The sequence below is a fragment of the Streptomyces sp. NC-S4 genome (assembly GCF_054353315.1).
The window spans coordinates 3,163,368-3,221,038 of sequence record NZ_CM135937.1; the positions used below are offsets into that span (position 1 = coordinate 3,163,368).

46 protein-coding genes (2 of these 46 cut by a window edge) are annotated in these 57,671 nt (G+C 72.6%); 27 read left to right on the top strand and 19 right to left on the bottom strand.

The window, feature by feature from the left end; translation table 11 throughout:
• Positions 1-158, bottom strand: partial view of a biotin transporter BioY gene (locus ACXNSR_RS13855; RefSeq protein ID WP_327262479.1) — the start only. It extends 427 nt beyond the left edge of the window; 158 of the gene's 585 nt are visible here — the first part of the coding sequence; the start codon lies at positions 156-158; its stop codon lies beyond the left edge, outside the window.
• A 286-nt stretch (positions 159-444) separates the two neighbouring features.
• On the opposite strand from ACXNSR_RS13855, the gene ACXNSR_RS13860 reads away from it, so the two are divergent.
• Entirely contained in the window at positions 445-1,842 is a 1,398-nt protein-coding gene (locus ACXNSR_RS13860; protein WP_458642341.1) for an amino acid permease, read from the top strand.
• A gap of 53 nt (positions 1,843-1,895) precedes the next feature.
• Here the strand turns inward: ACXNSR_RS13860 and ACXNSR_RS13865 are convergent, their stop codons facing one another.
• Positions 1,896-2,666 (bottom strand): SDR family NAD(P)-dependent oxidoreductase, encoded by a 771-nt coding sequence (locus ACXNSR_RS13865; RefSeq protein WP_458642342.1) that lies wholly within the window; start codon positions 2,664-2,666, stop codon positions 1,896-1,898.
• Positions 2,667-2,835: 169 nt separating this feature from the next.
• On the opposite strand from ACXNSR_RS13865, the gene ACXNSR_RS13870 reads away from it, so the two are divergent.
• Together ACXNSR_RS13870 and ACXNSR_RS13875 are read left to right on the top strand one after the other, a co-directional pair.
• On the top strand, positions 2,836-4,236 hold the full coding sequence (locus ACXNSR_RS13870) for an amino acid permease (RefSeq protein ID WP_458642343.1): 1,401 nt from the start codon (positions 2,836-2,838) through the stop codon (positions 4,234-4,236).
• Positions 4,237-4,396: 160 nt separating this feature from the next.
• Positions 4,397-5,053 carry a superoxide dismutase gene (locus ACXNSR_RS13875; RefSeq protein ID WP_030016698.1) on the top strand — a complete coding sequence of 219 codons (657 nt, stop codon included), beginning with the start codon at positions 4,397-4,399 and terminating at the stop codon, positions 5,051-5,053.
• Between the two features lie 126 nt (positions 5,054-5,179).
• Here ACXNSR_RS13875 and ACXNSR_RS13880 read toward each other — a convergent pair whose 3' ends face one another.
• Positions 5,180-5,824 (bottom strand): mycothiol-dependent nitroreductase Rv2466c family protein, encoded by a 645-nt coding sequence (locus ACXNSR_RS13880; RefSeq protein WP_458642344.1) that lies wholly within the window; start codon positions 5,822-5,824, stop codon positions 5,180-5,182.
• Positions 5,825-5,964: 140 nt separating this feature from the next.
• Here ACXNSR_RS13880 and pepN (ACXNSR_RS13885) point away from each other — a divergent pair, with 140 nt between their 5' ends.
• Positions 5,965-8,523: an aminopeptidase N gene (gene pepN / locus ACXNSR_RS13885; protein WP_458642345.1), complete on the top strand. Its 2,559-nt coding sequence runs from the start codon at positions 5,965-5,967 to the stop codon at positions 8,521-8,523.
• Between the two features lie 253 nt (positions 8,524-8,776).
• Positions 8,777-9,736 (top strand): hypothetical protein, encoded by a 960-nt coding sequence (locus tag ACXNSR_RS13890; protein ID WP_458642346.1) that lies wholly within the window; start codon positions 8,777-8,779, stop codon positions 9,734-9,736.
• Here ACXNSR_RS13890 and ACXNSR_RS13895 read toward each other — a convergent pair.
• The gene (locus ACXNSR_RS13895) at positions 9,712-10,599 is read right to left on the bottom strand and encodes a pyridoxamine 5'-phosphate oxidase family protein (RefSeq protein ID WP_458642347.1); all 888 of its coding nucleotides are present in this window, start codon (positions 10,597-10,599) and stop codon (positions 9,712-9,714) included. The genes ACXNSR_RS13890 and ACXNSR_RS13895 overlap by 25 nt on opposite strands.
• Complete coding sequence (locus ACXNSR_RS13900) at positions 10,599-11,057, bottom strand: VOC family protein (protein ID WP_458642348.1); 459 nt, start codon at positions 11,055-11,057, stop codon at positions 10,599-10,601. Before ACXNSR_RS13900 ends, ACXNSR_RS13895 begins: the two co-directional genes overlap by 1 nt.
• Positions 11,058-11,192: 135 nt before the next feature.
• Here ACXNSR_RS13900 and ACXNSR_RS13905 point away from each other — a divergent pair, with 135 nt between their 5' ends.
• Both ACXNSR_RS13905 and ACXNSR_RS13910 read left to right on the top strand, forming a co-directional pair.
• Positions 11,193-11,753 (top strand): CGNR zinc finger domain-containing protein, encoded by a 561-nt coding sequence (locus ACXNSR_RS13905; RefSeq protein WP_458642349.1) that lies wholly within the window; start codon positions 11,193-11,195, stop codon positions 11,751-11,753.
• 273 nt (positions 11,754-12,026) lie between these two features.
• Positions 12,027-15,350, top strand: a complete 3,324-nt coding sequence (locus ACXNSR_RS13910) for a S8 family serine peptidase (protein WP_458642350.1) — start codon at positions 12,027-12,029, stop codon at positions 15,348-15,350.
• Between the two features lie 87 nt (positions 15,351-15,437).
• On the opposite strand, the gene ACXNSR_RS13915 is transcribed toward ACXNSR_RS13910, so the two are convergent.
• Entirely contained in the window at positions 15,438-16,919 is a 1,482-nt protein-coding gene (locus tag ACXNSR_RS13915; protein ID WP_458642351.1) for a M28 family metallopeptidase, read from the bottom strand.
• Positions 16,920-17,179: 260 nt separating this feature from the next.
• Here ACXNSR_RS13915 and ACXNSR_RS13920 point away from each other — a divergent pair, with 260 nt between their 5' ends.
• Both ACXNSR_RS13920 and pepN (ACXNSR_RS13925) read left to right on the top strand, forming a co-directional pair.
• Entirely contained in the window at positions 17,180-18,208 is a 1,029-nt protein-coding gene (locus ACXNSR_RS13920; RefSeq protein WP_458642352.1) for an aspartate-semialdehyde dehydrogenase, read from the top strand.
• Positions 18,209-18,350: 142 nt separating this feature from the next.
• Positions 18,351-20,936, top strand: a complete 2,586-nt coding sequence (gene pepN / locus ACXNSR_RS13925; protein WP_458642353.1) for an aminopeptidase N — start codon at positions 18,351-18,353, stop codon at positions 20,934-20,936.
• A 115-nt stretch (positions 20,937-21,051) separates the two neighbouring features.
• On the opposite strand, the gene ACXNSR_RS13930 is transcribed toward pepN (ACXNSR_RS13925), so the two are convergent.
• The 4 genes from ACXNSR_RS13930 to ACXNSR_RS13945 are packed head-to-tail and all read right to left on the bottom strand — an operon-like array spanning position 21,052 to position 25,252.
• Entirely contained in the window at positions 21,052-21,954 is a 903-nt protein-coding gene (locus tag ACXNSR_RS13930; RefSeq protein ID WP_458642354.1) for a LysR family transcriptional regulator, read from the bottom strand.
• Positions 21,955-21,964: 10 nt separating this feature from the next.
• Positions 21,965-22,894, bottom strand: coding sequence for a DMT family transporter (locus ACXNSR_RS13935; protein ID WP_458642355.1), 930 nt, complete (start codon positions 22,892-22,894; stop codon positions 21,965-21,967).
• Positions 22,895-22,935: 41 nt separating this feature from the next.
• Positions 22,936-23,868 carry an EamA family transporter gene (locus tag ACXNSR_RS13940; RefSeq protein WP_458642356.1) on the bottom strand — a complete coding sequence of 311 codons (933 nt, stop codon included), beginning with the start codon at positions 23,866-23,868 and terminating at the stop codon, positions 22,936-22,938.
• Between the two features lie 55 nt (positions 23,869-23,923).
• Positions 23,924-25,252, bottom strand: coding sequence for an MFS transporter (locus ACXNSR_RS13945; protein ID WP_458642357.1), 1,329 nt, complete (start codon positions 25,250-25,252; stop codon positions 23,924-23,926).
• A 105-nt stretch (positions 25,253-25,357) separates the two neighbouring features.
• On the opposite strand from ACXNSR_RS13945, the gene ACXNSR_RS13950 reads away from it, so the two are divergent.
• Positions 25,358-25,849 (top strand): MarR family winged helix-turn-helix transcriptional regulator, encoded by a 492-nt coding sequence (locus ACXNSR_RS13950; RefSeq protein ID WP_458642358.1) that lies wholly within the window; start codon positions 25,358-25,360, stop codon positions 25,847-25,849.
• A 109-nt stretch (positions 25,850-25,958) separates the two neighbouring features.
• On the opposite strand, the gene ACXNSR_RS13955 is transcribed toward ACXNSR_RS13950, so the two are convergent.
• Positions 25,959-26,195 (bottom strand): hypothetical protein, encoded by a 237-nt coding sequence (locus tag ACXNSR_RS13955; RefSeq protein WP_458642359.1) that lies wholly within the window; start codon positions 26,193-26,195, stop codon positions 25,959-25,961.
• 20 nt (positions 26,196-26,215) lie between these two features.
• Positions 26,216-28,243: a 4-alpha-glucanotransferase gene (locus ACXNSR_RS13960; RefSeq protein ID WP_458642360.1), complete on the bottom strand. Its 2,028-nt coding sequence runs from the start codon at positions 28,241-28,243 to the stop codon at positions 26,216-26,218.
• 214 nt (positions 28,244-28,457) lie between these two features.
• On the opposite strand from ACXNSR_RS13960, the gene ACXNSR_RS13965 reads away from it, so the two are divergent.
• Positions 28,458-31,460, top strand: a complete 3,003-nt coding sequence (locus ACXNSR_RS13965; RefSeq protein WP_458642361.1) for a beta-N-acetylglucosaminidase domain-containing protein — start codon at positions 28,458-28,460, stop codon at positions 31,458-31,460.
• Positions 31,461-31,577: 117 nt separating this feature from the next.
• Here ACXNSR_RS13965 and ACXNSR_RS13970 read toward each other — a convergent pair whose 3' ends face one another.
• Positions 31,578-32,114, bottom strand: coding sequence for an HNH endonuclease (locus ACXNSR_RS13970; RefSeq protein WP_030011969.1), 537 nt, complete (start codon positions 32,112-32,114; stop codon positions 31,578-31,580).
• Positions 32,115-32,399: 285 nt separating this feature from the next.
• Here ACXNSR_RS13970 and ACXNSR_RS13975 point away from each other — a divergent pair, with 285 nt between their 5' ends.
• The 10 genes from ACXNSR_RS13975 to ACXNSR_RS14020 all read left to right on the top strand — a co-directional run bounded on the left by ACXNSR_RS13975 (position 32,400) and on the right by ACXNSR_RS14020 (position 44,556).
• Complete coding sequence (locus ACXNSR_RS13975) at positions 32,400-33,482, top strand: mechanosensitive ion channel family protein (RefSeq protein WP_458642362.1); 1,083 nt, start codon at positions 32,400-32,402, stop codon at positions 33,480-33,482.
• Positions 33,483-33,621: 139 nt separating this feature from the next.
• Positions 33,622-34,851 carry an ROK family transcriptional regulator gene (locus ACXNSR_RS13980; RefSeq protein WP_458642363.1) on the top strand — a complete coding sequence of 410 codons (1,230 nt, stop codon included), beginning with the start codon at positions 33,622-33,624 and terminating at the stop codon, positions 34,849-34,851.
• A gap of 166 nt (positions 34,852-35,017) precedes the next feature.
• The gene (locus tag ACXNSR_RS13985; RefSeq protein WP_458642364.1) at positions 35,018-36,358 is read left to right on the top strand and encodes an extracellular solute-binding protein; all 1,341 of its coding nucleotides are present in this window, start codon (positions 35,018-35,020) and stop codon (positions 36,356-36,358) included.
• A 4-nt stretch (positions 36,359-36,362) separates the two neighbouring features.
• Positions 36,363-37,307, top strand: coding sequence for a carbohydrate ABC transporter permease (locus ACXNSR_RS13990; RefSeq protein ID WP_458642365.1), 945 nt, complete (start codon positions 36,363-36,365; stop codon positions 37,305-37,307).
• Positions 37,304-38,158, top strand: coding sequence for a carbohydrate ABC transporter permease (locus tag ACXNSR_RS13995; protein WP_458642366.1), 855 nt, complete (start codon positions 37,304-37,306; stop codon positions 38,156-38,158). Before ACXNSR_RS13990 ends, ACXNSR_RS13995 begins: the two co-directional genes overlap by 4 nt.
• Before the next feature lie 2 nt (positions 38,159-38,160).
• Positions 38,161-39,426, top strand: coding sequence for a 6-phospho-beta-glucosidase (locus tag ACXNSR_RS14000; RefSeq protein WP_458642367.1), 1,266 nt, complete (start codon positions 38,161-38,163; stop codon positions 39,424-39,426).
• Positions 39,417-40,406, top strand: a complete 990-nt coding sequence (locus ACXNSR_RS14005) for an N-acetylglucosamine kinase (protein WP_458642368.1) — start codon at positions 39,417-39,419, stop codon at positions 40,404-40,406. Before ACXNSR_RS14000 ends, ACXNSR_RS14005 begins: the two co-directional genes overlap by 10 nt.
• A gap of 207 nt (positions 40,407-40,613) precedes the next feature.
• Positions 40,614-42,020: a hypothetical protein gene (locus tag ACXNSR_RS14010; protein ID WP_458642369.1), complete on the top strand. Its 1,407-nt coding sequence runs from the start codon at positions 40,614-40,616 to the stop codon at positions 42,018-42,020.
• Positions 42,021-42,208: 188 nt separating this feature from the next.
• The gene (locus ACXNSR_RS14015; protein WP_458643299.1) at positions 42,209-43,159 is read left to right on the top strand and encodes a glutamate ABC transporter substrate-binding protein; all 951 of its coding nucleotides are present in this window, start codon (positions 42,209-42,211) and stop codon (positions 43,157-43,159) included.
• A 107-nt stretch (positions 43,160-43,266) separates the two neighbouring features.
• The gene (locus tag ACXNSR_RS14020) at positions 43,267-44,556 is read left to right on the top strand and encodes a coiled-coil domain-containing protein (RefSeq protein WP_458642370.1); all 1,290 of its coding nucleotides are present in this window, start codon (positions 43,267-43,269) and stop codon (positions 44,554-44,556) included.
• Between the two features lie 70 nt (positions 44,557-44,626).
• On the opposite strand, the gene ACXNSR_RS14025 is transcribed toward ACXNSR_RS14020, so the two are convergent.
• The gene (locus ACXNSR_RS14025; protein ID WP_458642371.1) at positions 44,627-44,953 is read right to left on the bottom strand and encodes a hypothetical protein; all 327 of its coding nucleotides are present in this window, start codon (positions 44,951-44,953) and stop codon (positions 44,627-44,629) included.
• Positions 44,954-44,963: 10 nt separating this feature from the next.
• Here ACXNSR_RS14025 and ACXNSR_RS14030 point away from each other — a divergent pair, with 10 nt between their 5' ends.
• Genes ACXNSR_RS14030 through ACXNSR_RS14045 form a run of 4 tightly spaced genes read left to right on the top strand, consistent with a single transcriptional unit; the run spans position 44,964 to position 51,412 of the window.
• Positions 44,964-47,396 (top strand): serine/threonine-protein kinase, encoded by a 2,433-nt coding sequence (locus tag ACXNSR_RS14030; protein ID WP_458642372.1) that lies wholly within the window; start codon positions 44,964-44,966, stop codon positions 47,394-47,396.
• Positions 47,397-47,399: 3 nt separating this feature from the next.
• Positions 47,400-48,902: a protein phosphatase 2C domain-containing protein gene (locus ACXNSR_RS14035; protein ID WP_458642373.1), complete on the top strand. Its 1,503-nt coding sequence runs from the start codon at positions 47,400-47,402 to the stop codon at positions 48,900-48,902.
• 60 nt (positions 48,903-48,962) lie between these two features.
• On the top strand, positions 48,963-50,297 hold the full coding sequence (locus tag ACXNSR_RS14040; protein ID WP_458642374.1) for a VWA domain-containing protein: 1,335 nt from the start codon (positions 48,963-48,965) through the stop codon (positions 50,295-50,297).
• A gap of 14 nt (positions 50,298-50,311) precedes the next feature.
• Positions 50,312-51,412: an FHA domain-containing protein gene (locus ACXNSR_RS14045; RefSeq protein ID WP_458642375.1), complete on the top strand. Its 1,101-nt coding sequence runs from the start codon at positions 50,312-50,314 to the stop codon at positions 51,410-51,412.
• Between the two features lies 1 nt (position 51,413).
• On the opposite strand, the gene ACXNSR_RS14050 is transcribed toward ACXNSR_RS14045, so the two are convergent.
• A complete protein-coding gene (locus ACXNSR_RS14050) occupies positions 51,414-52,403 on the bottom strand; it encodes a methyltransferase domain-containing protein (RefSeq protein ID WP_458642376.1) in 990 nt (329 codons plus the stop codon).
• Positions 52,404-52,507: 104 nt separating this feature from the next.
• Here ACXNSR_RS14050 and ACXNSR_RS14055 point away from each other — a divergent pair, with 104 nt between their 5' ends.
• Positions 52,508-52,912, top strand: coding sequence for a globin (locus ACXNSR_RS14055; protein WP_202201526.1), 405 nt, complete (start codon positions 52,508-52,510; stop codon positions 52,910-52,912).
• A 19-nt stretch (positions 52,913-52,931) separates the two neighbouring features.
• Here the strand turns inward: ACXNSR_RS14055 and ACXNSR_RS14060 are convergent, their stop codons facing one another.
• Genes ACXNSR_RS14060 through ettA form a run of 3 tightly spaced genes read right to left on the bottom strand, consistent with a single transcriptional unit; the run spans position 52,932 to position 55,784 of the window.
• Complete coding sequence (locus ACXNSR_RS14060; protein WP_458642377.1) at positions 52,932-53,645, bottom strand: hypothetical protein; 714 nt, start codon at positions 53,643-53,645, stop codon at positions 52,932-52,934.
• Entirely contained in the window at positions 53,642-54,109 is a 468-nt protein-coding gene (locus tag ACXNSR_RS14065; RefSeq protein ID WP_458642378.1) for an acyl-CoA thioesterase, read from the bottom strand. Before ACXNSR_RS14065 ends, ACXNSR_RS14060 begins: the two co-directional genes overlap by 4 nt.
• Positions 54,110-54,119: 10 nt before the next feature.
• A complete protein-coding gene (ettA, locus tag ACXNSR_RS14070; protein WP_376109931.1) occupies positions 54,120-55,784 on the bottom strand; it encodes an energy-dependent translational throttle protein EttA in 1,665 nt (554 codons plus the stop codon).
• Positions 55,785-55,975: 191 nt separating this feature from the next.
• Between ettA and ACXNSR_RS14075 the strand changes: the two genes are divergently transcribed.
• Positions 55,976-56,536, top strand: coding sequence for a hypothetical protein (locus tag ACXNSR_RS14075; protein ID WP_458642379.1), 561 nt, complete (start codon positions 55,976-55,978; stop codon positions 56,534-56,536).
• Between the two features lie 22 nt (positions 56,537-56,558).
• Here the strand turns inward: ACXNSR_RS14075 and ACXNSR_RS14080 are convergent, their stop codons facing one another.
• Positions 56,559-57,671: the 3' portion of a phosphatase PAP2 family protein gene (locus ACXNSR_RS14080; RefSeq protein WP_458642380.1), read on the bottom strand. Its footprint extends 360 nt past the window's final position; the window shows 1,113 of its 1,473 coding nt (coding positions 361-1,473); the start codon falls outside the window, past its right edge; it ends in the stop codon at positions 56,559-56,561.

The window sequence follows — 57,671 nt, forward strand, 5'->3', positions numbered from 1 at the left end:
ACGGGGACCGGGGAGCCGGGAACGGGAACCGCGATCTGGGCGGCCAGCCCGGTGAGCGCGGCGCCGCCGACGACGAGCGCGATGTCGCGGACGCGGCTCGCGGGCAGCAGGTCGGCGAGGACGGCGCCGGGCCGGAGGGAGACGGAGGCAGTGCTCATCGGGAGGCTCCACGGGTTGGGGGTGGCGGGACGATCACCGACGGTAGTGCGCGCTGCGCCGCCGCCCCACCGCTGCCCGGGACAAAGCCGCGCTCCCCGCTTTGGTGGAGATTGCACAAAGCTGATGCCCCACACCTGAGCCAGCGTGATCCTGGTCACGAGGAACATCGGACAGCACGTCCGTTTTGCACGAAAGACCGCCGCTCAGCGAGACTGTAGGATCCCGCCAATTCCGATGCGGGGCTCCCACCGCCACTGGGCCCGACCGAGAGTACGAGCACCCTTCATGCGTGAGCGCCTGGAAGAAGCACCTTCCTCCACGGGCGATCTGCCCGCGGAACCCCTCAGCCACAGTCTCAAGCAGCGCCACCTGACCATGCTGGGCCTCGGCGGCGTCATCGGCGCCGGGCTCTTCGTCGGCTCCGGCGCCGGTATCGGCATCGCCGGTCCCGCGATCATCTGCTCCTATCTGCTCGCGGGCGTCCTCGCGATGCTGGTGATGCGGGCGCTGGGCGAGATGTCGGCCGCGATGCCCGCCTCGGGCTCGTTCTCCGTGTACGCGGAGCGGGCGCTCGGCCGCTGGGCCGGTTTCTCGGCGGGCTGGCTGTACTGGTTCCTGCTGGTCGTGGTGCTGGCCGTGGAGGCCACCGGCGCGGCGAAGATCGCGAACGGCTGGGTGCCCTCGGTCGACCAGTGGGTCTGGGTGCTGCTGTTCATGGTGGTCTTCACCGTGAGCAACCTGGCCGCCGTGAAGAACTTCGGCGAGTTCGAGTTCTGGTTCGCCGCGCTCAAGGTCGGCGCGATCGTGCTCTTCCTGATCCTCGGCACCCTCGCGATCTTCGGCCTGCTCCCGGACACCGAGCCGATCGGCACGGCCAACCTCACCGGCCAGGGCGGCTTCTTCCCCGAGGGCTTCGGCGGAGTGGTCGCGGGCATGCTCGCCGTCATCTTCGCCTTCGGCGGCCTGGAGGTCGTCACCATCGCCGCCGCCGAGTCGGACGACCCGGCGCGGTCGGTGTCCCGGGCGGTGCGCAGCGCGGTGTGGCGCATCCTCTTCTTCTACGTCGGCTCGATGGTGGTCATCGTGACCCTGCTGCCGTGGAACTCGCTGAAGCCGGGCGAGAGCCCCTACGTCGCGGTGCTCGACTCGATCGGCATCCCGGCGGCCGGCCAGATCATGAACATCGTGGTGTTCGTGGCCCTGCTGTCGGCGCTGAACGCGAACCTGTACGGGTCCTCGCGCATGGTGTTCTCGCTGGCCGAGCGCCGCGAGGCACCGCAGGCGCTGCTGAAGGTCTCGGGCGGCGGGGTGCCGCGCCGCGCGGTGTTCGCCTCGGTGGCCTTCGGCTTCGTGTCGGTGGTGCTCAACCTGCTGTGGCCGGACACGATCTTCCTCTACATGCTCAACGCCGTCGGCGCGGTGCTGCTGTTCGTGTGGGCGCTGATCGCCGTCTCGCAGCTGAAGCTGCGCCGCCGGATCGAGCGGGACATGCCCGAGCGGCTGACCCTGCCGATGTGGCTGTTCCCGTACGCGACCTGGGCGGCGCTGATCGGGATGGCGGCGGTGCTGGTCCTGATGCTGTTCGACGACTCCGCGCGGCCCCAGCTGCTGTGGTCCACGGGCGCGGCCGCGCTGGTCCTCGCCGTGGCGGGGATCCGCGAGCTGAGGGCCCGCAAGGCCTGAGGGGGACGTGGGGAAGAGGCCCTCCGTGCTGCGGCACGGGGGGCCTCTTCCTCTCAGGTGCGCAGGTAGGAGGCGCCGTTGACGTCGAGGACCGTGCCCGAGCTCCAGACCGCCTCGGGGGAGGCCAGGTAGAGCACGGCGGAGGCGATCTCCTCCGGGTCCGCGACGCGGCCGAAGGGGCTCTGCGCCCGGATGCCGGCGCCCTCGGGCCCCTCCAGCCGGCCGGCGACCCGCTCGGTGGCGACGAAGCCGGGGGCGACGGAGGCGACGGCGATGCCGTGCGGGGCGAGGGACACGGCGAGGGACTGGCCCAGCGCGTGGACCGCGGCCTTGGTCGCGCCGTAGGCGGGGTGGTCGGGCTCGCCCCGGAAGGCGCCGCGCGAACCGATGTTGACGATGCGTCCCTCGCGGCCCGCTTCGATCATGCGGCGCGCGACGCAGTAGCTCAGGTTGGCGGCGCCGAAGAGGTTCACGTCGGCGGTCCGCCGCCAGGCCTCCTGCCAGCCCTCGTACGAGGTGTCGGGCAGCGGGTGGGCGACCATGACGGCGGCGTTGTTGACCAGGACGTCCACACCGCCGAGCGCCTCCTCGGCCTCGGCCGCCAGGGCCGCGACGCCGGCCGGGTCACCGAGGTCGGCGGCGACCAGCGCGTGCCCCTCCCCCTCCAGCGAGCCGAGGGTCTCCTCCGCGTCCGCGCGCCGGGCCGAGAAGTGGACGGCGACCCGGTCGCCCTGCCGGGCGAAGGCGGCCGCGATCGCCCGGCCGATCCCCCGGGAGGCGCCGGTGACGAGCACGCCCCGGCCCGTACTGCGAAGTCCTGTCACGGTCCGGCCCATCGACTGCCCCCTCGATCCGCTGCCCCGGTGCATCCGCCGTGCCCGGCGGCTGCGGCGTCGCCCGTGAGCGTACGGGCGTGATCACGAACCGTGAAGCCGTCGTCCGAATATCGGACAACAAACGTCCGGCGATCGGACACTCGGCAGACTGGCGCAAATGAGCCAGAGCACCCTGACACCCCCCGAAGCACCGCAGACCGGCGCCGGATCACCCCTCGGCAACGGACTCAAGCAGCGCCACCTCTCGATGATCGCCCTCGGCGGTGTCATCGGCGCCGGACTCTTCGTCGGCTCCGGCGCCGGCATCGCCGCCGCGGGCCCCTCGATCGTGCTCGCGTACGCCGCGTCCGGGCTGCTCGTGATGTTCGTGATGCGGATGCTCGGCGAGATGTCCGCCGCCAATCCCGCCTCGGGCTCCTTCTCCGTGCACGCGGAGCGCGCGATCGGGCCCTGGGCCGGATTCACCGCCGGCTGGATGTTCTGGATCCTGCTCTGCGTGGGCGTGGCCATCGAGGCCATCGGCGCGGCGCACATCATGACCGGCTGGTTCCCGGGCACCCCCTCCTGGATGTGGGTGCTGGTCTTCATGGCGGTGTTCTGCGGCTCCAACCTCGCCGCCGTCTCGAACTTCGGCGAGTTCGAGTTCTGGTTCGCCGCCCTCAAGATCGGCGCGATCGCGCTCTTCCTGGGCCTGGGCGTGCTGGCCGTGCTCGGCCTGCTGCCCGGCACCGACTCCCCCGGCTCCGCCAACCTGCTGCACGACGGCGGTCTGCTGCCCCACGGCGTGGACGGCCTGCTCGTCGGACTGCTGGCCTCCGTCGTCGCCTACGGCGGACTGGAGACGGTGACCATCGCGGCCGCCGAGTCCGAGAACCCGGTCCAGGGCGTGGCCCGGGCCGTGCGGACCACCATGTGGCGGATCGCGATCCTCTACGTGGGCTCCATGCTGGTCATCGTCACCCTCCTGCCCTGGAACGACCCGGCGGTCACGGCGGACGGCCCCTACGCCGCGACCCTGGACCGCCTGGGCATCCCGGCCGCCGGCGAGATCATGAACGTGGTCATCCTGATCGCCCTGATGTCCGCGATGAACGCCAACATCTACGGCTCCTCGCGCATGGCCCACTCCCTCGTCTCCCGCGGCCAGGGCCCGAAGGCGCTGGGCAAGGCCGACGGCGGGGTGCCGCGCCGGGCCGTCCTCGCCTCCTGCGGCTTCGGCTTCGTCACCGTGCTGCTGTCCTACTGGTACCCGGACACCCTGTTCGCCTGGCTGCTGAACATGGTGGGCGGGGTCATCCTGATCGTCTGGGGCTTCATCGCCGTCTCGCAGTTCGTGCTGCGCCGCCGGCTGGAGCGCGAGGCCCCCGAGCAGCTCGTCGTGAAGATGTGGGGCTTCCCCTATCTGACCTGGGTGGCGCTGGCCGGGGTGGCCGGGGTCCTGGTGCTGATGGCCCTGGGCGAGGACACGCGCGTCCAGGTCGTCTTCACCGGCGGACTGACCGTCGCCCTCGCGGTGGCCGGATACCTCGTGCAGCGCCGGGCGGCCGCCGCCCGCTGACAGCCCCTCAACCGCAGGTGGGCCCCGTGCGTTCGCACGGGGCCCACCTGCGTTTTACAGAGGTAACCCTTACATGTCAGGCGGAATAGATGCTGCTAGCGTGCAGTTGCGCATTAATTGCAATTAGCGATTGGCACGCCGAGGGGACCGGATAACACGCATGGCCATCTACACGCTTCCTGAGCTTCCGTACGACTACGCGGCGCTGGAGCCGGTGATCAACCCGCAGATCATCGAGCTGCACCACGACAAGCACCACGCGGCCTACGTCACGGGCGCCAACAACACGCTGGAGCAGCTGGCGGAGGCGCGCGACAAGGAGAACTGGGGCGCGCTCAACGGCCTGGAGAAGAACCTCGCGTTCCACCTCTCCGGCCACATCCTGCACAGCATCTACTGGCACAACATGGCCAGCCCGAAGACCGGCGAGGGCGGCGGCGAGCCCACCGCGGCCGACGGTCTGGGCGACCTGGCCGACGCGATCACCGAGTCCTTCGGCTCCTTCGCGAAGTTCAAGAAGCAGCTGACCTTCGCCTCCTCCGCCACCCAGGGCTCCGGCTGGGGCGTGCTCGCGTACGAGCCGGTCAGCGGCCGCCTGGTCGTCGAGCAGGTCTACGACCACCAGGGCAACGTGGGCGTCGCCAGCACGCCGATCCTGGTCTTCGACGCCTGGGAGCACGCCTTCTACCTTCAGTACAAGAACCAGAAGGTGGACTTCATCGAGGCGATGTGGAACGTCGTCAACTGGCAGGACGTGTCCAAGCGCTACGCCGACGCCAAGGCGAACACCCCGCTGCTGATCCCCGCCAAGGGCTGATCGCCACACCACAAGCCCGTCCGCCTCGTGATCGTCTTCTCAACCTTCACCAGCGGGCGTGTCGAACGGAAGACCCCCGTGAGGACGTGACTCACGGGGGTCTTCTGTGTGGTGCGCCGACCGGGCCTACTCGAAGGACGGGCCCTTGGTACGGGTGCGCTTGATCTCGTAGAAGCCCGGGGTCGAGGCGACGAGCAGGGTGCCGTCCCAGAGCCGGGCGGCCGCGTCGCCGCGCGGGGTCGGGGTGACGACCGGGCCGAAGAAGGCGACATCGCCCTCGGCTCCCGGAACGGAGATCACCGGAGTGCCGACCTCCTGGCCCACCCGGTCGATCCCGTCGTTGTGCGAGGCCCGCAGCACCTCGTCGTACTCGTCCGAGTCGGCGTACGCGAGCAGCTCGGCCGGCAGGCCGACCTCGGCCAGCGCCTCGGCGATCACCTCGCGGGTCGGGCCCTTCTCGTCGTTGTGTATGCGGGTGCCGAGCGCGGTGTAGAGCTTGCCGGTGACTTCCTCACCGTGCTTCTGCTGAGCGGCTGTCACCACGCGCACCGGGGCCCAGCCCTTGGGGCCGAGCAGCTCGCGGTAGGTCTCGGGCAGCTCTTCGAGCCTGTTCTCGTTGAGCACCGCGAGGCTCATCACGTGCCAGCGGACCTCGACGTCGCGGACCTTCTCGACCTCGAGCATCCAGCGGGACGTCATCCAGGCCCAAGGGCAGAGCGGGTCGAACCAGAAGTCGACCGGGGTCTTCTCGCGCACCTGGGTGTCGGTCATGTCTCTCCTCAGTCTCGGCATGGGTCGCAAAAAGGGCATCACTGGGCTCACGTTCCCCGTCACCAACCAGTACCGGGTGGCGCGCATTCCCTCGTGCGAGGATTCGACACAAGAACGCGACCACGCACGAAGGAGTGCACGTGCCCGGAGAGAATCTGTCCCGCGACGAGGCCCGCGAGCGGGCCGAGCTGCTGTCCGTCGACGGGTACGAGGTGGTCCTCGACATCCGGTCCGCGGTGGACGAGGCAGAACCGGCCGAGGGTCCGCGGACCTTCCGCTCGGTGACGACGATCCGCTTCCGGGCGGCGGGCACCGGCGCTTCCACCTTCGCGGACCTGATCGCGCCGTCGGTGAACGCCGTGACCCTGAACGGGCGCGCGCTGGACGTGGCCGCCGTCTTCGACGGCGCCCGGATCTCCCTCGACGGCCTGGCCGCCGAGAACGTCCTGGTGGTGGACGCGAACTGCGCGTACAGCCGGACGGGCGAGGGACTGCACCGCTTCGTGGACCCGGAGGACGGCGAGGTCTACCTGTACACCCAGTACGAGCCGGCCGACGCGCGGCGGGTGTACGCGAACTTCGAACAGCCCGACCTGAAGGCCCCGTACCGCTTCGAGGTGACGGCTCCCGAGGGCTGGCAGGTGTGGAGCAACGGCGCGGAGGAGTCCCGCGAGGCGGGCGTCTGGCGCTTCGCCGAGACCGCGCCGATCTCCACGTACATCACGTGCGTGGTCGCGGGGCCCTACCACTACGTGACGGACTCCTACACGCGCGGGGACCTGACCATCCCGCTGGGCGCGATGTGCCGCAAGGGACTGGCGAAGCACTTCGACGCCGATGACGTCTTCCTCGTCACCAAGCAGGGCTTCGACCTCTTCCACGAGATCTTCGACTACCCGTACCCCTTCGGCAAGTACGACCAGGCCTTCGTGCCGGAGTACAACCTTGGCGCGATGGAGAACCCGGGGATGGTGACCTTCCGCGAGGAGTACATCTTCCGCGGCAAGGTCACCAAGGCCTCCTACGAGCGGCGCTCGAACACGATCCTGCACGAGATGGCGCACATGTGGTTCGGCGACCTGGTCACCATGAAGTGGTGGGACGACCTGTGGCTGAAGGAGTCCTTCGCCGACTTCATGGGCTCCTTCGCGCTGGTGGAGGCCACCCGCTTCGACCAGGCGTGGGTCACCTTCGCCAACAACCGCAAGGCGTGGGCCTACCGGGCCGACCAGCTGCCGTCCACCCACCCCATCACGGCCGACATCCGTGACCTGGAGGACGCCAAGCTCAACTTCGACGGCATCACCTACGCCAAGGGCGCCGCGGTGCTCAAGCAGCTGGTCGCCTACGTGGGGCGGGAGGCCTTCCTGGAGGGCGCCCGGCGCTACTTCAAGGCCAACGCGTACGGGAACACCACGCTCGACGACCTGCTGTCGGTGCTCGCGGAGGTCTCCGGGCGGGACATGGCCGAGTGGTCGCGGGCCTGGCTGCAGACCGCCGGCGTGAACGCGCTGACCCCGGTGATCACCTACGACGCGGGCGGCCGGGTGACGGAACTGGCGGTCGTGCAGGAGGGCGACGAACTGCGCCCGCACCGGGTCGCGGTGGGCCTGTACCGGCTGGAGTCCGACGGGACGCTGGTCCGCTACGCGCGGGCCGACGCGGACGTGTCGGGCGCGCGGACGGCCGTCACGGAACTGACGGGCGCGGAGCGGCCCGACCTGGTCCTGGTCAACGACGAGGACCTCACCTACTGCAAGGTCCGCTTCGACGAGGGCTCGCTGGCCACGCTGCGGGCGCACCTCGGTGACCTGACGGACCCGCTCGCGCGGGCGCTGAGCTGGTCGGCGCTGTGGAACATGACGCGCGACGGCCTGATGCCGGCTCGCGACTTCGTCTCGCTGGTCCTCGCGCACGCGGGCCGCGAGAGCGACGTCGGCGTCCTGCAGATGCTGCACGCGCAGGCCCTGACCTCCGTAACCCACTACTCGGCGCCGGGCCGGCGCGAGCAGGGCGGCCGGGAGCTCGCCGCGGGCGCGCTGCACGAGCTGCGGCTCGCGGCGCCCGGGTCGGAGCACCAGCTGACGTGGGCCCGCTTCTTCGCGGCGAGCGCGGCGACGGAGGGCGACTTCCAGCTGCTGCTGGGTCTGCTGGAGGGCTCGGCGCGGATCGACGGGCTGGAGGTGGACCAGGAGCTGCGCTGGGACTTCCTGCTGCCGCTGGCCGCGCACGGGGCGGTGGACGAGGCCGTCCTCGCCTCCGAACTGGCGCGCGACGACACGGCCTCGGGCAAGCGGCACCAGGTGCGGTGCCTGGCGGCGCGGCCCTCGCAGGCGGTGAAGGACCAGGCGTGGGCGGCGGTGGTCGAATCGGACGCGCTGTCCAACGCGCTGGTCGAGGCGACGATCGCGGGCATGCAGCAGCCCTCGCAGCGGGGTCTGCTCGCGGGCTGTGCGGGGCGCTACTTCGAGGTGATCGAACGGGTGTGGGCGGACCGGTCGATCCAGATCGGGATGGACGTGGTGAAGGGGCTGTACCCGTCGCTGCAGGACTCGGAGTCCACCGTCTCGGCGACGGACGCCTGGCTCTCGTCCCACCCGGACGTGGCCCCCGCGCTCCGCAGGCTGGTGCTGGAGTCCCGCGACGACCTGGCCCGGGCCCTGCGCGCCCAGGCTTGCGACGCGACGGCTACCAACTAGCTGCGGCGCCGCTGCGGGGGCTCCGCCCCCGAACCCCCGGTCCTCAAACGCCGGACGGGCTGGAAAATCCAGCCCCGCCGGCGTTTGAGGCGCGGGGTCCGGGGCGGAGCCCCAGCAACGGCGCAGCGGTAGCCCATACGGGCGCACCTCATCGGCAGTCGAACGTCCGTACTTTAGCCCCGGCTTGTCCGGATTTGTCGACGGGCGTGTAACAGGGGTTAGCAGGGCCGCGGCCCGAGGGAATCACCGCGTCATGAACCACAACGCACCCCTCCCCCTCGCCCACCTCACCGGCAGCCGCCCCCGCGTGCTGACCCTCGCGCAACTGCGCGAGCACGGCGTCACCGCCTCCGACGCGGCCGAGCGGCCCTGGCAGCAGATCCTGCCCGGGGTGTTCCTGCTCCACGCCGGGCCCGCGACCAGCGAGGAGCGGCTGCACGCGGCGCTGCTGTACGCGGGGCGGCGCGGCGGTGAGGTCATGATCACGGGGCTGGCGGCGCTCGCCCTGTACCGGTTCGGCTCCGCGCTCCCGCTGCCCGCGCTCTCCCACATCGACGTCCTGGTGCCCGGCACCCGGCGGCTGCGCTCCGCCGGGGACGTGCGGATCGTACGGACGCACACCCCGCCGAGGTCCCAGGAGGTGACCGGGCTGCCGGTGGCGCCCGTCGCGCGGGCCGTCGCCGACGCCGTCACCCAGCTCTCCGACGCCGGCACCGTACGCCGCCTGCTGAGCGAGGCCGTCCGCGGCGGGCACTGCGAACCGGCCGCCGTGGTACGGGAACTGACGGTGGCCCGGCTGCTGAACCGGCCGCACGTGGTCGACGCGGTCGAGTCGCTGCTCGCGGAGGGCCGGGCCATCGCCGAGGACCGGCTGTACCACCTCGTGCGCGGCCACGAGCTCCCCGCCCCGGTCTGGAACGTCGACCTGCGGCTGCCCGGCGGCCCGCACCTCGGCGGGGTCGACGCGTACTGGCCCGAGCAGTCCGTCGCCGTGGAGATCGACACCCGCGCCCCGCGCCAGGGCGAGGACGAACAGTGGTCGGAGTCCGTGCGCAAGCGCGAGACGCTGGAGCGGCTCGGGGTGACCGTCGTCCACATCACCCCGCGCAAGCTCCGCGACTGGCCCGAGCAGCAGGCCGCGGTCATCCGGACCGCCCTGACGGCCGCCGACGACCGGGAACCCGCCGCCTACCTGGTGGTACTGCCCAGGTGAGGCGAGTACTCCGGGGTGCTCCAGAGCAGCCGCCCCGGATGGACGCCCTCCACCACCGACTCCACCCGGAAGCGGGTGCGGCGGCTCCCGTCGGCCCCGAACTCGATCCGGGCCCGGCCGCTGAGCTGGAGGACCGCCCCGCTCTCCCAGTCCGGGAAGAGCAGTCCCGCCCGCGGATCGGCCGTCAGGTTCCCCAGCGTGAGGAACATGGCGTTGCCCGCGTAGTCCGGCCAGGCCAGCTCGACCGGCGAGAGCACCTCGACGAAGCCCGGCAGCCCGCCCCGGTGACTGGCGTCGACCCCGTCCGCCTCCGCCGTGGTGGCGATGAAGAAGGTGTCGGCGCCGCGTACGGCCCGCTGCTGGCCGGGGGTCAGCGCCTCTCCGCGCCGCACCACCCCCGCGCCCTGCCGGGCGAGCTCCAGCGGCTGCCGCTTCTGCAGGTACTTCGGGCAGTTGGCGAAGACCTGCTCGGCCTCGACGGCGAAGCCTCCCCGCGTCACCTCCAGGGTCCCGTTCAGCCTCATCCGGCGCCGGGTGCGCGGGTCGAGCGCGATGGTCCCGACCCGGGTCCCGGCCGTGGCCAGGGCCCCGGCGAGCGGGTCACCCGCCGGCGGACCGCCGGCGACCGCGATCCGGTCCGGCCCGGTGGCCCGTACGAAACCGGGGGCACCGGTGAGCAGGGAGGCCCACACCCGCCCCGCGTCGTCGGCGGCGCCGACGACCAGGTGCGGCTGGAGCCCGAGGAAGGCGGCGGCGACGTCCCGGATGCCCGTGCCGATCGAGCGGCCGACGTGCTCGGCGAGGTCCCGCACGCCGACCCGTTCCTGCACGGCCAGCGAGCCCCAGTGGTAGGCGCCGCTCATTAGAAGAATCCGCAGGTCGGCGCCCCCGTGGTGGGGGCGGGGGATTCCTCGGCGCCGGTCGGTACCGAGATCTCCAGGCGGGTCCCGTCGGGGTCGTGGAAGAAGATGCCGCCCGAGGCCGCGCCCTCCCTGTGGGCGACGACGCCCTCGTAGGCGAAGTCGACGCCCAGGTCGCGCAGCCGCGCCTCGTACTCCCGCACCTCTTCGACGGCGCCGGCGGAGAACGCCAGGTGGTGCAGACCCGCCGCAGTGGGGGCGTACGCGCCCTCGGCCTGCTGCCAGAGGGTCAGGACGAGCTCACCGTCCTGGCCGAGGAAGGCGAAGCGGCGGCCCTCCTCCTTGCCCTCGCCCAGCACCTCGAAGTCGAGCGCACCCCGGTAGAAGGCGAGCGAGCGCTCCAGATCGGTGACGTTCAGGCCCACGTGCCCGGTGCGGAGCTTGCTGATGGCAGTCGTCATGACGGGTTCCTTCCCCGGAGGACTTCACGGCGTTCCCATGCGGATCTAACCTTCTAAAGTGAAATTAAAGGTTAGGCGCACTCTTGTCAACCGGTCCCGTACCCTTCAAGGGTTAGCCAGGCCCGAGGAGACGAAATGACGGCGGCGGACCCACGACCCCTGACCGGTGAGCCGGTCGCACTCGACCTGCTGAACACGCGGTGGATGCGGGAGGGCGAGCTCACCGACCTGTTCGCCGGGGCCTTCGGGCTCAGCCGGGTCGAGGGACTGCGGATCTGGCTGGAGTCCACCGGCCTGGCCGGCCGCTTCCGTGCGGACGCGGCCACCCTCGTCCACCTGCTGACCGCCCGCGAGGCCCTGGCCCGCGCGGTCGCGGACCCGGCCGACGAGAGCGCCCGCGCCCTGATCGACGCCGTCCTGGAGCACGGCCGCATCCGCGCCACCCTGACCGCCGAAGGCCCGGGCGAGCGTGCCGAGTTCGCCGACCCGACCTGGGGGCCCGCCTGGACGGCGGCGCGCGACTACCTCGACCTGCTGGGCTCCGCGCCCGACCGGATCCGCAAGTGCGCGTCCGAGACGTGCGTCCTGCACTTCCACGACACCTCGCGCAACGGGACGCGGCGCTGGTGCTCGATGGCCGTCTGCGGAAACCGGGCGAAAGCCTCGCGTCATTACGCGCGCACGCGCGAGCGCTGAGCGCACGAAATCTGTCACACCCGCACCGGGACGCGACCGCGTCCCGGTGCTGACGCATGGCCGCCAAGTCGATAAATCGACCGATCGAACCCTGCGTTTCGCACCATTGCACCCCGGTAAGTCCGCGCTGGCGCATTCCTCGCACTGGCGAGGTTCCGCCATGGCAGGTCTCGGTCAATGACAACTCTCCCCAAAGAGCTGTCGCTTAGGCCAAGCTGACCGGTCATCCGGCACCGAAATCCGGACCGTATCTTTCACTTACCAGGGATGCTGATGACCCTCGAATCCCCCAGCTCCATATCCGGGGCCAGACGCGTCGCGCGCGTCGCGGCCGCGGCCGGACTGGTCGCCGCCCTCGCGGCCACCGGCGCCGGGCCCGTCTTCGCGGCGACCGGCGCGGACACCCCGGGCACCTCGCCCACGGTCAAGTCCGCCGACCAGAAGCTCGGTTCGGCCGACGCCGAACTCCTTCAGGAGGCCAAGGCCAAGGGTGACGCGAACGTCACCGTCATGGTCGCGACCGCCCCCGGCAAGACCAAGCAGGTGGCGGACCAGCTCGGTTCGGTCCAGGGCGCCTCGGTGGGCCAGACGTACGACAACCTCGGTTACGTGCGCGCCACCCTGCCCACCGGCAAGGCCGAGGCCGCGCTGAAGGCGGCCGCCAAGCTGGACTCGGTGCACGGCATCGACCTGCGGCACGAGATCCAGCTGCCGGACCCGCGTCCCGACGCGGACCGCGAGACCGGCACGGTGAAGAAGACCGCCGCCGAGACCTACGCGGCGCCGGACAAGAACACCCCCGCGAAGAACCCGTACAACCCGTCCTTCGAGACGGGTGCGGTCGACTTCGTGAAGGACAACCCGCAGGCCGACGGCCGCGGGGTGACCATCGGCATCATGGACTCGGGCATCGACCTCGGTCACCCGGCCCTGCAGAAGACCACCACCGGCGAGCGCAAGATCGTCGACTGGGTCACGGCGACCGACCCGATCACGGACAACGACGCCACCTGGCGCCCGCAGATCACCCCGGTCACCTCCAGCGGCGGCAGCTTCACCGCGGGCGGCCAGAGCTGGAAGGCCCCGGAGGGCAGCTTCCAGTGGAGCCGCTTCACCGAGTCGATCACCGCCACCGGTGACATGGCCGGCGACGTCAACCGCGACGGTGACACCACCGACCGGTTCGGCCTGCTCTACGACGCCGCCGCCGGCACCGTCCGCGTCGACACCGACCAGGACGGCGACTTCACGAACAACGAGCCGATGAAGCCGTACAAGGACGGCTACCAGATCGGCTACTTCGGCACGGACAACCCGGCGACCGACGTCGCCGAGCGCATCCCGTTCGTGATCGAGATCCGCAAGGACGTCCCGATGGACCCGCTCGGCGGCGACTGGGTCGGCAAGAAGGCCGACTTCGTCAACGTCGGCATCATCGAGTCCGAGCACGGCACGCACGTCGCCGGCATCACCGCCGCCAACGGCCTCTTCGGCGGCCAGATGAGCGGCGAGGCGCCCGGCGCCAAGCTCGTCTCCTCGCGCGCCTGCTCCTGGTCCGGCGGCTGCACCAACGTCGCGCTGACCGAGGGCATGATCGACCTCGTCGTCAACCGCGGCGTGGACATCGTCAACATGTCCATCGGCGGCCTGCCGGCGCTGAACGACGGCAACAACGCGCGCTCCGAGCTCTACAAGAACCTCATCGACACGTACGGCGTCCAGCTGGTCATCTCGGCCGGCAACTCGGGCCCGGGCGTCAACACCATCGGCGACCCCGCCCTCGCGGACAAGGTCATCTCCGTGGGCGCGTCGGTCTCCAAGGAGACCTGGGCCGCCAACTACGGCTCCGGTGTGACCACGAAGTACAACATGTTCCCCTTCTCCTCGCGCGGTCCGCGTGAGGACGGCGGCTTCACGCCGACCATCAGCGCCCCCGGCGCGGCCATCAACACCATCCAGACCTGGCTGCCCGGCGCCCCGGTGAAGGAGGCCGGCTACACCCTCCCGGCCGGTTACGGCATGCTCCAGGGCACCTCGATGGCCTCGCCGCAGGCGGCGGGCGCGAGCGCCCTGCTGATCTCGGCCGCCAAGCAGAACGGCATCAAGCTGACGCCGGCCTCCCTGCGGGTCGCGCTCACCACGGCCGCCAAGAAGATCGACAACGTCCCCGCGCACGCGCAGGGTTCGGGTCTGATCAACATCCCCGGCGCGTGGGAGTCCATCCAGCGCGACGCGAAGGCCAACGAGTTCACCGTCAAGGCGCCGGTCGACACCGCGATCGACCAGTTCCTGAAGACCCCGGGCTTCGGCACCGGCCTGTACGACCGTGAGGGCGGCCTCAAGGTCGGCCAGAAGAAGGTCTACAACGTCGTCGTCACCCGCACCACGGGCGTCAAGTACGGCACCCGGCACGACCTGAGCTGGCGCAACAACGACGGCACCTTCAAGGTCATCGGCGGCTACGACTACGTCACGCTGCCGCTGAACAAGCCCGTCACCATCAAGGTCGAGGCCAACGCCAAGACGGCCGGCGTCCACAGCGGCATCCTGCAGCTGGACGACGAGACCACCGAGGGCATCGACAAGCAGATCCTGACGACCGTCGTGGCCGCCGCCCCCCTGGCCGCGCCGTCGTTCGCCCTGTCGGACACCTCCTCGGTGCAGCGCAACAGCCACAAGTCGTACTTCGTGACGGTCCCGCCGGGCGCCAAGAGCCTGGAGGTCGCCCTCGGCGGTCTCGCGGCGGGTGCCCAGACGCGCTTCATCGCGATCCACCCGCACGGCGTGCCGGTCGACCCGACGGCCACGACCAACTGCTACCCGAACTACGACAACCCGGCCAACACCTGCCGCCCCGACGTCCGCTCGTACCCCGAGCCGACCCCGGGCGTCTGGGAGATCGAGGTCGAGGCCCGTCGTACGTCGCCGGTGCTCGACAACCCGTTCAAGCTGGACGTCTCCGTGCTCGGCGCGGCCTTCGACCCTGCGGTCAAGGTCCTGCCCGAGGTGAAGCAGGGCACCCCCGCCCCGGTCCAGTGGAGCGTCAAGAACGCCGGCGCGGCCATCTCCGGCGGCAAGCTCGCCGGCGGTCCGCTCGGTTCCGCGAAGGTCGCCAAGCCGACCATCGCGCCCGGTGAGACCCACTCCACCGAGATCGTGGTGCCCGCGGGCACCTCGCGCCTCGACGTCGCGATCGGCAAGGTGTCCGACACCGCCGCCGACCTCGACCTGGAGGTCTACCGGGGCGGCGTCAAGGTCGGTTCCGCCGCCGACGGCGACTCCGAGGAGGCCGTGAGCCTGGTGAACCCGGCCGCGGGCACCTACACGGTGAAGGTGATCGGCTACGCGATCCCGTCCGGCTCCACCACGTACGACTACCGCGACGTGTTCTTCTCGGCCGCCCTGGGCTCCGTCCAGGTCGACGAGGCCGCCGCGGTGAACCTCGCCACCGGCGCCACCGCGCAGGTCTCGGCGAACGTCCTGGTCACCAGCGCGGCCCCCGAGGGCCGGCAGTTCTTCGGCCAGGTCCAGCTGCTCAACGCCCGCGGCACCGCCGCCGGCACCGGCAGCGTGCAGATCGAGAAGGTCCTCCCGTAGGACCCTGCGGTACGGAAAACCCGAGGGGGCGGCGCTCTGACGAGCACCGCCCCCTCGGGCCGTTCCCCGGCCGTTCCTCGTACCGCTCTACTTGCCGAGCGACCGCAGCGACTCGGCGTAGGTGCCGACCGCGTGGGCGATCACGTCCAGGTTGGTGTCGAAGACCCCCAGGTCCAGGTTCTTCAGGTCGTCCCCGGCCCCGTGGTAGTTCGGGTCGTACGGGGCCCCGGCCGTGCCGCCGTAGCGCTTCGCCTGCTCGGCGGTCTTGATGCCCTCGGCGCCGGTGAAGGTGCCGCCCGCCGGGATGCCGTTCGCGATGAACGGGCCGTAGTCGGAGCGGCCGTCGAAGTCGCTGCCCTCGTGCGGCTTGCCCTTCCCGTCGAGGAAGCCGTTGATCAGCGCCTCGATCTGCGCCGAGCCGGCCGGACCGGCGCCCGCGCCCGTCTTGTCCGAGTCGTCGCCGTCGTAGACGAACTGCACCGGGTTCGGCGAGGCGATCATGTCGAAGTTCAGGTACAGCGCTATGTCCTTCTTCTGCTTCTCGGACAGCTGCGCGACGTAGTGCTCCGAGCCGAGCAGGCCGAGCTCCTCGGCCGACCACCAGCCGAAGCGCACCTTGTTGGCGGGCCCCTTGCCCTTCTTGTTGGCGCCCTCGTCCGCGAGCTTCAGGGCCACCTCCAGCAGTCCGGCCGAACCGGAGCCGTTGTCGTTGATGCCCGGCCCCTCGGGTACCGAGTCCAGGTGGGCGCCCACGGTCACCACACGGTCCGAGCGGCCGCCGCGGGTCTCGGCGATCACGTTGCGGGTGGTCTTCTTCACGTGCTCCTGGTCCAGCTCCAGGCGCACGCTCACCTCGCCCTTAGCGGCGGCCGCGGTCAGCGCCTCGCCGTCGGCCAGCGTGATTCCGGCGCTCGGGATGATCCCCTCGGCGGGCGAGGAGAACCCGCCGCGCACCGGGGTGGTTCCGCTGTGGTTGTAGACGATGACGCCGAGCGCGCCGGCCTCGGCGGCGGCCCGCTGCTTCTCCACGAAGGTGCACGCACCCCGCTTGACCAGGGCGATCTTCCCGGCGAAGGCACCGGCCGGGTAGTCGTCGGCCGTGCAGCCGGGGGTCTCGTCGACCCGGGCCAGGGCGAGCGGCGCGGCCAGGCCGCCGGCCGGGGTGGACTTGGTGAAGGTGAAGGCGGCGGTGGCCAGCTCGCGGGGGGCCTGGCCGAGGACGGTGGTCCGCTCCGTCTTTGTGCGCGCCTCGAAGATGTCGAAGTCCTGGTACGAGACCTGGTACCCGGCCTTCTTCAGCGTGTCGTACACGTAGGCGGCGGAGGCCGCGTGGCCCGGCGTACCGGCGGCGCGGTTGCCGCCGTTGGCGTCGGCGATCTGCTGGAACTTCTTCAGGTGGCGGTGGGCGCCCTTGGCGGTGACCTCCCGCACCAGCTCCCCGGCCAGCCGGCCCTCGCGCGGGTGGGCGGCCGCCGGCGCGGCGGTCAGCAGGACGGGTGCGGCGACGGCGGCGGCCGCGAGGGCGGCGAGGGCCGGTATGGACCGGCGGCGGTGGCGGATGGCGCGCACGGTGGATCTCCCCGAGTCGGTGGTTCGTTCTGCGGTCGGCCATGTCCGGATAACGGTCATGACAGACCGGACGCTAACCGGCTCCGACCAGGCAAAACGGGTGTTCGGGGGCCTCGCAACACGCCCGCCACGAACTCGCCACGAGGGTTCACATCCAGGACACCGTCCGTACCTCGGACAATGGATTGGACAAGGCTCGTGGGGTCGAACGCATGATGGCCCCACGCGCGCCCGCGTCGTACGTACCAAAAGGAGTCACCGTGAGGGTCGGAATCGTCGGAGCCACCGGTCAGGTCGGCGGAGTCATGCGCAGCATCCTCGCCGAGCGGAAGTTCCCGGTGGACGAGCTGCGCCTGTTCGCCTCGGCCCGGTCCGCGGGCTCGACGATCGAGTGGGAGGGCCGGGAGATCACCATCGAGGACGCCTCCACGGCCGACTACGCGGGCCTGGACATCGTGCTCTTCTCCGCGGGCGGCGCCACCTCCAAGGCCCTGGCCGAGAAGGTCGCCTCGCAGGGCGCCGTCGTGATCGACAACTCCTCCGCCTGGCGCGGCCACCCTGAGGTCCCCCTCGTGGTCTCCGAGGTCAACCCGCACGCGATCAAGAGCCGCCCCAAGGGCATCATCGCGAACCCGAACTGCACCACCATGGCCGCGATGCCGGTGCTGCGCCCGCTGCACGCGGAGGCCGGTCTGACCGCTCTGGTCGCCACCACCTACCAGGCCGTCTCCGGCTCGGGCCTGGCCGGTGTGGCCGAGCTCAAGGGCCAGGCCTGCGCGGTCTCCGAGACCGCCGACCAGCTGACCTTCGACGGCGGCGCGGTGGACTTCCCCGAGCCCGCCGTCTACAAGCGCCCGATCGCCTACAACGTGGTCCCGCTCGCGGGCAACCTGGTCGACGACGGCTCCTTCGAGACCGACGAGGAGCAGAAGCTCCGCAACGAGTCCCGCAAGATCCTGGAGATCCCGGAGCTCAAGGTCTCCGGCACCTGCGTGCGCGTGCCGGTCTTCGCCGGCCACTCCCTGCAGGTCAACGCCCGCTTCGCGAACCCCATCAGCGTCGAGCGCGCCTACGAGCTGCTCAAGGACGCCCCGGGCGTCGAGCTCTCGGAGATCCCGACCCCCCTGCAGGCCGCGGGCAAGGACGCCTCGTACGTGGGCCGCATCCGCTCCGACGAGACGGTGGACAACGGCCTCGCACTGTTCCTCTCCAACGACAACCTGCGCAAGGGCGCGGCCCTGAACGCGGTGCAGATCGCCGAGCTCGTGGCCGAGGAGCTGCGCGGCTGATCCCCGCTCGTCCGACGCGGGGGCGGCACCGTGAGGGTGCCGCCCCCGCGCGCGTTTTTTCGCCCGTGGATTACTCCGGGGCGGTGGCGCTGTCCGGATGGCAGGATGGCCGGGCAACGTCACCATCGAAGGAGATGAACGCGTGCCCGGCACGAATCTCACCCGTGAAGAGGCCCAGCAGCGGGCCAAGCTGCTGACCGTCGACTCCTACGAGATCGAACTCGATCTCAGCGGCGCACAGGAAGGCGGCACCTACCCGTCCGTGACCACCGTGCGCTTCCAGTCGGCCGAGGCCGGGAGCGAGACCTTCATCGACCTGGTCGCTCCGGCGGTGCACGAGGTCGTCCTCAACGGAAAGTCCCTGGACGTCGCGGAGGTCTTCCACGACTCCCGGATCGCCCTGCGCCACCTGGCGGCCGGGGCCAACGAGCTCCGCGTCGTCGCGGACTGCGCGTACACGAACACCGGTGAGGGCCTCCACCGCTTCGTCGACCCGGTCGACCAGCAGGCCTACCTCTACACCCAGTTCGAGGTGCCGGACGCGCGGCGGGTCTTCGCCAGCTTCGAGCAGCCCGACCTGAAGGCCACGTTCCAGTTCACCGTGACGGCTCCCGAGGGCTGGACGGTCATCTCGAACTCTCCGACCCCGGAGGCCGCGGACGTCAAGGACAACGTCTGGCGCTTCGAGCCGACCCCGCGCATCTCCTCGTACATCACCGCGCTGATCGTCGGCCCGTACCACGCGGTGCACAGCTCCTACGAGGGCCCGGACGGCCAGTCCGTCCCGCTCGGCATCTACTGCCGCCCCTCGCTCGCCGAGTTCCTCGACGCGGACGCGATCTTCGACGTCACCCGGCAGGGCTTCGACTGGTTCCAGGAGAAGTTCGCCTACGACTACCCCTTCGCCAAGTACGACCAGCTCTTCGTCCCGGAGTTCAACGCGGGCGCCATGGAGAACGCGGGCGCGGTGACCATCCGCGACCAGTACGTCTTCCGCTCCAAGGTGACGGACGCGGCGTACGAGGTGCGCGCGGAGACCATCCTCCACGAGCTCGCGCACATGTGGTTCGGCGACCTGGTCACCATGGAGTGGTGGAACGACCTGTGGCTGAACGAGTCCTTCGCGACGTACACCTCGATCGCCTGCCAGGCGTACGCCGAGGGCTCGAAGTGGCCGCACGCGTGGACCACCTTCGCCAACTCCATGAAGACCTGGGCGTACCGGCAGGACCAGCTGCCGTCCACGCACCCGATCATGGCCGACATCCGTGACCTCGACGACGTCATGGTCAACTTCGACGGCATCACGTACGCCAAGGGCGCCTCGGTGCTCAAGCAGCTCGTGGCATACGTCGGCACGGACGCCTTCTTCAAGGGCGTGCAGGCGTACTTCAAGGCGCACGCCTTCGGGAACACGCGCCTGTCCGACCTGCTGGGCGCCCTGGAGGAGACCTCGGGCCGCGACCTGACCGCCTGGTCGAAGGCGTGGCTGGAGACGGCGGGCATCAACATCCTGCGCCCGGAGGTCACCACCGACGAGAACGGTGTGATCACCGCCTTCGGCATCCGCCAGGAGGCGCCCGCGCTGCCCGCCGGCGCCAAGGGCGAGTCGACCCTGCGCCCGCACCGCATCGCGGTCGGCCTGTACGAGCTCCAGGACGGCGCCCTCGTGCGCACCGACCGGATCGAGCTGGACATCGACGGCGCGCTCACCACGGTGCCGGAGCTGGTCGGCCGCACCCGTCCGGCGGTCTTCCTGCTGAACGACGACGACCTCTCCTACGCCAAGGTCCGCCTGGACGAGGAGTCCCTGGCCACCGTCACGGCGCACATCGGCGACTTCACCGAGTCCCTGCCGCGCGCCCTGTGCTGGGCCTCGGCCTGGGACATGACGCGTGACGGCGAGCTCGCCACCCGCGACTACCTCGCGCTGGTCCTCTCGGGCATCGCCAAGGAGTCCGACATCGGCGTGGTCCAGTCGCTGCACCGCCAGGTGAAGCTGGCCATCGACCTGTACGCCGACCCGGCGTGGCGCGAGGAGGGCCTGGCGGCCTGGACCGAGGCCACCCTGGAGCACCTGCGCGGCGCCGAGCCGGCGGGCGACCACCAGCTGGCGTGGGCGCGGGCCTTCGCGGCCAGCGCCCGCACCGAGGGGCAGCTGACCTACCTGTCGGCGCTGCTGGACGGCGCGGCGGAGATCGAGGGCCTGGCCGTCGACACCGAGCTGCGCTGGACGTTCCTGGAGCGGCTCGCCGCGACGGGCGTCGCCGGGGAGGCGGCCATCGCGGCGGAGCTGGAGCGGGACGCCACGGCGGCCGGCGAGCGCCACGCGGCGACCGCCCGGGCGGCGCGCCCGACGGCGGAGGCCAAGGCCGAGGCGTGGGCCTCGGTGGTGGAGTCCGGCGACCTGCCGAACGCGGTGCAGGAGGCGGTGATCGGCGGCTTCGTCCAGTCCGACCAGCGCGAGCTGCTGGCCCCGTACACCGAGAAGTTCTTCTCGGCGGTCAAGGAGGTCTGGGAGACCCGCAGCCACGAGATCGCCCAGCAGATCGCGGTGGGCCTCTACCCGGCGCTGCAGGTCTCGCAGGGGACGCTGGACGCGACGGACGCGTGGCTGGCCTCGGCCGAGCCGAACGCGGCGCTGCGCCGTCTGATCTCGGAGTCCCGCGCGGGCGTCGAGCGCGCCCTGAAGGCCCAGGCGGCGGACGCCGCTGCCGCTCGGGCCTGACGGCTCGCACCGTAGCCGGGGCTCCGCCCCGGACCCCGCGCCTCAATCGCCGGCGGGGCTGAATTTCAGCCCGTCCGGCGTTTGAGGACCGGGTCCGGGCGGAGCCCGGCAACCCCTACCGCCGGGCCGAAGCCACTTCGCGCAACGCCGCCAGGACATGGGACAGCGCGGGCGCGGACTCGGCGCCTCGGCGGACCGCCGCGATCACGTGCCGCGTCGGCCGGTCCCGCGCGAGCACCCGCACGGCCACGCCCGAGGCACGGCTCGACACCATCCGCGGGACCAGGGCCACGCCCATGCCCGCCTCGACCATGGCCAGGATGGCCGTCCAGCCCGATGCCGAGTGGGCCTGTTCGGGGACGAAGCCCGCCGCCTCGCACGCGCCCCGGGCGATCTCCGACCACGGGCCGCTGCCCCCGTAGATCCACGGGTCGCCGGACAGGTCCGCCAGCCGCAGGTCGGGCGCGGCCGCCAGCGGGTGGCCCGGCGGGAGCGCCACGTCCAGCGGGTCCTCCATCAGCGTGACGCGGGTGAACCGCCGGTCCCTGGCGGTCGGCGCGTGGGCGGCGAGGGACAGCGCCAGGTCCACGCCACCGGCCGAGAGCAGCTCGTACGATTCCGCGGCCTCGGTCTCCCGGACCCGGACCTCCACCCCCGGGTGGGCCTTGCGCAGCTCCCCCACGGCCGGGACCACCAGCGCGGGCACGGCGGTGGAGAACGCGCCGACCCGTACCTCCCCCACGTCCCCGGCGAGGTATCCGGCCAGTTCCGCGTCGGCCCGCTCCAGCTGCGCGAACACCGCCTCCGTGTGCCGCAGGACGAGGTGCGCCGCGTCCGTGAGCCGCACCCGGCGGCCCTCGGCCTCCAGCAGCACCACGCCCAGTTGCCGGGCGAGGTTCGTCAGTTGCTGCGAGACGGCCGAGGGCGTCATGTGGAGCGCCTCGGCCGCCCTGGTCACGGTCCCCTGTTCGGCGAGGGTCCGCAGGATCCGCAGCTTCTTGATGTCCCACTCGGTCATGGGCCCGAAACTACCGCCGGGCGCTCCCCAGCCCGACCCCTCCGAGGATGAGCGCCATGCAGAGCAGCTGCGCCGGTCCGGTCCGCTCGCCCAGCAGCAGGAGGCCGAGCCCGGCCACGCACACCGGCTGGAGGTAGTAGACGACTCCCGCGCGGGCCGCGCCGATCATCGAGACGGCCTTGTTCCAGGCGAAGAAGGCGACGGCCGAGGAGAACACCCCGACGTACAGCAGCGGTCCGACCGTCGCGGTGGTGGCCTCGAAGCCGCCCTGGACGGAGACGGAGACGGCGTAGGCGGGTGCCAGCATCAGCGCGCCGAGCACGAAGGTGGTGATCAGGAAGGCGGGTCCGCCGAGTTCGGCGGGCTTGCGCTTGAGCAGGGCGCTGTACGTGGCGAAGGAGAGGGCGGCGGCGAACATCCACAGGTCCCCGGCGCCGAAGTCGAAGCCGATCGAGCCGTCCCCGACGAGCAGCAGCACCCCGAGGGCGGCGAGCAGCATGCCGAAGGTCCGGCGTTTGCCGAGCCGTTCGCCGCCGAGGCGGGCGTAGAGCGCCATGATGACGGGCGAGGCGGCCATGATCATGCCCATGTTGGAGGCGGAGGTGGTCAGTCCGGCCTGGTGCACGAGCGTGTTGTAGAGGGTGACGCCGAAGAGCGAGGCGAGGGCGACGAAGCCGAGGTGGCGCCGGATCAGGGCCCGCTGCCGCCAGGCCTGGCGGGCGGCGAAGGGGGCGACGGCGAGCAGGGCGATGATCCAGCGCCAGAACACCGCCTGGACGGGCGGGACGGTCTCGGCCATGCCCCGGGTCGCGACGAAACTGCCGGACCAGACGACCGTCGCGAGCAGTGCGAGGAGTACGCCGAGCCCGGCGGCACCCTTCTTTCCGGTGCTGCCGGGCTCGGCCTGCGAGACGGTACGGACGCGGTCCATGACGGCCACTGTGGGTCTGCTCCTCGAAGTGGGCTGGTGGGATGTGTGGACTACCGTCGCACCGCCTCATCCGTCAGGTCCATCGAAATGTTCTGATCGTTCTTTTCAGTAGAACTGAACGATTGGGGCTTGCGGGCGGCTGCCAGCTGACCGGCGACGGTGGCGCCGAAGGCGATCGCCATCCCGACGAGCTGGACGGGCGTCAGCGCCTGACCGAGTGCGGCCCAGCCGATGACGGCGGCGGTCAGCGGGGAGAGCGGGCCGAGCAGGGTGACCGAGGTGGCGCTGAGGGCTCCGATGCCGCGGAACCAGAGCCAGTACGCGATCCCGGTGTTGATCAGCATCATGTAGCCGTAGCCGAGGAAGGCCTTGCCGTCGAGCGCGGGCGGGGCACCCTCGACGAGGGCGGCGACGGGAATGATGAACAGCCCGCCCGCGGTGAGCTGCCAGCCGGTCATCGCCAGCGGGCCCACTCCCTCGGGGCGGCCCCAGCGCTTGGTCATCACGGTGCCGGCGCCCATGGAGGCGGAGGAGATGACGCCGGCGACGATGCCGACCGCGTCGAGCCGGGCCTCGGCGGTCAGGACGACCATGCTCACGCCGAACGCCCCGACGACGGCGGCGAGCACGGTGCGCAGGCTCGCCCGCTCCCCGAGCACGAGGGCGGCCAGCCCTACGACGAACAGCGGGCCGGCGGCGCCCAGTACGGCCGCGACTCCGCCGGGGAGCCGGTAGGCGGAGAGGAACAGCAGCGGGAAGAAGGCGCCGATGTTGAGGATGCCGAGGACGGCGGACTTCCACCACCACTGCCCCTTGGGCAGGGTGCGGGCCAGGGCGGTCAGCAGCAGTCCGGCGGGCAGGGCCCGCATGACCCCGGTGAACAGCGGCCGGTCGGGCGGCAGCAGCTCGGTGGCCACGGCGTAGGTGGAGCCCCAGGAGATGGGGGCGAGTGCGGTCAGGGCGACGGTGGCCAAACGCTTCATGACGGTGGCTCCTGGATCGGACGGGAGTGGCGGAGGGAGGACCTGCGGGGCCGGCTCAGGCGGCGGCGGTCACGGGGGCCGGCGCGACGGCGGCGGCCGGGGCGACCACCGGGGGCTCGGCGTGCACGGCCTCGGCGGGCAGGTGCCGCTCCAGCCGGAGCAGTGCCAGCGCGGCGCCGAGGGCGGCGACGGCCAGGACGGCCCAGGGCAGGCGGCCGTCGACGGCGAGCAGGGCGGTGAACAGGGAGGGGGCGAGCGCGCCGGCCAGCGAGTAGGACAGCTGGTAGGTGGCCAGGTAGCGGCCGCGGACGGCCTCGGGGGCGGCGGAGACCGACAGGGCACCGCCGGAGGGGCTGTGGACGAGCTCGCCGAGGGTGTAGACGACGACGATGGCCAGCAGGGCGACCAGGGTGACGCCCTGGCCGGGCCGCAGGGTGCCGAGCACGATCTGTCCGACGAAGGCGGCGGCGAAGAGCAGGGCGCCGAGGGCGGCCGAGCGGGTGCGGCGGGCGCCGGAGCGGCGGACCCGGCCCGCGATCAGGACGCCGATCCCGGCGCACAGCACGGTGTTGACGGTGAAGGCGGCTCCGGTGAGGGAGTCGGGGGCCGTCAGCCAGGTCGAGAGGTAGAGGGGGAAGAGGACGGAGAGGGCGGAGTAGCCCAGCGCGGTGAGGAAGTTGGCGGCGGTGAGCCCGAGGAAGGGGCGGTCGCGCAGGACCGTCCGGTACCCGGCGGGCCGGGCCGACGCGGCGCCGGCCGGGCCTGCCGACGGGGCGGCCGGGACCACGCGGACCGCACGGACCCGGCCGACGAGCAGTCCGGCCAGGGCGAAGGCCAGGGCGTTGCCCCAGGCGGTCCAGGTGAATGCGCCGGTGCCCCACAGGGCGAGCACCCCGGAGACCAGCAGGGCTCCCGCGCCCATCCCGGCGTTCTGCAGGGCCCGGGTCGAGGCCTGCAGCCGGTCGCGGGCGGCGCCCCGAGCCACCTCGCCGATCAGGGACTGCTGGACGACGGAGAACGAGCGGTCGGCGAGCGCGGTGACGAGGGAGACGGCCGCGAAGGCGGCCAGGGAGCCCGCCAGGGGGTAGAGGGCGAAGCCGACCGCCCGTATCCCGTAGAGCACCAGGTTGACCCGCTTGGCGCCGAACCGGTCGACGGCCGTGCCCGCCAGCGGCATGAACGCCAGCCCGGCGAGCCCGGTGACCGTCATGACCAGGCCGACGACGGTGAGGGAGAGGCCGGTGACGTGGTGGAAGAAGACCAGCGAGAAGGGAACGTACATACCGATCCCGACCGAGCTGATGCCGATTCCGAGGAGCAGCGACCGCTCCCCCGCGACCTTCGCTTCCCCTGACGCGGCTGTCTTCCTCATGAACACTGCCATGGCCCCTCCCCCGGACTCGGTTGCTGGTAAGTAGCTTACCGCTAAGCTACTTATCGTCAAGCAACTTTCTTGCGAACGATCTCGGGGAAGCCGGATACTGCACGCATGAGTGACGACAAGGACGCAGTGGACGCGATCACGGCCCAGTGGTTCGCCGTGCGCCCCGACCTGGAAACGGCTCCCATGGCCGTCTTCGGACGCATCTACCGGATCGCCAAGGCCATGGGTGACGCGATGGAGCAGTGCTACTCGCGCTTCGGCATCTCGCGCGGCGAGTTCGACGTCGTGGCCACACTGCGCCGGTCGGGCGACCCGTACACGCTCTCGCCCCGGCAGCTCTCGGCCACCCTCATGCTCACCACGGGTGGTATGACCGGGCGTCTGGACAAGCTGGAGAAGGCCGGGCTGCTCTGCCGCAAGCCCGATCCGCACGACCGGCGGGGACTTCAGGTGACGATCACCGAGCGCGGCCTGGCACTGATCGACGAGGCCGTCACCGCCGGCCTGGAGGTGCAGCGCGCCGCGCTCACCGGGCTGACCGACGACGAGGTCGCCGTGCTCACCGGCCTGCTCCGCCGGCTCCTGGCCGGCGTCTGAGGGTACGACAAGACGCCGGGGGTCGTCGCACGGCCGAATCGAATCGGCGGTGCGGACCCCCGGCGCCCGGAAAGGTCTGCTGGTCCCGGCCCCGTGGGGCCGGACCGGCTCAGGCCTTCTTCTGCTTGTCCGACTTGTCGAGGACCATCACGAGACCGATGATGCCCAGGAAGATGGCGAGGGGCAGGGCCACGTACAGGCCGACCGTCTCACCGACGCTCAGGCCCGGACCCGGGTCGTCACCGTCGTCGCGGGTGAGCGCGAGGGCGGGAGACGTCATCAGCAGCATCATCAGCGCGGTTCCGGCCGTGACGGCGCCGGCGCGCAGAGCGTTCTTCTTGTCCACGGTGCAAACGTAGCGAACACCTAAACGGGGCGCGCGCCCGGGGGTGCCGTACGAGGCCGCACGCCCTCCCCCACCGCGCTCAGCAGGGCGTTCGCCCGGGGCGAGGACACCAGCTCCTCCAGGGTCAGCGGCCGCCCGGCGGCATCGGCGACCGGCAGCCGCCAATTGGGGTACTGGTCCCAGGTACCCGGCAGGTTCTGCGGCCGCCGGTCCCCCACCGCGTCCGGCAGCCATACGCCGACCAGCCGCGCGGGGGTGCGCAGCAGGAAGGCGTACAGGGCCCGCACGGCGGCCTCCTCGCCCTTGGTGTCCAGCCCCAGCCCTTCCAGCAGCTCCAGCCACTCGGCGGTGTCGGCGGCGTCCTCGGCGCGCTCCAGCTCGGCCGGACGGGTCAGCAGGCCGAGCCGGTCGCGCAGTTCCACGTGGCCCCCGGCGAGCTTGGCGGCCGTGGGCGGCAGGTCGTGCGTGGTGACGGTGGCCAGGCAGTCGGCCCGCCAGGCCTGCGCGGCAAGCGGCTCCCCGCCGCCGTCCCAGTCCCGCTCGAACCAGAGCACCGAGGTGCCGAGCACCCCGCGCCGGGCCAGCTCCTGACGGACCCGCGGCTCCACCGTCCCGAGGTCCTCGCCGATGACCGGGGCGCCCGCCCGGTGGGCCTCCAGGACCAGGATCGCCAGCATGGCCTCGCCGTCGTAGCTGACGTACGCACCCTCCGCGGGCGGGGTCCCCTCCGGGATCCACCAGAGCCGGAACAGGCCCATCACGTGGTCGATCCGCAGGGCGCCCGCGTAGCGGAACACCCCCCGCAGCAGGGACCGGAAGGGGGCGTAGCCGGTGGCGGCCAGTACGTCCGGGCGCCACGGCGGCAGCCCCCAGTCCTGGCCGCGGGCGTTGAAGGCGTCCGGCGGGGCCCCGACCGAGATGTGCCGGGCGTAGCAGGACGAGCCGAAGACGTCGGAACCCTGCGGGTGCACCCCGACCGCGAGGTCGTGGACGATGCCGACCGTCATACCGGCCTCCCGGGCGGCCCGCTGGGCGGCGGCGAGCTGGCCGTCCGTCAGCCAGACCAGCCAGCGGTGGAAGTCGGCCCGCTCCTTCGGGTCGGCCTCCCCCGCGTGCCCAGCGCACCAGGTGGCGTGCACGTCCAGTGGAGCCCCCTGTTCCGCGCAGAACGCCCGGTAGGCGGCTTCGCGCTCGGGGGTGCGCGGGACGGCGTACAGCAGCTCCAGGGCGGACCGCTTGAGCTCCCACACGGCGTCCCGGTCGATCAGCGCGCCCTTCTCCAGGACCTGGCGGCGCAGTTCCCCGCCGCGGGCGGCGAGCTCGTCGAGGGCCCGGCGGTCGGGGCAGTCGGCGTATTCGGGGACGTCCTCGATCCGCAGGTGGACGGGGTCCGGGAAGCGCCGCGAGGACGGCCGGTACGGGGAGGGGTCGGTCGGGGCCCCGGGCACGGCCGCGTGCAGCGGGTTGACCTGGATGAACCCGGCGCCGTGGGTACGGCCCGCCCAGCGGGCGAGCTCCGCGAGGTCGCCGAGGTCGCCCATGCCCCAGGAGCGCTCGGAGAGCAGGGAGTAGAGCTGGACGAGCAGCCCGTGGGCCCGCTCGGGCGCGGCCGGGGCCCGCTCCGGGGCCACGACGAGGGTGGCCTCGGCGCTGCGCCCGTCAGGCGCTTCGGCGGCGAGCCGGTGGACGCCCAGCGGCAGACCGGGGCCCCACGCGAGCACCTCCCCCGTCTCCTCCGCCACCACCCGGACGCGGGTGCCCGGGGGCAGCCCGGCGGGCTCCGGAGCCACCCGTTCTCCCTGCCAGAGCACCACCGTGGGCGGCAGCAGCCGCCCGGCCGCCTCCTGTGCGGCGGACTCCGCGAACACCCGGATGCTCGCCGCGTCGTCGGTGACCGCCCCCAGCAGTCCGAGGACCGCCTTGACGGTGGCCTCCGGTACCGGGACGGTGACGTCCGCGGCGGGCCGGTAGTCGGTGGCGACTCCGTACTGGGCTGCGAGCCGGGCCAGGTCGTCCATCTGCGGGCGCTCCTTCGTGCGTGCGGGCATCAGGGCATGAGGATGAGTCAGATGATGGGGGCACAAGGGTGGTTCGCGAGGGTGGGACGCCGCCGGGGAACACCGCGTCCATACCCACTCGGAGGCACCGCATTCCTGCCGCATCCGGGGCAGATCACCCACTCGCATTGACACTCCCGCCGCACGGATGGTGGGCTCAGGCTCATTCGTACGAGTGGGGGACGTCTCGGGACAAGGAGGCTCTGTGCGGCTCAGGGGCAAGGGGCGGAACACCGCCGCCGCCGTGGCGGTGATCGGCACGCTGCTGGGCGGCGCCGTGTCCTCCGCGCCACCCGGGACCTTCGCGGCGCCCACCACACCGGACAGACCGGCGCCCGGAGCGGGCCCCGGAGCGACCCCCGTGACCGCCGCGGCCGGGCCGGTCCTCGACCCGGGAGCCGACACCCCCCGGGCGGCCTCCGAGGGGCCCGCCGTGTGGCCCCGTCCGCAGTCGATGACCGCCGATCCGGCGCGCGAGCTGCCGCTGGGCACCGAGGCCGTGCTGGCCGTGGCGGCCGACGCCGACCCGTACGCCGTCAAGGTGGTGCGGGACGCCCTGCGCGCGGCGGGCGTACGGACCGTCCACGAACTCGCCCCCGGCGCTCCGCTGCCCGCACGGGGCACCGTCGTACGGCTCCAGGACGCGGACGCGGAGCAGGCACTGCGGGCGCTGGGCGCGGCCGCGCCGTCGGACCTGCCCGCCGGCGGCTACCGGCTGGCCGCGGGCCGCCACGCCGGGCGGGACACGATCGCACTGGCCGGCATGGGCCCGGAAGGGCTCTTCCACGCGGCTCAGACCCTGCGCCAGCTCCTCGCGGCGGGCGGCGGGAAGATGCCCGGCGTACTGGTGCGGGACTGGCCGGCCGCGCCGGTGCGCGGGATAACCGAGGGCTTCTACGGACAGCCCTGGACCCAGGCGCAGCGCCTCGCCCAGCTGGACTTCATGGGCCGCACCAAGCAGAACCGGCTGCTCATAGCCCCCGGCGACGACCCGTACCGCACGACGGGCTGGCGCCAGGACTACCCGCAGGAGCAGCAGGCGGAATTCCGCGCGCTGGCCGAACGGGCCCGCGCCAACCAGGTCGTCCTGGCCTGGGCGGTGACCCCGGGGCAGTCGATGTGCCTGTCCTCGGAGGCCGACCGGGCGGCGCTCGCGCGCAAGCTGGACGCGATGTGGGACCTCGGCTTCCGCGCCTTCCAGGTGCAGTTCCAGGACGTCAGCTACACCGAGTGGGGCTGCAAGGCCGACCGGGAACGGTACGGGAAGGGCCCGGCGGCGGCCGCGAAGGCGCACGCGGAGGTCGCGGGCGGACTGGCGGCACACCTGGCCGCCCGCTACCCGGGAGCGCCCGCGCTGTCGCTGCTGCCGACGGAGTACTACCAGGAAGGCGCCACCACCTACCGGACGGCCCTGTCGGGTGCGCTGGACCCGCGGGTGGAGGTGGCCTGGACGGGCGTGGGCGTGGTGCCGCGCACGATCACGGGCAAGGAACTGGCCGGCGCGCGCGCCGCCCTGGGGCACCCGCTGATCACCATGGACAACTACCCGGTGAACGACTGGGATCCGGGCCGGATCTTCCTCGGCCCGTACGCGGGCCGCGAGCCGGCGGTCGCGGGCGGTTCGGCGGCGCTGCTGGCCAACGCGATGCCGCAGGGCACCCTGTCGCGGATCCCGCTCTTCACGGCGGCGGACTTCGCGTGGAATCCGCGCGGCTACCGGCCCGGCGAGTCGTGGGCGGCGGCGGTGCGGGACCTGACGGGCGCCGACCCGCGCACCCGCCAGGCGGTGGCGGCGCTCGCCGGGAACACCGCGTCGTCCGGGCTCAAGCAGGAGGAGTCGGCGTATCTGAAGCCGCTGGTCGAGCAGTTCTGGAAGGCCCGCGCCGCGGGCGATCCGGCGGCCGGGGCCGAGCTGCGCAAGGCGTTCACGGTCCTGCGCGAGGCCAAGGACCGGGTGCCGGTCCTGTCGGGCGAGGCGGGTCCCTGGCTGGAGCGCCTGGCGCGCTACGGGACGGCGGGCGAACTGGCGGTGGACGTCCTCCAGGCGCAGGCCCGCGGGGACGGGACGGCCGCGTGGAAGGCCTCCCGGGCCCTGGCCGAGGTCCGGGCGACGCTGGCGCAGCCGGGATCGGCCCGGGTGGACAAGGCCGTCCTGGACCCCTTCCTGACGAAGGCGGTGGCCGAGGCCGACGCCTGGACCGGTGTCGCCCGCAAGACCGGCACGGTGACGAAGGAGGCCGAGGCCTGGACCGTACGGCTGGACGCCCCGCGCCCGCTGTCGGCGGTGACCGTGATGACCGACCCGCTCCCCGCCGGGGCGCGGGGCGCCGTGGTGGAGGCGCACGTACCCGGTGAGGGCTGGCGCAAGATCGCCGACGCCGCGGCCTCGGGCTGGACCCAGGTGGACACGGCGGGGCTGAGCGCGGACGCGGTGCGCCTGTCCTGGGCCGGGACCGGGTCCGCGCCCGTGGTGCACCAGGTGGTGCCGTGGTTCGGGGACGGCCCGCGGGCCCGCTTCGAGCTGGCGGACGGGGCCGCGGCCGACGCCGAGATCGGCGGCGCCGCGCAGCGGGTCTCGGCGACGCTGTCCGCGCTGGGTCCGGGCGAGGTCCGCGGACCGCTGTCGGCGCGGCCGCCGGCGGGCATCGAGGTCCGTCTCCCGCAGGTCGCGGTGGCCCCGCGGGGCGGCCAGGTGTCGATCCCGCTGGAGGTCAGCGTCGCCGCGGGCACCCCGGCGGGCACCTACCAAGTACCGGTGACTTTCGACGGGGAGTCACGCACCCTGACGGTGCGTGCGGTGGCCCGTACCGGTGGCCCCGATCTGCTGCGGACCGCGCGGGCGGCCTCCTCGGCGAACGAGACCTCCGACTTCCCGGCCTCGGCGGCCATCGACGGCTCCACGGCCACCCGCTGGTCGTCGCCGGCGGTGGACGGCGCGTGGTGGCGGGCGGAACTGCCCGCCCCGGCGCGGGTGGGTCGGCTGGAGCTGCACTGGCAGGACGCGTACCCGTCGGCCTACCGGGTGGAGACCTCCGCGGACGGGGTGACCTGGCGCCCGGCGGCGGCCGTGAAGGCCTTCCGGGGCGGCCGCGCGTCGCTCCGGATGGACGCCCCGGACACCCGTTTCATTCGGATCACCTGCGAGACCCGCGCGACGCGCTACGGCTGCTCGCTCTGGTCGGCGGAGGCCTACGCGGTCACCCCGTAGCCCCGGCCCCGCCTCGTCGGCGTGCGAGGCGCGGGGTCCGGGGCGGAGCCCCGTGCAGCCGGGCCGCAGGTCCACGACGGGCGCAACCCCACTCGGAACCGGCGGCCCCAGCGGGAGCTACCCGGCGGCGACCCCGATCCGCTCCAGCGCGTCCTCCGCCCCGTACGGCTGGAGATACGGCATCCACCGCGGATCCCGGTGCCCCGTGCCGATGATCCGCCACGCCAGCCCGGACGGCGGCGCCGGCTGGTGGCGCAGCCGCCAGCCGAGTTCCAGCAGGTGCCGGTCGGCCTTGACGTGGTTGCACCGGCGGCACGCGGCGACGACGTTGTCCCAGGCGTGCTGTCCGCCCCGGCTGCGCGGAATGACGTGGTCGACGCTGGTGGCGACGGCGCCGCAGTACATGCAGCGGCCGCCGTCCCGCGCGAACAGTGCGCGCCGGGTGAGTGGAACGGGCCCCCGGTAGGGGACCCGCACGAAGCGCTTGAGCCGTACCACGCTGGGCGCGGGGACGACCCTTGTCGCGCTGTGCAGATAGGCGCCGGATTCCTCGAGGGAGACCGCTTTGTTCTCCAGGACGAGGACGAGCGCGCGGCGGAGCGGTACGACGCCGAGGGGCTCGTACGACGCGTTGAGGACCAGGACGTGCGGCACGGACTGCCTCCTTGTACGCCGGCGGCGCGTGGCTCGCGCCGGGACGATCTGCTCTCCAGTCTCTCCTTACGGCTGGTCGAAACGCCACCACTCGCCCGTAACGGGTCCGAGGTGTTTTCAACCACAGTCAGTCATCCCCAGGTGAGTCTGGTCTCTCCCTCGAACACGGCACCAAGGTGAAGGGATTGCCCCGTTAGTGTGGATGGTCTGTCCCGCATGTCCCCGGATCCGTCCGGGGGTCCCCCCGGTTCCGCGGGCAGACCGCTACACCTGGAGGTTCCCGTCGTGCCCTGGCCCGCCGCTCTGCTGCCGCTGGCAGCCGACGTTCCGGACGCGCCCGCATCGGTCAAGGAGGCGCAGGAGAGCGTCACCGAGGCCGCCAGCTTCATCGAGCAGAACTGGGCCACCTGGCTGAGCATCGGCCTGCGGATCCTGCTGATCGTCGTGATAGCGGCGGTGATCCGCTCGGCGGTCCGCAAGGCACTGACCAAGCTCATAACCCGGATGAACACCAGCGCCGAGGCGGTGGAGGGCACCGCTCTGGGCGGACTGCTGGTCAATGCGGAGCGGCGGCGCCAGCGTTCGGAGGCGATCGGCTCGGTGCTCCGGTCGGTGGCCTCGTTCCTGATCCTCGGTACGGCCGCGCTGATGGTCCTGGCCGCCCTGAAGATCGATCTGGCCCCGCTGCTGGCGAGTGCCGGTGTGGCCGGTGTGGCGATCGGTTTCGGCGCCCGGAACCTGGTGACGGACTTCCTGTCCGGCGTCTTCATGATCATGGAGGACCAGTACGGCGTCGGCGACAAGATCGACGCGGGTGTGGCCTCGGGCGAGGTCATCGAGGTCGGACTGCGCGTGACCAAGCTCCGCGGGGACAACGGCGAGATCTGGTACGTGCGCAACGGCGAGATCAAGCGGATCGGCAACCTCAGCCAGGGCTGGGCGACCGCGGGCGTGGACGTCCAGGTCAGGCCCTCGGAGAACCTGTCCCGGATCCGCGAGGTGGTCAAGGAGGTCGCCGACGCCATGGCCAAGGAGTCCCCGTGGGACGAGCGCCTGTGGGGTCCGGTTGAGGTCCTGGGCCTGGACGAGGTGCTGCTCGCCTCGATGACCGTGAAGGTGTCCGCCAAGACCATGCCCGGCCAGCAGTTCGCGGTGGAGCGGGAGCTCCGCTGGCGGATCAAGGAGGCCTTCGACGCCGCGGGCATCCGGATCATCGGCGGCGCCCCGGCCCCCGAGGAGGAAGAGGAGGCGCCGGCGGACCCGTCGGCCTCGGTCGCCGCGCCGTCCGCCCTCTCGAACCCGGCCTCCCCGCAGTCCCTGGCCACCGCCCCGATCCCGCCGCCGGCCGGCCCGCGTATCACCAAGTAGTCGCACGAACCCCGCTCGCCCCGCTGCCCCGCAGGTCATCCGCGAGATGACACAGTCTGCGGGGCAGCGGCATTGACACACTTCAACAGGTGATAGGAAACTTACCTAACAGATCACCTCGGTGAGGGAGAGCCGCTCGATGCCCGCCGCCACGCCCGGAACGCCCAGCCTGTTGCGCGCCATGAACGACCGGGCCGCACTCGAACTCCTGCTGACGCACGGCCCGCTGTCCCGGACCCGCATCGGGCACCTGACCGGGCTGTCCAAGCCCACCGCCTCGCAACTGCTCGCCCGCCTCGAAGCGGTCGGGCTCGTCGTGGCCACCGGCACGGACGGCGGACGCCCCGGCCCCAGCGCCCAGCTCTACGCGATCAACCCGCGGGCCGCCCACGTCGCCGGTCTCGACGTCACCCCGGAGCGGGTACTGGCGGCCGTGGCCGACCTCACCGGCACGGTGGTCGCCACCCACGAGGTCCCCTACACCGAGGGCGCGGAGGCCGTCGCCCAGGTGACCGAGGCCCTCGACGGGGCCGCCCGGGCCGCCGGACTGCACCGCACCGACCTGCGCCGGGCGGTCATCGGCACGCCGGGCGCCTTCGACCCCCAGACCGGCCGCCTGCGCTACGCCAGCCACCTCCCCGGCTGGCACTCCCCCACCCTCATGGAGGAGCTGGCGGCGGCCCTGCCGATGCCCGTCGAGTACGAGAACGACGTCAACCTCGCCGCCATTGCCGAACAGCGGCTCGGCGCCGCCCGCGGCCACGAGGACTTCGTCCTGCTGTGGAACGAGGAGGGCCTCGGCGCCGCACTGGTCCTGGGCGGCCGGCTGCACCGCGGCTGGACCGGCGGCGCCGGCGAGGTGGGCTTCCTGCCCGTGCCGGGCAGACCCCTGGTCCGGCAGGTCACCCGGGCCAACTCCGGCGGGTACCAGGAGCTGGCAGGCGTCGAGGGCCTGCCCCGGCTCGCCGCGGAACTGGGCGTGGCACCCGCGACCGCCCCCGGCGACCCCGCGGCGCCCGGGGCACCGCACGGGCCGGAGGTCGCCGCCGCGGTCGCCCTGCTCGCACGGGCCGCCGCCGCCCCCGAGGGGGCGCACCTGGAGTTCCTCCGGTCGTACGCCACCGCACTGGCCACCGGTCTCGCCTCGGTCGTCGCCGTGCTGGACCCGGAGATCGTGGTCCTGTCCGGGGCGGCGATCAGCGCGGGCGGCGAACCGCTGCGCGCGCTGCTGGAGGCCGAACTCGCCGAACTGGCCCCCTCCCGGCCCCGGCTGGTCCCCGGCGAGGTGCGGGAGCGGCCCGTCCTGTACGGCGCGCTGGAGAGCGCGCTGGCCGCCACCCGGGACGAGGTCTTCGACACCTCGGGCTGAACCGCCCCCGGCGCCCGCCGCCCGCGCCCTCCCCCGCACCGCCCGCCCGCCCCGGACCCCTGCATCCCGTACCGCGCACCTCGGCGCCTCAGCACCCGCACGGCCCACCGCCCACCCCCACCGGCACCCCCCACGGAAGTTCCTCCCGCAGAGAGCGAGCCCCGCCATGCCCAGAACCGGACGCCTGACCACCGCCACCGCCGTCCTCGCGGCGATATCCGCCCTCGCCACGGCCTGTACGGGCCAGGGCGCGGACACCGCCTCCGACGATCCGAAGGCGGACGTCACCCTCAACTTCTGGCACGGCTGGTCCGCGCCGAGCGAGGCCAAGGCGATCGAGGAGAACATCGCCCGGTTCGAGAAGGCGCACCCGAACATCAAGGTCGAGGTCACCGGGAACATGACCGACGACAAGATCAACCAGGCGCTGCGGGCGGGCGGGGACAAGGCCCCCGACGTGGTGTCCTCCTTCACCACCGACAGCGTGGGCAAGTTCTGCAACTCCCGTGCCTTCGCCGACCTGAACCCCTTCCTCGCGAAGTCCGGGGTGGACAAGACGAAGGTCTTCCCCAAGACCCTGCTGGAGTACACGGAGTTCGAGGGCAACCAGTGCACGCTGCCGCTGCTGCACGACGCGTACGGCCTCGTATACAACAAGACCGCCTTCGCGGCCGCCGGCATCACCGAACCCCCGAAGACCTGGAGCCAGTTCACCGAGGTCGCGCAGAAACTGACGAAAGCCGACCCGTCGGGCGACTCGTACGAGCAGGTCGGCCTGATGCCCACCTTCCACGGCTACGAGACCACCCCCATGCGGCTCGCCGCGCAGTGGAGCCCGGCCTACTTCGCCGCCGACGGCAGCTCCAACCTGGCCAAGGACCCGGCCTTCACGAAGATGCTGACCGCCCAGAAGGACCTGGTGGCCAAGCTCGGCGGCTACGAGAAGCTGGAGCGGTTCCGCAACACCTTCGGGGACGAGTGGAGCGCCGAACACCCCTTCCACACCGGCCGGGTGGCCATGCAGATCGACGGCGAGTGGCGGGCCCCGATGGCGAAGGAGGCCGGCGTCGCCTTCGAGATCGGCACCGCGCCGCTGCCCGTCCCCGACGAGCAGGCCGCCGACTACGGCAAGGGCTACCTCTCCGGCACGATCATGGGCATCGCCTCCGGCAGCAAGAAGCAGAACGCCGCCTGGGAGCTGGTCAAATACATGACCACCGACACCGAGGCGGTGGTGGCCTTCGCCAACGCCATCCACAACGTCCCGTCCACGTTCGCCGCCCTGGAGTCCCCGGACCTCCAGGTGACCCCGGAGTTCAAGACCTTCCTCGACATCGCCCGGCACCCGAAGTCCGGCACCACCCCGGCCAAGGCCGACGGCGGCACCTACCAGCTGACCTTCACGGACTTCGCGTACGCCGTCGAGAAGGGCGACGTCACCGACATCCCGGCCGGTCTCGCCAGGACCGACCGGCAGATCGACACGGACATCGCGAAGGCGAAGTAGCCCGATGACCGGCGCCCACCCCCTGCGATCGAAGCGGCGGCGCTCCGCCCTGCGGACCACGGCCTTCCTGTCCCCCTGGCTGATCGGCTTCGCCGTCTTCTTCCTCTACCCGCTGCTGTCCACCCTGTACTTCTCCTTCACCCGGTACGACGGCTTCCGCCCGCCCGCCTTCAACGGCGCGGACAACTGGAGCTACGTCTTCACGGACTATCCGCTCTTCTGGCCGGCGATGCGCAACACGCTGTGGCTGGTCCTCGTGATGGTGACCTGCCGGGTCGCCTTCGGCCTCGGCATCGGCCTGCTCATCACGAAGATCAAGACGGGGACCGGGATCTTCCGGACCCTGTTCTACCTGCCCTACCTGGCCCCGCCGGTCGCCGCGACCCTGGCCTTCGTCTTCCTGCTCAACCCCGGCACCGGCCCCGTCAACACCCTGCTGGACACGGTGGGACTGCCCACCCCCGGCTGGTTCACCGACGCCGACTGGTCCAAGCCGGCCCTGACCGCCCTCGCCCTGTGGGGGGTCGGCGACCTGATGGTCATCTTCATGGCCGCGCTGCTCGACGTACCCAAGGAGCAGTACGAGGCCGCGGAGCTGGACGGGGCCGGTGCCTGGGCGCGATTCCGCCACATCACCCTGCCCAACATCTCGCCGATCATCATGTTCGCCGTGGTCACCGGGGTCATCCAGGCCATGCAGTACTACGCCCAGCCGCTGGTCGCGGGGAAGGTCGCGGCCGGGGTGATCGGCGGCTCGGGACAGCAGTTCGAGCCGGGCTACCCCGACAAGTCCACCCTGACGCTGCCCCAGCTCGTCTACAACCTCGGGTTCCAGCGCTTCGACTACGGCACCGCCTGCGTCGTCGCGCTCGTCCTGTTCGCCCTCTCCATGGCCTTCACCGCGCTCCTGATGCGGCGCCGTGGCGGTCTGATCGGAGCAGGTGAATGAGCGGCGCGCGCACCGGACGGAGATCCTCTAAGGCGGTACTGCACTGGGTCGGGGTGCACTCGCTCGGCGTGGCCGCCGCCCTGTTCTTCGTCCTCCCCTTCGTCTTCCTCCTCCTCACCTCCCTGATGGGCGACCGGCAGGCGCTCACCCGCGACCTGTGGCCCGACACCTGGGAATGGGGCAACTACGCCAAGGTGTGGCACACCCCGGGCTTCCTGACCTGGTGGCGCAACACGCTCCTGTACGCCGGACTCGGCACCCTGTTGACCGTGGTCTCCTCCGTGCCCGTCGCGTACGCGCTCGCCAAGTTCCGCTTCCGCGGGCGGCGGCTCGCGCTGCTCCTCGTGATCGCCATGATGATGCTGCCGCCGCAGGTGGTGGTCATCCCCATGTACCTCTTCTGGGCGAAGCAACTCGACCTGTCGGGCACCCTGTGGCCGCTGATCGTCCCGATGGCCTTCGGCGACGCCTTCTCCATCTTCCTGCTCCGCCAGTTCCTGCTGACCATCCCCGACGAGTACCTGGACGCGGCCCGCGTCGACGGCTGCGGCGAGGTGCGCACCCTGCTGCGCGTGGTCCTGCCGATGGCCCGCCCCGGGATCGCCGCCGTCGCGCTCTTCCAGTTCTTCTGTGCCTGGAACGACTACTTCGGCCCGCAGATCTACGCCTCCGACAACCCGGCCGCCTGGACCCTCAGTTACGGGCTGGAGTCCTTCAAGGGGGCGCACCACACCAACTGGAACCTGACCATGGCCGCGACCGTACTGGTCATGGCCCCGGTGATCGTCCTCTTCTTCTTCGCCCAGAAGGCGTTCGTCGAGGGAGTCACCCTGACCGGCGTGAAAGGCTGACGATGAAACTCGCAGTGGTGGGCGGCGGTTCCACCTACACCCCCGAACTGGTCGACGGGTTCGCACGGCTGCGCGACACCCTGCCCGTCAGCGAGCTCGTACTGATCGACCCGGCCGCCGAGCGGCTGGAGCTGATCGGCGGCCTGGCCCGGCGGATCTTCGCCCGGCAGGGCCACCCGGGCCGCGTCACCACCACCTCCGACCTCGACGCGGGCATCACCGGGGCCGACGCGGTCCTGCTGCAGCTGCGCGTCGGCGGGCAGGCCGCCCGGCTGCGGGACGAGACCTGGCCGCTGGAGTGCGGCTGCGTCGGGCAGGAGACCACCGGCGCGGGCGGGCTCGCCAAGGCACTGCGCACGGTCCCGGTGGTCCTCGACATCGCCGAGCGGGTCCGGCGGACCAACCCGGACGCGTGGATCATCGACTTCACCAACCCGGTCGGGATCGTCACCCGGGCCCTCCTGCGGGCCGGGCACAAGGCCGTCGGGCTGTGCAACGTCGCCATCGGCCTCCAGCGGAAGTTCGCGGCCCTGCTGGACCTGGCGCCGGCCGACATCCACCTGGACCACGTGGGCCTCAACCACCTCACCTGGGAGCTCGGCGTGCGCCGGGGCGGCCCGGGCGGCGAGGACCTGCTGGGGACGCTGCTCGCCGTGCACGGCGAGGCCGTCGCCGGGGACCTGCGGCTGCCGCGGGCGGTGCTGGACCGGCTCGGCGTCGTGCCCTCGTACTACCTGCGCTACTTCTACGCCCACGACGAGGTCGTCCGGGAACTCGGGACCAAGCCCTCGCGGGCCGCCGAGGTCGCCGCGATGGAACGCGAACTGCTCGCCCTGTACGGGGATCCCGCGCTCGACGAGAAGCCGGCGCTGCTGGCGAAACGGGGCGGCGCCTTCTACTCCGAAGCCGCCGTGGACCTGGCCGCCTCCCTGCTGGGCGACGGCGGACCGGCCGTGCAGGTGGTCAACACGTACAACAACGGCACGCTGCCCTTCCTGCCGGACGACGCGGTGATCGAGGTACAGGCCCGCGTCGACGGATCCGGCGCCGTTCCCCTCGCGGTTCCCCGGCTGGACCCGCTGTTCTCCGGGCTGATCTCGCACGTGAGCGCGTACGAGGACCTCGCGCTGGACGCGGCCGTGCGCGGCGGGCGCGAGCGGGTCTTCAAGGCAATGCTGGCGCACCCGCTCATCGGGCAGTACGACCTGGCCGAAGGGCTGACCGACCGGCTCCTCGCGCACAACAAGGAGCACCTGCCATGGGCGTGACCCTTCCCTCGGTGCTGGCGATCGACGCGGGCAACAGCAAGACGGACGTGGCGCTCCTCGCCCCGGACGGCTCGGTGCTGTGCTCCGGCCAGGCCGGGGGCTTCCAGCCGCCGCGCACGGGGGTGGCCGCGGCCGTCGACGTGCTCGCCGGGGCGATCGCCGACGCCGGGCTGCGCACGGACCCCGGGGCCGGGCCGTGGGCCGAGCACGTGTCGGCGTGCCTGGCCAACGCCGACTTCGCGGTGGAGGAGCGGGAGCTGGCGCGGGAGATCGAGCGCCGCGGCTGGGGCCGTACGACGGCGGTGTACAACGACACCTTCGCGCTGCTGCGCTCCGGACTGCCGACGGGCGCCGGCCCGTGCGGGGTCGCGGTGGTGTGCGGGGCGGGCATCAACTGCGTCGGGATGACCCCGGACGGGCGGACCGCGCGCTTCCCCGCGGTCGGACGGATCTCCGGCGACTGGGGCGGCGGGGGCGGACTGGCCGAGGAGGCCCTGTGGTTCGCGGCCCGGGCCGAGGACGGGCGGGGCGGGCCGACGGAGCTGGCCCGGGCGCTGCCCGCACACCTCGGGCAGCCGTCGATGGCCTCGCTGATCGAGGCGATGCACCTGGGCCGGGTGCCGCACGCGCGGCGGCACGAGCTGACCCCGGTGCTGTTCGCGGTGGCGGCCGCCGGGGACCCGGTGGCGCTGTCGCTGGTGCACCGGCAGGCGGACGAGGTGGTGGCCATGGCATCGGTGGCGCTGGGACGCCTGGGCCTGCTGGAGCAGGAGGTCCCGGTGGTGCTGGGCGGCAGTGTGCTGGCGGCCGGACACCCGCAGCTCAACGACCGGATCGCGGCGGGCCTCGCCGAACGGGCCCCGCGCGCCCGGATCCGCGTGATCACGGCCCCGCCGGTGCTCGGCGCCGGACTGCTGGGCCTGGACGCGCTCGGCTCCCCGCCCGAGGCGTACGAAAAACTCCGTACCCATTTCGGTTGAACCCGCCCCGGAAGCCGTCCGGTCTGGAACCGTGGCGCCCATACGGACGTATTGACGGTGAAGGGGCGACGAAGGGGGCCCTCGGGGACGGATCGCCCCGGATCCAGCACCGGGTGCTGTGGTCGACCGGCACTACGGCCATACTGCTGCGCAGGGGGTACCTCCCAGCGTCGGCTGGAGGACGACAGGACCGAGGGGGAGGTCACGGTGGCGATCACATCACGCGCGCCCGCGCCCGGGGGAGGTACGTCCGTGCCGTCCGCCGGGCCGACGGCCGCGCCGCCCGACGGGCCGCCCGGGCGGACCGCCTGGGCCGAGGGCGTGGAGCGGCTGCGCGAGGCGGCGACCACCGAGCCGGGCCGGCTGCGGATCATCGGCGCGGTACTGGCCGCCCTGATCGTGCTGTTCGGCACGGTGAGCGTCTGGGAGATCTCCGACCGGGCCGCGGCCGCCGACGACGTGGTGGGCCGCAGCCAGCCGCTGAGCGCGGAGGCGGCGAGCATCTACCGCTCCCTGGCGGACGCCGACACGACCTCCTCCAGCGGGTTCCTGCTGGGGGCCCAGGAGCCGCGCGAGGTCCGCCAGCGGTACGAGAAGGACATCGCCAACGCCTCCAAACTGCTGGTGAGCGCGGCCGCCAACACCGGCGGCAACGAGGACTCCCGCCGGCAGATCACCGTGCTGAGCGAGCAGCTCCCGCGCTACACCGGCCTGATCGAGCAGGCCCGGGCCACCAACCGGCAGGGCCTGCCGCTGGGCGGTGCCTACCTCCGCTACGCCAACGAGCAGATGACCACCCAGCTGCTGCCCGCCGCCCAGCGGCTGTACGAGTCGGAGACCAAGCGGCTCTACCGGGACCACGACGACGCCCGGTCCTGGCCGCTGGCCTCGATCGGTCTGGGCCTGCTCACCCTCGCCGCCCTGGTCTGGGCGCAGCGGCGCAACTACCGGCACACGAACCGGGTCCTCAACCACGGGCTGGTGGCGGCGACGGCCGCGTCGGTGGTGGTCCTGCTGTGGCTGGCCGTGGGGCACACGGTGGCGCGGTCCTCGCTGAGCGAGGCCCGGGCGGACGGGCAGGAGTCGATGAAGGTGCTCAACGACGCGCGGATCGCCTCCCTGCAGGCTCGGGCCGGGGAGAACCTGACCCTGATCGCGCGGGGCGCCGTACTGGCCGAGGACAAGAAGTCCGACAAGTACGACGTGGACTTCACGAACAACATGAAGCAGCTGGACGCCGGGCTGGCGACCGCGCTGCGGATCGCCGACGACGCGGCCGGCCGGGACCCCGTCAGCCGGGCGGCGGACGGCGTGAAGCAGTGGAAGCAGCGGCACACGGCGGCCCGGGAGGCGGACTTGAAGGGGGACTACGAGGCCGCGCTGCCCCAGGTCGTCGGGGACGAGAAGCACAAGGAGAGCAGCGGCGCCGCCTTCGACACGGTGGACGCCTCCCTGGAACAGGCCGTCGCCCACGAGCAGCAGGAGTTCACCCGCTCCGCCCAGGACGGGATCGGCGCGCTGGGCGGGCTGGTGACGGGCTCGGCGGCCCTGGCGGTCATCGGTGCGGCAGCGGCTCTGCTCGGCATCGGGCGCAGGCTTTCGGAGTACAGGTGAGCGCGATGCGGATACGAGCCGGGCGGGCCGCCGAAGGTCACGAGAACCACGGGAACAACGGGAACCACGGGAACCACGAGGTCCCGGAGCGCCGGGCGGGCCGGGCCGGGCGCGCGGCGAGCACCGGCGCGGCGTCCGGCATCCGCCGCGCCGCGGGCCGGCTGCGCGGCTGGGGCGGGGTGAGCGCGATGGCCGTCGCCTGCGTGACGACCGCCGCCGTCGTCCTGCTGCCGCTGGCCCACGCGGCGCCCGACACCGGCCGGCCGGCCGTCCACCGGCCCGCGTCCATGGCGGCTGCCCCGGCCGCGCCCTGGGCCCTCGCCGACACCTGCCAGGACCCCGAGGCCAGCCTGCGCCCCTCCGATGTGGACGGGGCGGCCATCGCGCGGATCAAGGCGGCCGGCAAGCTCGTCGCCGGCGTGGACCAGAACAGCTTCCGCTGGGGCTACCGCAACCAGACCGCGGAGGGCAGCCGCCTCGACGGCTTCGACATCGACCTGGTCAAGGCCATCGCCAAGGACATCCTGGGCGACGAGAACGCGGTCATCTACCGGGCCATCCCCACCAGTCAGCGCATCCCCGCCCTCCAGGAGGGGCGCGTCGACATCGTCGTAAGGACCATGACCATCAACTGCAAGCGGCTGGAGGACGTCGCCTTCTCGACGGCCTACTTCGAGGCCGGACAGCAGGTGCTGGCGCCCAAGGGCTCGCCGATCACCGGGTACGACCCCTCGCTGAAGGACCGGCGGATCTGTTTCGCGGCCGGTTCCACGGCGGAGGCCGCCCTGAAGGCCCAGTCGTACGGCTCGGTGCCGGTCACCGTCGCCAACCAGCTGGACTGCCTGGTCCGGCTGCAGCTGGGCGAGGTCGACGGCATCATCACGGACAACGCCCTCGCCGCCGGGCAGGCCGCGCAGGACCCGTCGGTGCAGCTGGTGGGCTCGCCCTTCACCCGCGAGTTCTACGGGGTGGCGATGAACAAGGACGCCCCGGACCTGGTCCGCCGGGTCAACAAGGTGCTGGAGAACTACCGTGCGGGCGGCAGTGACAGCCCGTGGATGAAGGCGTACCTCAAGCACCTGCAGCCCGTGCTGCCCGGCGTGACCGCGCCCCCCGTACCCAAGTACCGGGACGGCTGAGGCCCGTGACGGTTTCGGACACGGGACCGGGCGCGGGGCAGGATACGAGGACGTACACGGAGGCGGCGGAAGCGGAGGCACAGTCGGTGGAGGCGGGGTCTGCAGTGATGGACCGGGACGACGTCGACCGCGCCCTGGCCCGGCTGGGCGCGGAGCACGAGGCCGTCGAGACCTCGTTGCTCGCCCTCCAGGACCACGCCGGGCGCCGGCTGCTGGAGGGCGCCTCGCTCAGCGGGACCACCGAGCAGCGGTGGACGGCCGCCGACGCGGACATCACCCGGCTCTGGACGTACTTCGACGCCTACAGCGGGGCCCTGGCCGCCGCCCGGGAGGTACGGGAGCGGCGCCGCTGGCCGAACCGCGAGGACCTGATCGAGCTCACCGAGCGGCTGCGCGGGCCCGGCGTACTGATCGCCGGGGCCGCCACCGAGGGCGCCGCGCTGGCCGAGCGGCTCTCGCTCGCCGAGCTGGTGGCCCGGATGAACGGCCTGTACGCCCGCTCGCTGGACGTGGTGGTCGCCGCCGACGCCGTGTGGTCGGCGCTGCCCGCCCGGATCGACCTGCTCGCCGCCGAGCTGCACCGCACCCGCTCGCTGGCCCACTCGGTGGGCGTGCGGCCGGGCGAGCACCCCTCCGGCGACGACCTGCAGGACATCACCGCCGAGCTGACGGAGCTGCGCACGCAGGTGATCGCGGACCCGCTGGCCTTCTGGCTCCCGGCGACGGGCAGCTCCGCGCCCGGCGGCGGCCGTCCGGACACCGCTCGCTACGACCGGGCCGCGCTCGCGCTGGAGGACGTACGCCGCGAGATCGAGGCGGTGCTGGACGTACGGCAGGACGCCGAACAGCGGCTGATCGCCCTGCGGGACGTGCTCTCGCGGGCCGACCGGACCCTGGCGGAGGCCCGGACCGCGCGCGGCGAGGTGCTGGCGAAGATCGCCGCGTCCGAGGTGCCCGCGGTGAGCGGCCCGCCCACGGTGCTCCAGGAACAGCTCGCGGCGGCCGCCGAACACCGGCGTCAGGCCCGCTGGCACCGGCTCTCACCTCTGCTGGAATCGCTGGAGCAGCGCGCCGAGGAGGAACTCCGGCGGGCCCGTGAATCGTTGACCGCCGTGACGGCGCCCCTGGCCGTACGGGCCGAGCTGCGCGGCCGGCTCGACGCGTACAAGGCGAAGGTGGCCCGGCACGGAATGGCGGAGGACCCCCTGCTGATCGAGCGGTACGACGCCGCCCGGCGGATGCTGTGGAGCGCACCCTGCGACCTGCGGGCCGCCGAGCAGGCCGTCCTGCGCTACCAGGTGGCGACGGCGGAGTCACTGCTGGCGCCCCAGGACCGGCCCGAGCAACCACGACACCAGGAACAGCGGCCCGACGGGCCGGGGGAGGAAAACGCATGAGCCTGATCGGAACCGCGTGCGTCCGTCCCGGCTGCCCCGGGGCGTACGAGGACATGGGCGGCGGCGAGGTCTACTGCGACACGTGCGGGCTGGCACCGATCGGCTCGATCGCGGCGGGCGCGGACGAGCTGGTGTCGCCCCCGACGGGGATGACGAGCGCGGCCCGGGGCTCCCTGGGCTCCGGCGGGTCCCGTGGATCGATGGGCTCGCAGGGCTCCCACGGCTCGGCGCGGTCCTCGGCCTCGGCGCGCTCCTCCCGCTCCTCCTCCTCGCGCCGCTCGGTGTCCGGACGGCTGTCGCGCTCGGTGTCGGGGACGGTCTCCACCCGTTCGGTGTCGGTGCGCAGTTCGGGCTCGGCGGCCTCGGGCCGCAGCCGGCTGGGCGCCGGACTGGTCAACGTGCCGGAGGTGCCGCGTCCGAATCCCTCGACGGCGGTCCTGGAGAACCCGGAGGTGCCGGAGCGCAAGCGGTTCTGCTCGCGCTCGGACTGCGGGGCCCCGGTGGGCCGCTCCCGGGGCGACCGGCCGGGCCGGACGGAAGGGTTCTGCACCAAGTGCGGGCACCCGTACTCCTTCGTGCCCAAGCTGCGCTCCGGTGACGTGGTGCGCGGACAGTACGAGGTGCTGGGCTGCCTCGCGCACGGCGGCCTCGGCTGGGTGTACCTCGCGGTGGACCGGGCGGTCGCGGACCGGTGGGTGGTGCTCAAGGGCCTGCTGGACACCGGGGACCAGGACGCGATGGAGGCCGCGATCTCGGAGCGGCGCTTCCTCGCGGAGATCGAGCACTCCAACATCGTGCGGATCTACAACTTCGTGGAGCACCTGGACCAGCGGACCGGTTCGCTGGACGGGTACATCGTCATGGAGTACGTCGGCGGCAAATCGCTGAAGGAGATCGCGAACGAGCGGCGCCGGCCGGACGGCCGGCGCGACCCGCTGCCGGTGGAGCAGGCCTGCGCCTACGGCATCGAGGCGCTGGAGGCGCTCGGCCACCTGCACAGCAGGAACCTCCTGTACTGCGACTTCAAGGTCGACAACGCGATCCAGCAGCAGGACCAGCTGAAGCTGATCGACATGGGCGCGGTGCGACGGATGGACGACACCGAGTCGGCCATCTACGGCACGGTGGGCTACCAGGCCCCCGAGGTCGCGGAGCTGGGACCCTCGGTCGCCTCCGACCTCTACACGGTGGCGCGGACGCTGGCCGTGCTGACCTTCGACTTCCAGGGCTACACCAACGTGTTCGTGGATTCGCTGCCGGATCCGGAGCACATCGAGGTGTTCCGGCGGTACGAGTCCTTCTACCGGCTGCTGGTCCGGGCCACCGACCCGGACCCGGGGCGGCGGTTCTCGTCCGCGCAGGAGATGGCCGACCAGCTGACGGGTGTGCTGCGGGAGGTGGTCGCCCTGCAGACCGGCCGGCCGCGGCCGCAGCTGTCCACCCTCTTCGGCCCGGAGCTGCGGGTCCCCGACACCCAGCTGTTCGCCGACGCGGCCGACAGCGCCGTCTCCCGGCTGGGCTACCGGCCGATCGCCCCGCGGCGGGGCGGCGGACTGCTCGGACTCGTCGGCCGCGGCCGGGGCTCGGCCGGTGCGCACGCGCCCGGCGCCGCCGCGGCGGCCGGGGCGACGGCCGGCGGGGCGCTCGGCCCGCAGGGCCTTTCGCCCGTCGGCGGGACGCCGTCCGGTGGAGCGCACGGTCCCGGGGCGGCCGGTCCCGGGGCGGCCGGCGGCGCGGGTCCCTGGGGGCCCGGCACGGGCGCATCGGAGACGGGCACGGCCGGGCTCGGGACCACCGCCACGCATGTGACGGGTGCTCCGGTGCCGGGTCAGCGAACCGCGCCGCCCGCCGCGGCCCGGCCCGCGGGGGCCGTACCGGTCCCCGTGCTCCTGTCCCCGGAGCCGGCCCCCATGAGAGCGACGACCCTCGACGCCCGCGACACCGCGCTGGCCCTGCCCGTACCGCTGGTGGACGCGGCCGACCCCAACGCCGGTTTCCTGACGGGTCTGCTGGCCTCCGCGCCGGGCGATCTCCTGGGCGCCCTCGGCGCGGCGCCGGCCGACTCGGCCGAATTGCGGCTGCGGGAGCTGCGGGCCCGTCTGGAGCTGGGCGAACTGCCCGAGGCCGGACACACCCTGGCGGATCTGGAGGCCAGGCATCCGGACGACTGGCGGGTGGTGTGGGCCCGTGGCATCGCCTCGCTGGCCACCGGAGACGACGAGATAGCGGCCCTGTCCTTCGACGCGATCTACGACGCCTTCCCGGGCGAGCCCGCGCCGAAGCTGGCGCTGGGGCTGTGCGCCGAGGTGCTGGGCCAGCTGGACAACGCCGCCGAGTACTACCGCCTCGTGTGGATCACCGACCCGGGATTCGTGAGCGCGGCCTTCGGGCTGGCCCGCGTCCAACTGGCCGCCGGGGACCGGGACGCGGCCGTGCGGACGCTGGAGTCCGTGCCGGAGGCGTCCATCCACTACACCGCCGCGCGGGTGGCGGCCGTACGGGCACGTCTGCGCGACCGGTCCCCTCAGGAGCCGCTGCTGGACGACTTGGCGGCCGCCGCGGACCAGGTGGAGGCCTTGCAGCGGTTCGGACTGGACCCGGAGCGGCAGGAAAGGCTCCGGGCGGAGGTTCTGGGCTCGGCCCTGGACTGGGTACTGTCGGGTAGCCGGGGTTCCGACCCCGGTCGGACCTCGCTGCTCGGCAGTCAACTGGACGAGCGGGGCCTGCGCTTCGGACTGGAGCGCTCGTACCGCGTCCTCGCACGGCTGGCGCGGCGTGGCGAGGAGAGGATCGAACTGGTGGAGCGGGCAAACCGTTTCCGTCCCCGGACGTGGGTGTGAGTGATGTCGATGCATCGGCTGTCGGGCTGCCCCAGCTGCGCGGAACCCCTGGAGGAGGGTGACCGTTTCTGCGGCGTCTGCGGCCACGCCGTGAGCGCGCCGCCCCCGGCCGCCGCGGACCACCCGACCGTCCCCATCCCACCAGCACCGCCGGCGCCCCCGGCGCCATCGGCCCGGCCGGCCGCCGCGGGCGCCACGGCGGGCGGTTACGCGAGCCCGGCCCCCGCCGTCCCGCACGCCGCCGCCGAGCCCGCCCCCGGCTGGGGCAGCGTGGCCGCGGCCGCGCCGACGCTGGTCGACGAGCCGGCCGCCTGGACCGCCGCCCCGGCGGAACCGGAGCCGGAACCGGAGCCTCGGCAGGGCCCGGCCGGGGTCACTTACGCGGCGTCCGGCCACGGGAACCCGTACGGCACCGGCACCCCGCCGGAAGGCACCCCGTGGGGCGCGGCGGAGCACCCGTACGGCGCCGCGGACGGCCCCGAGACCTGCCACGACCGGCCCGGGGGCGACCCCGCGCCCTGGGGCCCGGGCGAAGCCCCGTACGAGAGCGCGCCCCCGCCCGGCGGCGCGGCCGGCGGGAAGACCTGCGTCGCCTGCCGTGCCGGGCGCGTCGACACCGACGGGTACTGCGAGCACTGCGGGCACGCGCAGCCCCGCGAGCGCGACCACATCGAGGAGGAGCTCGGGAGCGTCGCCGCCGTCACCGACCGGGGTCTGCGCCACCACCGCAACGAGGACTCGTTCGCCGTGTCGGCCACCGCCCTGCCCGGCGGCTCGGCCGCCACCGTGGCCATCGTCTGCGACGGCGTCTCCTCGGCCAGCCGCCCCGACGAGGCGTCGGCGGCCGCGGCCGTCGCCGCCAACGAGGCGCTGCTCGAGGCGCTCCCGCGCGGCGCCCACCCCCAGGAGGCCATGCACGAGGCGATCCTGGCCGCCGCCGAAGCCGTCAATGCCCTGGCCCCGGAGACCCCCGGCGCGCAGAACGCCCCCGCCTGCACCCTGGTCGGCGCCGTCGTCGGCGGCGGGCTGCTGACCATCGGCTGGGTGGGCGACAGCCGTGCCTACTGGGTCCCCGACGACCGCGCCGCCCTGCCCCGCCGCCTCACCGAGGACGACTCCTGGGCCGCCCAGATGGTCGCCGCCGGCCTGATGGGCGAGGCCGAGGCCTACGCGGACGTCCGCGCGCACGCCATCACCGGCTGGCTGGGGGCCGACGCGTACGACCTCGAACCGCACACCGCGACCTTCAAGCCCGACCACCCCGGTGTGGTGGTGGTCTGCACCGACGGACTGTGGAACTACGCGGAATCCGCGCGGGAGATGGCCCAGGTGGTACCCGCCGACGCCGCGACCCGCCCGCTGCACAGCGCCCAGGTACTGGTGGGGTACGCACTCGACGGCGGCGGCCACGACAACGTCACCGTGGCGGTCGTGCCGTTCGCCATGCACCCCGAGCAGGAACCGGGACCGGATGCGGAGCCGGGCCCGGCGGCAGGACCGGAATAGGAAGTGGAAGCGCGCCCGCAGGTCTGACCCGCCTGCCCGAGCCCCCTAGGAGTCCAACCGATGGCGAATTTCGCCAAGCCGAGTGCCCCACGGTTCAGCGTGGAGGTGTACCAGAACGAGTTTCTCCCCGAGGGCGGACGGGACGTCCACGCCATCGTCACGGTCACCGCCACCGGCGGTGCCACCGCCACGCGCACGCCGGTCGCCGACGGCACGGCGGCCGTGGTGCTCATGGTCGACTGCTCGGGATCCATGGAGTACCCGCCGGAGAAGATGCGCGGGGCCCGTGAGGCCACGGCGGCCGCCATCGACACCCTGCGCGACGGCACCGCCTTCGCCGTGATCGCCGGTACGCACGTGGCCAAGGAGGTCTACCCCGGCCAGGGCCGCCTGGCGGTCGCGGACGCGACGACCCGGGCCCGGGCCAAGGAGGCCCTGCGCGGGCTGAGCTCCGGCGGCGGCACCGCGATCGGTACCTGGCTGCGCCTCGCGGACGGCCTGCTGCGCGGCTCCACCGCCGCCATACGGCACGGAGTCCTGCTGACCGACGGGCGCAACGAGCACGAGGAGCCGGCCGTGCTCCGCGCCACCCTCGACGCGTGCGCGGGCCACTTCACCTGCGACGCCCGCGGGGTGGGCACCGACTGGGACGTCAAGGAGGTCACCGGGATCGCGCACGCACTGCTCGGCTCCGCCGACATCGTGGCCGACCCGGCCCACCTCGCCGAGGACTTCACGCGCATGATGGAGAACGTCATGGGCAAGGAGGTCGCGGACGTCGCCCTGCGCCTGTGGACCCCGGTCGGCGTGGAGATCCAGTACGTCAAGCAGGTTGCTCCCGTCCTCCAGGACCTGACCGACCGCCGCACCGAGGCGGGCCCGCGGGCCGGCGACTACCCGACCGGTTCGTGGGGCGACGAGTCCCGCGAGTACCACGTGTGCGTCCGCGTCCCGACGGCCACCGTGGGCCAGGAGATGCTCGCCGCCCGCGCCACGCTCGTACTGCCGGCCACGGCGGGCGGGCCCGACGAGAAGCCGACCGTACTGGCCCAGGGCCTGGTGCGCGCGGTGTGGACGGACGATCTGGCGGCGTCCACCGCCATCAACGCGCAGGTCGCCCACTACACCGGACAGGCGGAGCTGGCGGAGGCTATCCAGCAGGGCCTGGAAGCCCGCAAAATGGGCGATGTGGGTGGTGCCACGGCCAAGCTGGGGCGTGCGGTACAACTGGCGAGTTCCTCCGGAAACGCCGACACAGCACGACTCCTGGCGAAGGTGGTGGATGTGGTGGACGCGGTGGCGGGTACTGTGCGGCTGAAAGCGAAGGTCGCCGATGCCGACGAGATGACTCTTGACACGCGTTCGACGCAGACCGTCCGAGTGAAGAAGACCTGAGAAGACCTGCCGTGATGACGCAGGGAGAAGAAGGGGGAAGCGCCGCCATGCCGACCTGCCCGAACGGGCACCAGTCCGCGTCCGACGACTGGTGCGAGGTCTGCGGCCATCGCATGGCTGCCTCGGAGGGACCGCCGCCGGTCCCCTCCTACGGCTACGGCTTCCCCCCGACCGCCGGTGAACCGACCGCCCAGGCCGAGCTCTGCCCGCAGTGCCGGACCCCGCGCGAGGCCATGGCCCCGTTCTGCGAGGAGTGCCGCTACAACTTCCTGACCCGTACCGCGACCTCGTACGCGCCGCCCGCCCCGGACGCCGGACCCCAGGCGACGGGTACCGGCGTCGGTGGTGGTGTCGGTGTCGGTGGTGGTGTCGGTGTCGGCGGTCCCGGAGGCCGCGGTACGCCTCCGCCGCCCGTGCCCGCTCCCGGGACCTACTCCCAGGACCACTTCGAGTACCAGGGCTCGCGGCCGTCCCGGGTCAACCGGCCGGCCGAGCCGCTCCAGCGCGAGGACGACTGGCTGCTGCCGCCGCCCGCGCACGAGTCGCCGCTGGAGTACCAGCGGGCCCCGCAGCCCCAGTACCAGCAGCAGCCCCCGCCGCAGCAACAGCGGGAGTACCAGCAGGAGTACCAGCAGCAGGGACCGCCGCCCCAGCAGCAGTACCAGCAGCAGGCCCCGCCGCAGCACCAGCCCTTCCCGCCCCAGGGCGGGGGTGCCTGGAGCGCGACGGTCGGCCCCGACCGCTCGTACTTCATGGCGATGATGCAGCGCAGCGGCCCCGAGGCCGCCGGGCTCAACATGCCCGCCTACTCCCCGGAGCAGCACCTTCCGCTGTCGGGCGGCCAGATCACCATCGGCCGCCGCCGCGCCTCCACGGGCGAGTCCCCCGACATCGACCTGTCGGTGCCCCCGGAGGACCCGGGTGTCTCGCACCAGCACGCGGTGCTTGTCCAGCAGCCCGACCTCAGCTGGGCGGTGGTGGACCAGAACTCCACCAACGGCACCACCATCAACGGCGGCGAGGAGCCGATCCAGCCCTACGTCCCGGTCACCCTCGCCGACGGCGACCGGGTCCACGTGGGCGCCTGGACGACGATCACGATCCGCCGCGGCTGATTCACCCCTCCCCCAGGGGCCACACGTACGGCCCCTGGGGATCGTCCAGCCACGACCACTGGCCCTCGGTGCTGACCGAGACCCCGAAGCGTTCCCGGGCCGGGCGGCCCTCACGGCGCCACAGGTCCAGGGCCTCACGGGGGTGCAGTGCGCCCGCGGTGAGCACGAGCATGAACTGGAAGCGCTCGTTCTCCACCAGCTCGTACGGAAGCCCGTACTCGGTGACGGCCGGTTCGGGCGGCGGGGCGGCCGTGGCCCCGCGCAACGGGACGAAGTACGCCGACGTGTGCAGGAAGTTGCCCTCGGCGAAGGCGGCGTCCCGGACGGTCAGCGCGATCAGACCGGTCGACAGCGGCGCCAGGATCCGCGCCCCCGGCCGGCACTGGCCGAGCCAGGCGTGCGGGATCCGCGGCAGCGTGCAGGTCACCATGATCCGGTCGAACGGGGCCCGGGCCGGGCAGCCGCGCGCGCCGTCGCCGGTGACCACCACCGGGCGGTAGCCGAGCTCGGCCAGGTGCGCCCGGGCGGACTCGGTGATCTCCTCGTCGAGGTCCACGGTGGTGACGTGTTCCTCGCCGAGCCGGTGGCAGAGCAGGGCCGCGTTGTAGCCGGTGCCGGCGCCGATCTCCAGGACGTCGTCGCCGTCGCGCACGTCCAGGGCGGCGAGCATCTTCGCCATCAGCGAGGGCTGGCTGCTGGAGGAGACCTGCAGGCCGTCGCGCATCCGCGTCGCCAGTGGGGTGTCGACGTAGACCCCGCGAAGCCAGCGGGCCCGGCGTTCGGGGTCCGGGTCCTCGGCCCACAGCCGCTCGTGACCGGCGCCGCGGCCGGTCCAGAAGTACGGGACGAACACGTGCCGGGGCACGGCGGCGAAGGCCGCCCGCCAGCGCGGGTCCTCCAGCACCCCTGCGGCGGTCAGCTCCCGCACCTGGGCGGCGTGCGCGGTCTCCCGCAGGTCCCGGGTCTCGGTGTGCGCGGTGTGTGCGGCCATGCCTCCACTGTCCTGCGCCGCGCCGCCGCGTGCGAGCGCGGCGGGGGCCGGGGGATGGTCCTAGGACCTCGGTCCTGGATCCGGGCGTCTGAGACGATGGTCGGGTGAATGAGATTCCGCGGGGCACGCTTCAGGAGCAGACCTTCTACGAGCAGGTGGGCGGCGAGGACACCTTCCGCCGCCTCGTGCGGCGTTTCTACGAGGGGGTCGCGCAGGACCCGCTGCTGCGCCCGATGTACCCGGAGGAGGACCTGGGCCCCGCCGAGGAGCGGTTCGCGCTGTTCCTGATGCAGTACTGGGGCGGTCCGACCACCTACAGCCAGCACCGCGGCCACCCGCGCCTGCGCATGCGGCACGCGCCGTTCCAGGTGGACGCGGCCGCCCACGACGCGTGGCTGCGGCACATGCGGGTCGCGCTGGACGAGCTGGGCCTGGCGCCGGAGCACGAGGCGCAGCTGTGGAAGTACCTGACGTACGCCGCCGCCTCGATGATCAACACGGCGGGCTAGCCCGTCTCTTCCGGATCTGTCAGACCGGCCGGACCTGGAGGGCGCCCAGGCCGCCGGTGGCACCGGGGCGGCGCATGGCGACGGATCCGTACGGGGTGCGCAGCCGCAGCCACGTCCCGGCGGCGAGCAGCGCCACGGGGGCCGGTTCGCCCGGCGGGCGGGCGGGGGCGGGCACGGCGGCCCGTACCGGCCGCAGGAAGCCCAGGGACTGCGCGGCGTGCACCGCGCGCAGCGGGAGCTCGGTGTCGCCCAGGGTGCGGGACCAGATCTCGCGGCCGATGCGGTCGCGCTCGGACCGGGTCCGGTGCTGCACGGGCAGGGCCTCGTCCCGGGCCCGGAACTCGGCGACGGCGGCGGCCACGGCCGCTCCCATCGCCTCGGGGCCGGGCAGCCCCGGAACCTGCCGCCAGCCGCCGCGGGGCGGGAGCACGCCGGCCCAGGGCGGTCCGGTGACCGGCCCGGGCACGACGGCCTCGGCCGAGGCCTCGTCCACGGACTCCAGCAGCTCACCGGCGGACACCGTCAGGTCCAGCGGCATCGCGACGGGTGCGGCGAGCCGCACCGTACGGATGGCCAGGATGTCGAAGGACGGCGGCCGTCCGAAGACGGCGAGCGCGCCGCCGCCTGCCTGGAGGCGTACGGCGGCGGCGCGGTCGTAGTGCACCAGCCGGCCCAGGAAGGCGGCGAGGTCCGCCGCCTCCCCGGAATCGGCGAAGCGCAGCTGGTCGTTCATGCCGCGAGGGGTCCGTTCGAGGACGCGGTCGCGGTCGCGGGTTCGTCGAGGTACTCCTCGAGGAAGTGCCGCTCCTCGGCCGTGATGCGGCGGGGCCGCCCCGCGGCGAGGTTGTAGGGCACGACCACCGTCTCGGCGCGCACGTAGACCGTCTCGGGCCTGTCCTCGGTCGCCTCGTCCTTGACCTCGTAGCGGATGGTCAGGGACGCGGCCCCTATCCGGGTCACCCAGGACTCGATCAGGACGGGCTCGTGGCGGTGCACGAGGGGCAGCTTGTAGTCGATCTCGTGACGGGCCACGACGGACCCGCCCGTGAAGGACTCACTGCCCTCCCCCGGCGCGAGGCGGAACATGAAGTCGATCCGCGCCTCCTCCAGATAGCGGAGGAAGACGACGTTGTTGACGTGCCCGAAGGCATCCATGTCCGCCCAGCGCAGGGGGCACCGGTAGTGGTGTCTGGCCATGACGGCGACCTCAGCCTCGGGTGAGCTTCTTGTAGGTGGCACGGTGCGGACGGGTGGCGTCCGGGCCGAGCCGCTCGATCTTGTTCTTCTCGTAGGACTCGAAGTTGCCCTCGAACCAGAACCACTTCGAGTCGCCCTCGTACGCCAGGATGTGCGTGGCGACCCGGTCCAGGAACCAGCGGTCGTGGGAGACGACCACGGCCGCACCCGGGAACTCCAGCAGCGCGTTCTCGAGCGAGGACAGGGTCTCGACGTCGAGGTCGTTGGTGGGTTCGTCGAGGAGCAGCAGGTTGCCGCCCTGCTTGAGCGTCAGCGCCAGGTTCAGGCGGTTGCGCTCACCACCGGACAGGACGCCGGCCGGCTTCTGCTGGTCCGGGCCCTTGAAGCCGAAGGCGCTGACGTACGCGCGGGACGGCATCTCGACGTTGCCGACGTTGATGTAGTCCAGCTCGTCCGACACGACCGCCCAGAGGGTCTTCTTGGGGTCGATGTTGGCGCGGCCCTGGTCCACGTACGAGATCTTGACGGTCTCGCCGACCTTGATCTCGCCGGAGTCCGGGGTCTCGAGGCCCTGGATCATCTTGAAGAGCGTGGTCTTGCCGGCGCCGTTCGGGCCGATGATGCCGACGATGCCGTTGCGCGGCAGCGTGAACGACAGGTCGTCGATGAGGACCTTGTCGCCGAACGCCTTCGAGAGGTTGTTGACCTCGACCACGATCGAGCCCAGGCGCGGGCCCGGCGGGATCTGGATCTCCTCGAAGTCGAGCTTGCGCATCTTGTCGGCCTCGGCCGCCATCTCCTCGTAGCGAGCGAGACGGGCCTTGGACTTCGCCTGGCGGCCCTTGGCGTTGGAGCGGACCCACTCCAGCTCTTCCTTGAGGCGCTTGGCGCGCTTCTCGTCCTTCTTGCCCTCGACCTTGAGGCGCTCGGCCTTCTTCTCCAGGTAGGTGGAGTAGTTGCCCTCGTACGGGTGGGCGCGGCCGCGGTCGAGCTCGAGGATCCACTCGGCGACGTTGTCGAGGAAGTAGCGGTCGTGGGTGACGGCCACGACGGCGCCCTTGTACTGGGCCAGGTGCTGCTCCAGCCAGTTCACGGACTCGGCGTCGAGGTGGTTGGTGGGCTCGTCGAGGAGCAGCAGGTCGGGGGCCTCCAGCAGCAGCTTGCAGAGGGCCACGCGGCGCTTCTCACCACCGGAGAGGGTGGTGACCGGCCAGTCGCCGGGCGGGCAGCCCAGGGCGTCCATGGCCTGCTCCAGCTGGGCGTCCAGGTCCCACGCGTTGGCGTGGTCCAGGTCGTCCTGGAGCTTGCCCATCTCCTCCATCAGCTCGTCGGTGTAGTTCGTCGCCATTTCCTCGGCGATCGCGTTGAACCGGTTGAGCTTGGTCTTGATCTCGCCGACGCCGTCCTCGACGTTCTCGAGCACGGTCTTGGACTCGTCGAGCTTGGGCTCCTGCATGAGGATGCCGACGGAGTATCCGGGAGAGAGGAAGGCGTCACCGTTCGACGGCTGCTCCAGACCCGCCATGATCTTGAGAACGGTGGACTTGCCGGCGCCGTTCGGGCCGACCACACCGATCTTCGCGCCGGGCAGGAAGTTCAGGAAGACGTCGTCAAGAATCACCTTGTCGCCGTGCGCCTTGCGCGTCTTGCGCATGGTGTAGATGAACTCAGCCAAGAGAAACCGTCCGGCAGATCGATGGTGGGCAGATACACCCCATCTTGCCGTACGTCCATACCCTCGGGCGAATGGGTAGGTCAGCCGCCCCTGACCTGGGGGGGCGGCCCCGGGCCGCCAGGGCCGCCCGGGCCGGGCAGGATGGTGGGGAGTGCGGGGGCGCGGCCTCCGTCGGGCGTACGGAGGTAGATGTGAACAACGCGCTGCTGGCGCTCGCCGGCGCGATCGTCGCCGTGACCGGCACCCTGCTCGCGCCGATCCTTTCGCAGCGCGTGCTCGCACGCGTACAGACGGAACAGTTCGAACGGCAGCAGCGGGCGGCCGACGCCCAGTGGCTGCGCGAGCAGCGCTTGGCGGAGGTGGAGAAGCGGCGGGCCTGCTACGTCACGGCGAACTCCGGCTACCGCCGCTACCGCATCGAGCTCATGAAGTACCTGTGGCTCGTCCACAAGGGGGAGGCCACCGCGCAGGCGCGGGCCGATCTGGAGGAGGCGCGGCACTCCATGCACACGGCCTTCGCGGAGGCCCAGATGGTCGCCTCGGACGCGGTGCTGCGGGAGCTGGACGCGATGACGAAAACCCTGGCCGGCGCGTACAGCCGCACCCTGCACCTGCAGGACGGCGAACCGCACCCCGGCTGGTCGTTCGAGGAGATACAGGCCGAGCTGCTGCGGCTGGGGGACCGCTGGAGGAACATGCGCGGCGTCATGCGGGCCGACCTGGGCGTGGATCCCGGACCGGCCGGCTCCTGACCCGCGCGTCGGCCTGAGCCGGTCAGCGGGGGCGGTAGACGGTCAGGGCGCCGGGGAGCTGGTCGAGGACGAGGGCGGTCGGGGCCTCGGCGTACTCGCCGTCGTAGGCGAGCGGGGTGCCCGCGGGGATGTCCCCGATGCGCAGGCTGCGCAGGCGGGTGGCCACGTGGACGGGCGAGCGGCTCAGCGGGCCCGTGAAGGCGGCGGCCAGCAGCCGCGGGCCGGGGCGGCCGCCGCCGTGGACCAGCCGCAGGTCCAGCAGGCCCTCGCCGAGGCTGTCGCGGCGGCGGGGGGTGGGGCCGGTGCCGTGGTAGGTGCCGTTGCCCGCGAAGAGCAGCCATACGCTGCGGGGCCGCCCGGCCAGCCTCAGCCGCACGGGCCGCTGCGAGCGCAGGACCCGCCAGGCCGCCAGCAGCGCGGCCGGGCCGCCGCCGATGCGGGGGGCCCAGCGCAGCCGGTGGCCGAGCAGCTCCGGGTAGGCGCCGATGCTGAAGTTGTTCAGGAAGTAGCCGCTCTCGCCGTCGGGCCCGGGGGAGAAGCGGCCCACGCCGATGCGGACGGCCTGCCCCCGCGCCACGGCCTCGCAGGTCGCCTCGGCCCCGGCGAGGCCGAGGTCCATCGCGAAGTGGTTGAGGGTGCCGCCGGGGAACACGGCGAGCGGCACACCTGCCCCCAGCGCGGCGGTGGCGGCCGCGTTGATCGTGCCGTCGCCGCCGCAGACCCCGAGCACGGTGGCCCGTGCGGCTGCCTTCGCGAGCGTGGCGGGCAGCTCCGGGCCCTCGCACTCGATCACCTCGGCCGCGGGCAGGCGGGTGCGCAGGACGTCGAGTCCCTCGGCGGCCGTGCCCGACCCGTTGTTGACCACCACGGTGAGGCCGGCCCCGTCGGGCAGCGCGGGGGCCCCGGCGGCCGGCCGCTCGTCGCCCGGTACGACCCGGGCCTCCTTCGCGTCGCGCGCGAGGCGGCGTACGACGAACCCGGCGGCCACCCCGAGTGACGCGCCCACGAGCACGTCGGAGGGGTAGTGCACCCCGGTGTAGACCCTGGAGAACGCCACGGACGCGGCGACCGGGGCCAGGACGGCCCCCCAGCCCGGGGAGGCCAGCGCCACCCCGGTGGCGAAGGCGAAGGCCGA

Excerpts from the sequence above, each read along its gene's own strand:
- ACXNSR_RS13860 (WP_458642341.1), top strand. The coding sequence starts at position 445 with ATGCGTGAGCGCCTGGAAGAAGCACCTTCCTCCACGGGCGATCTGCCC.
- ACXNSR_RS13870 (WP_458642343.1), top strand. The coding sequence starts at position 2,836 with ATGAGCCAGAGCACCCTGACACCCCCCGAAGCACCGCAGACCGGCGCC.
- ACXNSR_RS13875 (WP_030016698.1), top strand. The coding sequence starts at position 4,397 with ATGGCCATCTACACGCTTCCTGAGCTTCCGTACGACTACGCGGCGCTG.
- ACXNSR_RS13880 (WP_458642344.1), bottom strand. The coding sequence starts at position 5,824 with ATGACCGACACCCAGGTGCGCGAGAAGACCCCGGTCGACTTCTGGTTC.
- ACXNSR_RS13890 (WP_458642346.1), top strand. The coding sequence starts at position 8,777 with ATGAACCACAACGCACCCCTCCCCCTCGCCCACCTCACCGGCAGCCGC.
- ACXNSR_RS13895 (WP_458642347.1), bottom strand. The coding sequence starts at position 10,599 with ATGAGCGGCGCCTACCACTGGGGCTCGCTGGCCGTGCAGGAACGGGTC.
- ACXNSR_RS13900 (WP_458642348.1), bottom strand. The coding sequence starts at position 11,057 with ATGACGACTGCCATCAGCAAGCTCCGCACCGGGCACGTGGGCCTGAAC.
- ACXNSR_RS13905 (WP_458642349.1), top strand. The coding sequence starts at position 11,193 with ATGACGGCGGCGGACCCACGACCCCTGACCGGTGAGCCGGTCGCACTC.
- ACXNSR_RS13910 (WP_458642350.1), top strand. The coding sequence starts at position 12,027 with ATGACCCTCGAATCCCCCAGCTCCATATCCGGGGCCAGACGCGTCGCG.
- ACXNSR_RS13930 (WP_458642354.1), bottom strand. The coding sequence starts at position 21,954 with ATGACCGAGTGGGACATCAAGAAGCTGCGGATCCTGCGGACCCTCGCC.
- ACXNSR_RS13940 (WP_458642356.1), bottom strand. The coding sequence starts at position 23,868 with ATGAAGCGTTTGGCCACCGTCGCCCTGACCGCACTCGCCCCCATCTCC.
- ACXNSR_RS13945 (WP_458642357.1), bottom strand. The coding sequence starts at position 25,252 with ATGGCAGTGTTCATGAGGAAGACAGCCGCGTCAGGGGAAGCGAAGGTC.
- ACXNSR_RS13950 (WP_458642358.1), top strand. The coding sequence starts at position 25,358 with ATGAGTGACGACAAGGACGCAGTGGACGCGATCACGGCCCAGTGGTTC.
- ACXNSR_RS13960 (WP_458642360.1), bottom strand. The coding sequence starts at position 28,243 with ATGCCCGCACGCACGAAGGAGCGCCCGCAGATGGACGACCTGGCCCGG.
- ACXNSR_RS13980 (WP_458642363.1), top strand. The coding sequence starts at position 33,622 with ATGCCCGCCGCCACGCCCGGAACGCCCAGCCTGTTGCGCGCCATGAAC.
- ACXNSR_RS13985 (WP_458642364.1), top strand. The coding sequence starts at position 35,018 with ATGCCCAGAACCGGACGCCTGACCACCGCCACCGCCGTCCTCGCGGCG.
- ACXNSR_RS13990 (WP_458642365.1), top strand. The coding sequence starts at position 36,363 with ATGACCGGCGCCCACCCCCTGCGATCGAAGCGGCGGCGCTCCGCCCTG.
- ACXNSR_RS13995 (WP_458642366.1), top strand. The coding sequence starts at position 37,304 with ATGAGCGGCGCGCGCACCGGACGGAGATCCTCTAAGGCGGTACTGCAC.
- ACXNSR_RS14000 (WP_458642367.1), top strand. The coding sequence starts at position 38,161 with ATGAAACTCGCAGTGGTGGGCGGCGGTTCCACCTACACCCCCGAACTG.
- ACXNSR_RS14005 (WP_458642368.1), top strand. The coding sequence starts at position 39,417 with ATGGGCGTGACCCTTCCCTCGGTGCTGGCGATCGACGCGGGCAACAGC.
- ACXNSR_RS14015 (WP_458643299.1), top strand. The coding sequence starts at position 42,209 with ATGGCCGTCGCCTGCGTGACGACCGCCGCCGTCGTCCTGCTGCCGCTG.
- ACXNSR_RS14020 (WP_458642370.1), top strand. The coding sequence starts at position 43,267 with ATGGACCGGGACGACGTCGACCGCGCCCTGGCCCGGCTGGGCGCGGAG.
- ACXNSR_RS14035 (WP_458642373.1), top strand. The coding sequence starts at position 47,400 with ATGTCGATGCATCGGCTGTCGGGCTGCCCCAGCTGCGCGGAACCCCTG.
- ACXNSR_RS14040 (WP_458642374.1), top strand. The coding sequence starts at position 48,963 with ATGGCGAATTTCGCCAAGCCGAGTGCCCCACGGTTCAGCGTGGAGGTG.
- ACXNSR_RS14045 (WP_458642375.1), top strand. The coding sequence starts at position 50,312 with ATGACGCAGGGAGAAGAAGGGGGAAGCGCCGCCATGCCGACCTGCCCG.
- ACXNSR_RS14050 (WP_458642376.1), bottom strand. The coding sequence starts at position 52,403 with ATGGCCGCACACACCGCGCACACCGAGACCCGGGACCTGCGGGAGACC.
- ACXNSR_RS14060 (WP_458642377.1), bottom strand. The coding sequence starts at position 53,645 with ATGAACGACCAGCTGCGCTTCGCCGATTCCGGGGAGGCGGCGGACCTC.
- ACXNSR_RS14065 (WP_458642378.1), bottom strand. The coding sequence starts at position 54,109 with ATGGCCAGACACCACTACCGGTGCCCCCTGCGCTGGGCGGACATGGAT.